This is a genomic window from Gordonia sp. UBA5067 (assembly GCF_002414845.1).
GTDB lineage: Bacteria > Actinomycetota > Actinomycetes > Mycobacteriales > Mycobacteriaceae > Gordonia > Gordonia defluvii.
Genome location: NZ_DIAX01000073.1, coordinates 1 through 57,671, shown reverse-complemented (window position 1 = coordinate 57,671; position 57,671 = coordinate 1). Strand labels below are relative to the sequence as shown.

Annotated in this window: 44 protein-coding genes and 1 riboswitch (1 of these 45 running past the window's edge); of the genes, 15 read left to right on the top strand and 29 right to left on the bottom strand. The window is 67.6% G+C overall.

Going from position 1 to position 57,671, the window contains the following annotated elements:
- Positions 1–1,062, top strand: partial view of an arabinosyltransferase domain-containing protein gene (locus B4M62_RS12340; RefSeq protein WP_290713312.1) — the 3' end only. 2,373 nt of this gene lie to the left of the window's left edge; the window shows 1,062 of its 3,435 coding nt (coding positions 2,374–3,435); its start codon lies beyond the left edge, outside the window; its stop codon occupies positions 1,060–1,062.
- Entirely contained in the window at positions 1,059–4,340 is a 3,282-nt protein-coding gene (locus B4M62_RS12335) for an arabinosyltransferase domain-containing protein (protein WP_290713310.1), read from the top strand. The genes B4M62_RS12340 and B4M62_RS12335 overlap by 4 nt, the downstream gene beginning before the upstream one ends.
- Positions 4,341–4,407: 67 nt before the next feature.
- Here B4M62_RS12335 and B4M62_RS12330 read toward each other — a convergent pair whose 3' ends face one another.
- The 8 genes from B4M62_RS12330 to B4M62_RS12295 all read right to left on the bottom strand — a co-directional run bounded on the left by B4M62_RS12330 (position 4,408) and on the right by B4M62_RS12295 (position 17,964).
- Positions 4,408–5,694: an MFS transporter gene (locus B4M62_RS12330; RefSeq protein ID WP_290713364.1), complete on the bottom strand. Its 1,287-nt coding sequence runs from the start codon at positions 5,692–5,694 to the stop codon at positions 4,408–4,410.
- A gap of 135 nt (positions 5,695–5,829) precedes the next feature.
- A complete protein-coding gene (locus B4M62_RS12325; protein WP_290713308.1) occupies positions 5,830–6,378 on the bottom strand; it encodes a hypothetical protein in 549 nt (182 codons plus the stop codon).
- 16 nt (positions 6,379–6,394) lie between these two features.
- Positions 6,395–7,945, bottom strand: a complete 1,551-nt coding sequence (locus B4M62_RS12320; protein WP_290713307.1) for an acyl-CoA carboxylase subunit beta — start codon at positions 7,943–7,945, stop codon at positions 6,395–6,397.
- 13 nt (positions 7,946–7,958) lie between these two features.
- Positions 7,959–13,268, bottom strand: coding sequence for a polyketide synthase Pks13 (gene pks13 / locus B4M62_RS12315; protein ID WP_290713305.1), 5,310 nt, complete (start codon positions 13,266–13,268; stop codon positions 7,959–7,961).
- Between the two features lie 11 nt (positions 13,269–13,279).
- On the bottom strand, positions 13,280–15,187 hold the full coding sequence (gene fadD32 / locus B4M62_RS12310; RefSeq protein ID WP_290713301.1) for a long-chain-fatty-acid--AMP ligase FadD32: 1,908 nt from the start codon (positions 15,185–15,187) through the stop codon (positions 13,280–13,282).
- Positions 15,188–15,389: 202 nt separating this feature from the next.
- Positions 15,390–16,361 (bottom strand): LLM class F420-dependent oxidoreductase, encoded by a 972-nt coding sequence (locus tag B4M62_RS12305; protein WP_290713298.1) that lies wholly within the window; start codon positions 16,359–16,361, stop codon positions 15,390–15,392.
- Between the two features lie 97 nt (positions 16,362–16,458).
- Positions 16,459–17,436, bottom strand: coding sequence for a cutinase family protein (locus tag B4M62_RS12300; RefSeq protein ID WP_290713295.1), 978 nt, complete (start codon positions 17,434–17,436; stop codon positions 16,459–16,461).
- Between the two features lie 3 nt (positions 17,437–17,439).
- Positions 17,440–17,964, bottom strand: a complete 525-nt coding sequence (locus B4M62_RS12295; RefSeq protein WP_344716583.1) for a DUF732 domain-containing protein — start codon at positions 17,962–17,964, stop codon at positions 17,440–17,442.
- A gap of 312 nt (positions 17,965–18,276) precedes the next feature.
- Here B4M62_RS12295 and B4M62_RS12290 point away from each other — a divergent pair, with 312 nt between their 5' ends.
- The 3 genes from B4M62_RS12290 to B4M62_RS12280 all read left to right on the top strand — a co-directional run bounded on the left by B4M62_RS12290 (position 18,277) and on the right by B4M62_RS12280 (position 23,135).
- The gene (locus tag B4M62_RS12290; RefSeq protein ID WP_290713292.1) at positions 18,277–19,509 is read left to right on the top strand and encodes an ABC transporter substrate-binding protein; all 1,233 of its coding nucleotides are present in this window, start codon (positions 18,277–18,279) and stop codon (positions 19,507–19,509) included.
- Positions 19,510–19,614: 105 nt separating this feature from the next.
- The gene (locus tag B4M62_RS12285; protein WP_290713289.1) at positions 19,615–22,425 is read left to right on the top strand and encodes a branched-chain amino acid ABC transporter permease/ATP-binding protein; all 2,811 of its coding nucleotides are present in this window, start codon (positions 19,615–19,617) and stop codon (positions 22,423–22,425) included.
- Positions 22,422–23,135, top strand: a complete 714-nt coding sequence (locus B4M62_RS12280; RefSeq protein ID WP_290713286.1) for an ABC transporter ATP-binding protein — start codon at positions 22,422–22,424, stop codon at positions 23,133–23,135. Before B4M62_RS12285 ends, B4M62_RS12280 begins: the two co-directional genes overlap by 4 nt.
- A 10-nt stretch (positions 23,136–23,145) precedes the next feature.
- On the opposite strand, the gene fadD1 is transcribed toward B4M62_RS12280, so the two are convergent.
- From fadD1 to glf, 8 genes are all read right to left on the bottom strand, one after another.
- A complete protein-coding gene (fadD1, locus tag B4M62_RS12275) occupies positions 23,146–24,726 on the bottom strand; it encodes a fatty-acid--CoA ligase FadD1 (RefSeq protein WP_290713282.1) in 1,581 nt (526 codons plus the stop codon).
- Between the two features lie 103 nt (positions 24,727–24,829).
- Complete coding sequence (locus tag B4M62_RS12270; RefSeq protein ID WP_290713358.1) at positions 24,830–26,323, bottom strand: alpha/beta hydrolase-fold protein; 1,494 nt, start codon at positions 26,321–26,323, stop codon at positions 24,830–24,832.
- Between the two features lie 195 nt (positions 26,324–26,518).
- Positions 26,519–27,487 (bottom strand): alpha/beta hydrolase, encoded by a 969-nt coding sequence (locus B4M62_RS12265; protein WP_290713280.1) that lies wholly within the window; start codon positions 27,485–27,487, stop codon positions 26,519–26,521.
- A gap of 344 nt (positions 27,488–27,831) precedes the next feature.
- A complete protein-coding gene (zomB, locus tag B4M62_RS12260) occupies positions 27,832–29,895 on the bottom strand; it encodes a flagellar motor control protein ZomB (RefSeq protein WP_290713278.1) in 2,064 nt (687 codons plus the stop codon).
- Positions 29,896–29,920: 25 nt separating this feature from the next.
- On the bottom strand, positions 29,921–30,868 hold the full coding sequence (locus B4M62_RS12255; protein ID WP_290713275.1) for a decaprenyl-phosphate phosphoribosyltransferase: 948 nt from the start codon (positions 30,866–30,868) through the stop codon (positions 29,921–29,923).
- On the bottom strand, positions 30,865–31,575 hold the full coding sequence (locus B4M62_RS12250; protein WP_290713272.1) for a phosphatase PAP2 family protein: 711 nt from the start codon (positions 31,573–31,575) through the stop codon (positions 30,865–30,867). The genes B4M62_RS12255 and B4M62_RS12250 overlap by 4 nt, the downstream gene beginning before the upstream one ends.
- Positions 31,556–33,493, bottom strand: a complete 1,938-nt coding sequence (locus B4M62_RS12245) for a glycosyltransferase (RefSeq protein ID WP_290713269.1) — start codon at positions 33,491–33,493, stop codon at positions 31,556–31,558. The genes B4M62_RS12250 and B4M62_RS12245 overlap by 20 nt, the downstream gene beginning before the upstream one ends.
- A 9-nt stretch (positions 33,494–33,502) precedes the next feature.
- Complete coding sequence (glf, locus tag B4M62_RS12240) at positions 33,503–34,705, bottom strand: UDP-galactopyranose mutase (protein WP_414651837.1); 1,203 nt, start codon at positions 34,703–34,705, stop codon at positions 33,503–33,505.
- A gap of 206 nt (positions 34,706–34,911) precedes the next feature.
- Between glf and B4M62_RS12235 the strand changes: the two genes are divergently transcribed.
- Positions 34,912–35,637, top strand: a complete 726-nt coding sequence (locus B4M62_RS12235) for an immunity protein Imm33 domain-containing protein (protein ID WP_290713265.1) — start codon at positions 34,912–34,914, stop codon at positions 35,635–35,637.
- Positions 35,638–35,653: 16 nt separating this feature from the next.
- Here the strand turns inward: B4M62_RS12235 and B4M62_RS12230 are convergent, their stop codons facing one another.
- The 4 genes from B4M62_RS12230 to B4M62_RS12215 all read right to left on the bottom strand — a co-directional run bounded on the left by B4M62_RS12230 (position 35,654) and on the right by B4M62_RS12215 (position 41,419).
- Positions 35,654–37,195, bottom strand: a complete 1,542-nt coding sequence (locus tag B4M62_RS12230) for a SpoIID/LytB domain-containing protein (RefSeq protein ID WP_290713262.1) — start codon at positions 37,193–37,195, stop codon at positions 35,654–35,656.
- 262 nt (positions 37,196–37,457) lie between these two features.
- Entirely contained in the window at positions 37,458–38,330 is an 873-nt protein-coding gene (locus B4M62_RS12225; RefSeq protein WP_290713259.1) for an HAD family hydrolase, read from the bottom strand.
- Positions 38,327–39,109 carry a lysophospholipid acyltransferase family protein gene (locus B4M62_RS12220; RefSeq protein WP_290713256.1) on the bottom strand — a complete coding sequence of 261 codons (783 nt, stop codon included), beginning with the start codon at positions 39,107–39,109 and terminating at the stop codon, positions 38,327–38,329. Before B4M62_RS12220 ends, B4M62_RS12225 begins: the two co-directional genes overlap by 4 nt.
- 48 nt (positions 39,110–39,157) lie before the next feature.
- Positions 39,158–41,419: a M20/M25/M40 family metallo-hydrolase gene (locus B4M62_RS12215; RefSeq protein WP_290713253.1), complete on the bottom strand. Its 2,262-nt coding sequence runs from the start codon at positions 41,417–41,419 to the stop codon at positions 39,158–39,160.
- 155 nt (positions 41,420–41,574) lie between these two features.
- Between B4M62_RS12215 and B4M62_RS12210 the strand changes: the two genes are divergently transcribed.
- Positions 41,575–42,792: an alpha/beta fold hydrolase gene (locus tag B4M62_RS12210; protein WP_290713249.1), complete on the top strand. Its 1,218-nt coding sequence runs from the start codon at positions 41,575–41,577 to the stop codon at positions 42,790–42,792.
- Between the two features lie 62 nt (positions 42,793–42,854).
- On the opposite strand, the gene B4M62_RS12205 is transcribed toward B4M62_RS12210, so the two are convergent.
- Positions 42,855–43,634 (bottom strand): lysophospholipid acyltransferase family protein, encoded by a 780-nt coding sequence (locus B4M62_RS12205; RefSeq protein WP_290713245.1) that lies wholly within the window; start codon positions 43,632–43,634, stop codon positions 42,855–42,857.
- Positions 43,635–43,755: 121 nt separating this feature from the next.
- Here B4M62_RS12205 and B4M62_RS12200 point away from each other — a divergent pair, with 121 nt between their 5' ends.
- From B4M62_RS12200 to B4M62_RS12190, 3 genes are all read left to right on the top strand, one after another.
- Positions 43,756–44,331 carry a hypothetical protein gene (locus tag B4M62_RS12200; protein ID WP_290713242.1) on the top strand — a complete coding sequence of 192 codons (576 nt, stop codon included), beginning with the start codon at positions 43,756–43,758 and terminating at the stop codon, positions 44,329–44,331.
- A gap of 271 nt (positions 44,332–44,602) precedes the next feature.
- Positions 44,603–46,216 carry an MBL fold metallo-hydrolase gene (locus B4M62_RS12195; protein WP_290713239.1) on the top strand — a complete coding sequence of 538 codons (1,614 nt, stop codon included), beginning with the start codon at positions 44,603–44,605 and terminating at the stop codon, positions 46,214–46,216.
- Positions 46,217–46,219: 3 nt separating this feature from the next.
- Complete coding sequence (locus tag B4M62_RS12190) at positions 46,220–47,212, top strand: isopenicillin N synthase family dioxygenase (protein WP_290713236.1); 993 nt, start codon at positions 46,220–46,222, stop codon at positions 47,210–47,212.
- 82 nt (positions 47,213–47,294) lie between these two features.
- Here B4M62_RS12190 and B4M62_RS12185 read toward each other — a convergent pair whose 3' ends face one another.
- Genes B4M62_RS12185 through serS form a run of 3 tightly spaced genes read right to left on the bottom strand, consistent with a single transcriptional unit; the run spans position 47,295 to position 49,971 of the window.
- Complete coding sequence (locus tag B4M62_RS12185; RefSeq protein ID WP_290713233.1) at positions 47,295–48,158, bottom strand: hypothetical protein; 864 nt, start codon at positions 48,156–48,158, stop codon at positions 47,295–47,297.
- A complete protein-coding gene (locus B4M62_RS12180) occupies positions 48,155–48,718 on the bottom strand; it encodes a hypothetical protein (protein WP_290713230.1) in 564 nt (187 codons plus the stop codon). The genes B4M62_RS12185 and B4M62_RS12180 overlap by 4 nt, the downstream gene beginning before the upstream one ends.
- A complete protein-coding gene (gene serS / locus B4M62_RS12175; RefSeq protein ID WP_290713227.1) occupies positions 48,715–49,971 on the bottom strand; it encodes a serine--tRNA ligase in 1,257 nt (418 codons plus the stop codon). Before serS ends, B4M62_RS12180 begins: the two co-directional genes overlap by 4 nt.
- 46 nt (positions 49,972–50,017) lie before the next feature.
- On the opposite strand from serS, the gene B4M62_RS12170 reads away from it, so the two are divergent.
- Both B4M62_RS12170 and B4M62_RS12165 read left to right on the top strand, forming a co-directional pair.
- A complete protein-coding gene (locus tag B4M62_RS12170) occupies positions 50,018–51,226 on the top strand; it encodes a septum formation family protein (RefSeq protein WP_290713224.1) in 1,209 nt (402 codons plus the stop codon).
- Positions 51,223–51,573, top strand: a complete 351-nt coding sequence (locus B4M62_RS12165) for a metallopeptidase family protein (protein ID WP_290713352.1) — start codon at positions 51,223–51,225, stop codon at positions 51,571–51,573. The genes B4M62_RS12170 and B4M62_RS12165 overlap by 4 nt, the downstream gene beginning before the upstream one ends.
- A 54-nt stretch (positions 51,574–51,627) precedes the next feature.
- On the opposite strand, the gene B4M62_RS12160 is transcribed toward B4M62_RS12165, so the two are convergent.
- The gene (locus B4M62_RS12160) at positions 51,628–52,299 is read right to left on the bottom strand and encodes a histidine phosphatase family protein (protein WP_290713221.1); all 672 of its coding nucleotides are present in this window, start codon (positions 52,297–52,299) and stop codon (positions 51,628–51,630) included.
- Positions 52,299–53,264, bottom strand: a complete 966-nt coding sequence (gene pheA / locus B4M62_RS12155; protein WP_290713218.1) for a prephenate dehydratase — start codon at positions 53,262–53,264, stop codon at positions 52,299–52,301. Before pheA ends, B4M62_RS12160 begins: the two co-directional genes overlap by 1 nt.
- A gap of 41 nt (positions 53,265–53,305) precedes the next feature.
- A riboswitch (Fluoride riboswitch) is annotated at positions 53,306–53,381 on the top strand.
- 50 nt (positions 53,382–53,431) lie between these two features.
- On the opposite strand from pheA, the gene B4M62_RS12150 reads away from it, so the two are divergent.
- Genes B4M62_RS12150 through B4M62_RS12140 form a run of 3 tightly spaced genes read left to right on the top strand, consistent with a single transcriptional unit; the run spans position 53,432 to position 54,782 of the window.
- Entirely contained in the window at positions 53,432–53,908 is a 477-nt protein-coding gene (locus tag B4M62_RS12150) for a fluoride efflux transporter FluC (RefSeq protein ID WP_290713215.1), read from the top strand.
- Positions 53,905–54,288 carry a fluoride efflux transporter FluC gene (locus tag B4M62_RS12145; RefSeq protein ID WP_290713211.1) on the top strand — a complete coding sequence of 128 codons (384 nt, stop codon included), beginning with the start codon at positions 53,905–53,907 and terminating at the stop codon, positions 54,286–54,288. The genes B4M62_RS12150 and B4M62_RS12145 overlap by 4 nt, the downstream gene beginning before the upstream one ends.
- Positions 54,289–54,311: 23 nt before the next feature.
- Positions 54,312–54,782: a universal stress protein gene (locus tag B4M62_RS12140; protein WP_290713208.1), complete on the top strand. Its 471-nt coding sequence runs from the start codon at positions 54,312–54,314 to the stop codon at positions 54,780–54,782.
- 3 nt (positions 54,783–54,785) lie between these two features.
- Here B4M62_RS12140 and B4M62_RS12135 read toward each other — a convergent pair whose 3' ends face one another.
- The 3 genes from B4M62_RS12135 to B4M62_RS12125 are packed head-to-tail and all read right to left on the bottom strand — an operon-like array spanning position 54,786 to position 57,231.
- Positions 54,786–55,562, bottom strand: coding sequence for a CPBP family intramembrane glutamic endopeptidase (locus B4M62_RS12135; protein WP_290713205.1), 777 nt, complete (start codon positions 55,560–55,562; stop codon positions 54,786–54,788).
- Between the two features lie 44 nt (positions 55,563–55,606).
- Positions 55,607–56,266, bottom strand: coding sequence for a DUF4873 domain-containing protein (locus B4M62_RS12130; RefSeq protein WP_290713349.1), 660 nt, complete (start codon positions 56,264–56,266; stop codon positions 55,607–55,609).
- A 2-nt stretch (positions 56,267–56,268) separates the two neighbouring features.
- Positions 56,269–57,231: an AurF N-oxygenase family protein gene (locus B4M62_RS12125; RefSeq protein ID WP_290713202.1), complete on the bottom strand. Its 963-nt coding sequence runs from the start codon at positions 57,229–57,231 to the stop codon at positions 56,269–56,271.
- Between the last annotated feature and the right edge of the window lie 440 nt (positions 57,232–57,671).

The window sequence follows — 57,671 nt, the reverse complement described above, 5'->3', positions numbered from 1 at the left end:
AACTCCAACGACGGCATGCTCACCCCGGCCACCGGTCGCGACATCTCGCAGACCCTCGCCGGCGCCGACCCGGTCGGCTTCACCGCCAACGGAATCACGACCAACCTGTCCGCCGAGATGGGCAGCTCACGTCCCGGTCAGGCCAACGTCGCGGGCTCGTCGTCGAAGCCGTTCGCCGTGATGGGCACGTTCGAAGCCGGCACCACCGGCGGGCGCGGGCCGCGGACCGTCAACGGTTCAGTCGCCGCGCTGCCCTACGGGCTGAATCCGGCGACGACGCCGGTCCTGGGCAGCTACGGCTACCCCAGCGAGGCGCGACTGACCTCCGACTGGTACCGCCTGCCCGACCGGGCCGCGTCCCCGCTGCTCGTCGTCACCGCCGCCGGCGCGATCTCCACCATCGACGCCTTCGGTGCGACCGTGTTCGGACAGATGCTGCGGTTCCAGTTCGGCCGGCGCGGACCGGGCGGGGAGTTCGAGGCGATGGGCCCGGGCGCCATCCCGATCGACCCCGGCCCGGTCATCCCGAACCGTCCGTGGCGGAACCTGCGGCTCCCGATGTCGGCGGTCCCGCCCGGGGCCGACGTCGTGCGGCTGGTGGCGCTGGACAACAATCTCGGCCCGGCGCAGTTCATCATGCTGACACCGCCGCGCGCACCCAAGGTGGTCACGCTGCAGCACCTCGTCGGGTCGACCGACCCGACGCTGATCGATTTCATGGTCGCCGCGCACTTCCCGTGCCAGCGCCCGATGGCGTTGCGGCACGGCGTCGCAGAAGTCCCCCAGTGGCGAATCCTGCCCGACTACGCGACCGCGCTGAGCCAGTCGCGCACGTGGCAGAGCACCGCCGGCGGCGGCCTGTTGGCGGTGAGCGAGGCGATGACCGTTGGTACGGCCGTGCCCAGCTACCTCGACGGTGACTGGCATCGCGGCTGGGGTGCGCTCGAACGCTTGACCCCGCGGGACGCCAACGCGCACCCCGCGCGCGTGACAACAGATCTTCGTAGGCAATGGGGCTGGTCGCGGACCGGATCCATCAGGTTGGAGCCGGGCAAAGAATGAGTGACACAGACACCAAGCGCAACTTCCTCACCGCGCACGACTATCGCGGTGCCAAGTGGGTTGCCGCCGCGGCCGGTCTCCTGGGCACGCTACTGGCCCTCGTCATGGCATTTCTGCCCGTCGAGCGCACCACCGCGAAGATCGTTTGGCCGGAGAACAACACCGTCTCGTCGGTGGTCGCACCGCTGGTCTCCTACGTGGCGACCGATATGCACGTCGCCGTGCCGTGCTCGGCCGCGACTGCACTCGGCGAGAAGGGCGGCGTGCTGCTCTCCACGCTGCCCACCGATGGTGCCGCCGCCACGGCGCGCGGCTTGTTCATCAACGCCACCGACAACGCCCTGGTCGCCATCGACCGCAATGTGGTGATCCTGAGCGCGCCCCGGGCCGCCGCCCAGAACAATCCGGCGTGCCGAGTCGTTTTCCGCGGCAATGCCGATGGGGTGCACGCCGCCATCGAGGGCCTGGACACCGGGCAGCTGAAAGGCTCGTTGCTCTCCTACCGGACCGCCGACCACGAGATGCGCCCACAGATCGTCGGCGTGTACTCCGATCTGCGGGGCACCGCGCCCGCCGGCATGTCCTTCACCGCGGACATCGACACCCGGTATGTGACCAGCCCGACGACGCTGAAGTTCTGGCTCATGATCGTCGGCATCATCATGACCCTGCTGTCGCTCGTCGCGCTGGGCGTCTTGGATACGCGTGACGGGCTGCGGCACCGGCGGATTCTACCGGCTGGCTGGTGGAAGCCGACATGGCTCGACGGCCTGGTGACCGCAATCCTGCTGCTGTGGTGGTTCGGCGGCGCCAACACCTCCGACGACGGCTACAACATGACCGTCGGGCGGATCACGAGTGGCGCCGGCTACGCCGACAACTACTTCCGGTACTTCGGCGTGCCACAGGACCCGTTCGGGTGGCACTTCCACGTCATCTCCTGGATGACGCAAATCAGCGTCGCGGCGTGGTGGATGCGGTTGCCCGCCCTGCTACTGGGTCTGCTGGGGTGGTGGCTCATCAGCCGCGAGGTCATCCCACGCCTGGGCCGCGCGGTCCGCAACAGCACGCCGGCCATGTGGGCCGGTGCGTTTGTCTTCCTCGCCATCTGGCTGCCGTACAACAACGGCATCCGGCCCGAGCCCGCCGAGGCGGTCGGCGCCCTGCTGACGTGGTGCTGCGTGGAGCGGGCCATTGCGACCCGACGCCTGCTCCCCTATGCGATCGCGGCCGTGACGGCCGCGTTCACCCTCGCACTCGCCCCCGGTGGGTTGATGGCGGCAGCGGCCCTGCTGGCCGGCCTGCGCCCCGTCGTGAAGACACTCGTCAGCCGCCACCGGCGGGACGGCTGGCTGCCGATGCTGGCGCCGATCATGGCGGCCGGCACGGCGGTGTTGTACATGATCTTCGCCGACCAGTCGGTGCTGCCGCTCGTCGACGCATCACAGGTCGCCTCCCAGGTCGGGCCGACGCTGGAGTGGTGGCAAGAGCCGATCCGCTACTACTACCTGATCCTGCAGACCGGTGACGGCACACTGTCGCGGCGCATCGGCATCCTGCTGATGCTGCTCGCACTGTTCTACGTGATGTTCCGGCTGCTGCGCGGGCGGCATCCCAACGGTGTCGCGCGCGCGCCGATCTGGCGGCTGATCGCCGTCATGCTCGGCACGATGTTCTTCATCGCCTTCACCCCGACCAAATGGACCCACCACTTCGGCGTGTACGCCGGTATCGCGGGCGGATTGGCGGCGGCCGCCGCAGCCTTGATGGCGCCGGCCCTGCTGGCGTCGCGGCGCAACCGCGCCTTTGCCGCCTCGGCCGTCTTCTTCGTCACCGCGATGTCCTTCGCCGGCATCAACATGTGGTGGTTCGTCGGCAACTACGGCGTGCCGTGGCGCGACCGCCCGGTCGCCATCGCGGGCATCAACGTCAGCTGGTTCGTGCTGGCCATCGCCGTCTTCACCGCCTTACTCGGGCTCTTTTACCATTTCCGCGACGACTACGTCGACGAGAAGACCCGCACCGGCCCGGTCCTGCCCGGCCCGTTCAAGTTCGCCCCGCTGCCGACGATCGCCATGCTGCTCGTCCTGTTCATGGTGGCGAGCCTGGCCAAGGGTGCCTGGGTACAGCGCGACAGCTGGTCGTGGACCAAGTCTAACTACCGCGCGATGACCGGTAACGAGTGCGCGCTGGCCAACGATGTCATGGTCGCCGACAATCCGACGCAGGGCATTCTGCTGCCCGCCGCGGTAGACGGGCGACCCGCGCCGTCGATCGCCGCCGGGCTCGCGCCCAACCCCGGATTCACCCCGCAGGGCGTGCCCGAAAATGTGATGACACCGTCCACCACCGACGGCGGCGGTGAACTGCCGTCCCAGGAGAACCCGGGCGCCTCGATCAACGAGTCGGCCGCCGGCAACACGTGGGGCGGTCGCGGACCGGTGGGCGTCAACGGGTCGACGAGTCTGTTGCCGTTCAACCTCGATCCGGCCCGGACGCCGGTGCTCGGCTCATATGGGGCACCGGGCGGAACGGCCAAGCTTGAGACCTCCTGGTACCAGTTGCCGTTCAACACCTCCAATCCGCAGCAGGATCGGCCGCTGCTGACCGTCGCGGTCGCCGGCTCGGTCGAGGGCATCGATCACGACAACATGGAGCAGAAGGGCCAGAAGCTCGTCGTCGAGTTCGGGCGCCGCGGCCCCACCGGGGCAGTCACGCAACTCGGCGCCATGTCACCGCTCGACGCTGGCGGTGCCCCTGCCTGGCGCGACCTGCGGTTCCCGCTCGACAAGGCGCCGCGCGATGCCGATGTCGTCCGGATCGTCGTCGACGATGCCTCGGCCTCCACAAACGAGTGGGTGGGCGTCACGCCGCCCCGCGTCGACCGTCTCCGCACTCTCAATGACGTTGTCGGGCAAACCGATCCAGTGCTCATCGACTGGCTGCCCGGCTTCGTCTTCCCGTGCCAGCGGCCGATCGCGGTCCGCAACGGGGTGCTCGAAGTACCGCAGTGGCGCATCATGCCGGAGGCCGATGCGACCCGCCGGAACAGCCAGACGTGGATGGCCGGCAAGGCCGGCGGCCCGCTGGGCATCACCGAGGCACTGTTGCGGCCGACACTGCTGCCGACCTACCTGCGCAACAACTGGGGCCGGGACTGGGGTGGCCTGCAGCGGTTCACCGTGATCGATCCGGCGCCGCCGGCGACACTGGTGCTCGGGACGCAACGCGAGTCCGGGTTGTGGGATCTGGCGCCGATGCGCGCCACCGGCTACTGATCGCGCTGGAAACGTCGCCGAGGGCGCAGATCGTGGACGATATGTCCATTGCAGCCCGCTTGGGCGATCAATTCTGATCGGGCTCGTCGTTGAGCGGGTGCTCGACCTCGTCCCGCCACAGTCGGGCGGCGAGGTAGAACACGACGGCCATCGGCACGGGGAGCAGGCCGGCGAGCACGAACGTCGTCGTGAGGCCGAGCGCCTGCCCGACCGGTGCCGCGATTGCCATCGAAACCGGCATCAGCGCAACGGATACAAAGAAGTCGAGGCTTGCCACCCGGCCGAGCAGGGTGGGCGGGACCCGGCGCTGTAACAGCGTGCCCCACAGGACCATTGGGCCGTCGAACAAGACCCCCATGACAAATCCCGCGACCACCACAACCCAAACCGAGTGGGCGACCCCGATGAGAATCAACGGAACGCTCGACACCCCCCAGATCGCAAACATGAGCGTGAGATAGCGGCGCGGCATGGGGATCGACGCGAAGAGGAGAGACGTTATCGCCGCGCCGATACCGTACGCGGCCAGCACCAGGGCATGGTCGGCCGCATCACCACCTGCCCGTTCCCGCAGAAAGAAGGGAATCAGCACCTCGATGGGGCCGAGGGTGGCCAACACCAGGACTGTCGAGTAGAGCAGCGTCGACCACAGCCACGGCGTCCGGCGCAGGTACCCGAACCCCTCGGCCAGGTCGGTCAGAATCCCCCGAACCGGATTGCCCCGCAACTCATTCGACTCGCGCCGCACCGGTACCGGGGGCATGACGAGGTAGCAGAGGCCCGACGCGATCGACGCCGCCGCCGCGACCATCACCGCGTATCCCGGCGCGGTGGCGGCGATGATCCAGCCGGCGATCACCGGGCCGACCGCCTGATACGCGACCGGCCGGAGGAATCCCTCGACGCCGTTGGCCGCCTGCAACTCCGACGACGGCAGGATCGAGGGCAGCATCGCGGAATACGCCGGGTAATACATTCCGGTGGTGACGCCGGCCAGCAGGGCAGCGAGGACGACGTGTCCCAGCTGGAGGTTTCCGGTTACCGACGCCGCCGCGACCAGGGCGAAGACGACCGTCTTGGCCATCTCCAGGCCGATCACGATCCGCCGCTGCGAGACCCGGTCGGCGAGGACACCGCCGGCGAGCGTGGACACCACCATCCCGATGGCCGAAGCGGCCGTGGCGATCGAGACCTGCACCGGCTGCCCGCCCAATCCGATGACCTGCCAGACCAGGGTGATCGCCCAGACGCCGTCGGCGAACATCGAGAGGATCAAACCGACCGCGAGCCAGCGGTACTGCCGATGCGCGAATGGCGCCAGCGCTCGCGGCAACTGCAGCGGCTGCTGTGGCATCGGTGCGGTGGCGGTCACTGATCGAGCATGCCCGAGGATGACCCGGACGGCCAGCGGATTACGGCTTCCCCGCCTCGGCTCGCACGGCCGAACGGCCGGCGTCGAACCGGCCGGTTGCCACCCTCGTCGCCCGGCCTAACGCTGCTGGGGCGCGCCGTAGCTACCCGCCGGGCACCCTGGGTTCTGGTTGGCGGCACAGTACTGCCGGGTCAGGTTGTTGCCCGTCGACCCGTCTGCGCCGCGCGGCCCGCCGGCGACCGGATTCCCGTTGGCGTCCCACCCGCCGGTAGCGGTATTGTCGCCGCCGTTGGTCCGCGGATCGGTGCCGGCGCCATGATTCGGGTTGGTGCAGATCGTCCCCTCACACGGCACGTATCCCGGACCTCCCTTGGGATCGCGCTGCGCGTTCGGGCCCACGTAGCTGCCCTTCGGGCAGCCCGGATCCTCGTTGCGCGCGCAGTACTCCCGGGTCAGGTTGTTGCCCGTCGACCCATCGGCTCCCGCCGGGCCGCCGTTGACGGGCTTGCCCTGCGTATCCCAGTAGCCGTGCTTGTCGTGGGCGGAGGTACTGGCCTTCACCCCGGCGGAACCGGGTGACTTGTGCTCGGCCCCGCCGGCGCTGCATCCACCGATGATCAGCACGAGCGCGGTCAGGGCGGCAAGACAGCCGAAGAACCGTTTCATCGCCATCCCCCCCGATCTAGATCGGCATCAAATAGTTCTTGCGCGGCGTGCGCGGAACTCGTTTGTCACGCAGTTGCGCGAGCGCCTTGCGCAACTCCAGCCGGGTCTGCGACGGCTCGATGACCGCGTCGATGTAGCCCTTTTCCGCCGCAAGATACGGGTTGGCCATCATCACGTTGTAGAAATCGATGAAGTCGCGGCGTACTTTGTCCGCGTCGTGGGCCGAGAGTCCCTCGGTCTGCCGGCGGGTCAGCAGCACGGCCGCGGACTCGGCGCCCATCACCGCGATCTTGGCCGTCGGCCACGCAAAGTTCAGATCGGCACCGAGTTGCTTGCAGCCCATGACCGCATAGGCGCCCCCGTAGGCCTTGCGGAGGACGACGGTGATCTTCGGGACGTCGGCCTCGACATACGCATAGAGGAACTTTCCCGAGCGCCGGATCGTGCCCTTGGACTCTTCGACGACGCCCGGCAGGATTCCCGGGGTGTCGACGAGGAAGACCAGTGGGATCCCGTAGGCGTTGCAAATGCGGACGAACCGGGTCGCCTTCTCCGAGGCATCGGTGTCAAGCGTCCCGGCCATCACGCTCGGCTGGTTGGCGACAACGCCGACGCTGTGTCCGTCGATCCGAACGAAGCCGGTGATCAGGTTGGGTGCGAAGAGCGCGGCAACCTCGTGGAACGCGCCGTCGTCGAACAGCCGGATAATGAGGTCCTTCATGTCATACCCGGCGTTGTCGCTGTCGGGCATGAAGTCGTTGAGCGCCAGATCCGATTCGGTGACCTCCGGTTCGAGCCCGGGATTGATCACCGGTGGCTGCTCATGGGCCGACGACGGCATGTAGTCGAGGTAGTCGCGCACCCAGTCGAAGGCAGCCTTCTCGTCGGCCGCGACATGGTGGATGTTGCCCCAACGCGCCTGGTTGTGCGCACTGCCGAGATCCTCGGCCGAGGTCTCCTCGCCGTTGACGGCCTTGAGGATTTCCGGGCCGGTGACGAACATGTAGCTCTTGTTCTCGACGCCGACGAGGATATCGGTATTCGCCGGCGTGTAGACGGCGCCGCCCGCGCATTTGCCGAGAATGATCGACACCTGCGGCGCCAGCCCGGAGACCAGTTCGTTGCGGCGGCCCATCTCGGCGTACCAGGCCAGCGAGGTTACCGCGTCCTGGATGCGGGCCCCGGCCGAGTCGTTGATACCGACGACGGGGCAGCCGACCTTGCCGGCCAGTTCCATCAGTGCCGCAACCTTGCGGCCGAACATCTCGCCGACCGACCCGCCCATGACCGACTGATCGTGGGAGAAGGCGGCGACCGGCCGCCCGTTGACTAGGCCGTGGCCGGTGACCACACCGTCCCCATAGCCGGTCTCGCTCGCCCCCGGTGCTTTGATCAGCGCACCGATCTCGAGGAAGGTGCCCGGGTCGAACAGCATGTTCAGCCGCTCGCGCGGCGAACAGATCCCCTTGGCCGCTCGCTTGGCGACGGCCACCTCACCGCCGGGTTCCTGCGACGCCGCTAGCTTCACGCGTAGGTCGGCCAGCTTCTCCGCCGTCGTCTGAGTCATCCCGCAGGTCCCTTCAGTCGCCCAAGTTCGTCATGCGTTTGGTGAGATCCGCCCCAACCTTGCTGATGAAGGGCTCGTCGACGATCGACAGGTGATCGCCGCCGATGTGGACGATCTCCAGCTCGCCGACGAGCGGGCCCCAACCGCCGTCCTCATCGACCTCGGCCCACTGCGGCTCGAGTTCGATGGCGCCGTCGTGCATGCGGTCAGCACGGTAGAGCACCACCTTGCCGCCGTACGGCGTCGGATCAATGCTGGTCAGCGCCCGGTTGTCGATGAACGACGTCCGCTGATGCTCGATGATTCCACCGGGGATCTTGGTGTTGCTCATCGCCATCATCTCCATGATGATCTGGAACTGGCCTTCGTCATCGGCCTCCACCAACCGATCCATCGGAATCGGGATGTCCTCGTCGAGATCGTAGTTGCGGATGGCGAAGTCCTTCCACCGTTCGAGGCGGTCACGCTTGGACTCCGGCGTCTCCTCGACCCGCTCCGACGGCATGACAGCGTCAATCAGCCCGACAAAGGCGACCTCCTCGCCCTCCTCGCGCAGCACCTGGGCACAGCCATAGGCCAGGCCGCCGCCAAGCGACCAGCCGGCGAGCACGTACGGGCCGTGTGGCTGAACCTCGCGCAACCGCGGCATGTACTGCCGGACGCGCTCCTCGATGGTGCCTTCGACGCGGTCGAAGCCGATGACCGGCTGATCGTCGGGCAACCGTTTGAGTAGCGCCTCGTAGGCCGAGGTGTTACCGCCAGCCGGGTGGAACAACAGCAGCGGCACCCGATCACCCCGACCCGGTTCGTAGCACTTCTTATCCTCTGGAACAAGCCGCAGGTAGCGCAGGAATCCGTCGGTGGCCGCGCCGGCGTCGAGGTAGTTGCGGACGTAGTCCGCCATTTCTTCGATGGTCTCCGCGTCCAGGATGTCCTCGGCGTCGATGTCGCCACCGGTGCGTTCGTTGAGCTTGTCGGTCAACTGCTGCGCAACGTCTTGCCCCAGCACCGGCAGCTTGTTGAAGATGCCGCCAGCCGATTTTCCGGTGATCGTCGCGTAGACGCCAAAGGTCAACCGCTCGGCGGCATCGCGCGGCGGGACGTCAGACCCGGCCGCCTCGGCGACCGCGGCCTGATCGGTCAGGTCGGCGGCCTGGGCGACGACGACCGTCTTGGGCGTCACCGCCTTGGCCTCGGGTTCCTTGGCCTCGGGTTCCTTGGGCTCGGCCTGCTTGGGCTCGGCTTCCTTGGGCTCGGCCTGCTTGGGGCCGGTGCCCGGCGCCTTCTCCAGCGCGATCTGCTCGTCGATGTAGGCGTTGATGGCCGCGGTGTCGAGTTCGCCGTCACCGCCCGCGTTCTCGGCCAGGTTGTCGAGCTGGTCACGATGGGTGACCGCGAATGCGACGAACTTCTCCACGTCGGCCAGGCTCGCCTGGCGCATCGCCTGCATCTGCAGTTGCGGAATGTCGAATTCGTACTCGACGCGGTTCTTGATCCGGACCGCCATCAGCGAATCGAGTCCGAGTTCGATGAGTGCGACCTCGCGCGGCAAGTCCTCGGGGTCATACCCCATCGACTCGCCGACGATCAGCGCGAGCCGGTCGCCGACCTTCTCACCCGACTCCGGGCTCCACTTGTCGCCGATATTGTCCACGACCTCGTCTTCGACGACGACAGTGTCGTCGTCGAAGGCTGCCGCGCCCGTGCGCGGCTGCGCACCGTCCGACGCCGCCGGCCCGGTCTCCATGCGGGTCGCCGCATCGGCACCCGGCTTTGCCGAAGTGCCGGTAACGACGGCCACGAAGACCAGCCGGAACTGATTGCCGTCGGGGGCGTGCACGGTGACCGAGCCGCCACCGGGGTGGGGGGTCAGCGTCGTGGTCACGGTGCCCGTCGACGGGAAGTCGCCGTAGGCCTCGCCGGCCCCGACCGTCACGTCAGTGAAAACCTGGCCCGCCGCGGCAGCGACCAACGCCCGCGGATCGTCGACGGCGCTGGCGTTGACCTCCCAGGCGTGGCGGCCGTCGGGCAGTGCCACATGGCTGCCCGGGACACGCCCGGCACCCGAACCACTCGACAGATCGGCGGTCAACCAGTAGTCGCGCCGGTCGAAATGCGTGCGTGGGATGTCCGCGAAGTCACCACTCCCGAACAGGGCGGCAACGTCGCACGGATGCCCGTGGACATAGAGCTTCATCAGCGCATTGATGAGCCCGTAGCTCTCGTCTTCCTTGCGCCGAAGGGTCTCGACCAGCTCGGCATCGTGCAGTCCGGCACTGAATGTCACGGCCGCAACGGAGATCAGCACCGCCGGATTGGGCGACAGCTCGACAAAGGTGCGGTGCCCGTTCTCCACCGACTTCGCAATCGCCTGGCTGAACCAGACACTGTGGCGCAGGCCTTTGAGGAAATACTCAATGCTGTGCACCGGCTCGTGGCCAGCACGGTAGAACGTCTCCCGATCGACCGAGCTGTAGAAGCCCACCGTGGGCCGCTGCGGTTTGATTCCGGTCAACTCGTAGGCGAGTTCACCGAGTATCGGGTCCATCTGCGATGTGTGGCTGGCGCCCTTCGTCTGCAGCTTTCGACCCAGTTTGCCCTCGCCCTCGGCACGCGCGACGATGGCGTCGACCTGGGGTTCCGGGCCACCGATAACAGTGTGCGTCGGTGCGGCATAGACACAGATCTCAAGGTCGGGGAAGTCGACGAGGACCGCCTCGATGTCCTCGGCGCTGTATTCGACGAGCGCCATCAGGCGAATGTCGTCGCCGGTCAGCATCGATTCGCCCTCGCCCATCAGGCGGGAGCGCTGACAGATGACCCGGGTCGCATCGGCCAGCGACAATCCGCCGCTGATGTATGCGGCCGATGCCTCTCCCATCGAGTGCGGCACCAGTACACCCGGTTCGGCGCCGAAGTGGCGCATCGTGTCCGCGAGCGCAACCTGAATCGTGTAGATCCCCACCTGGCTGGTCTCGATGCCGTAGGTCTGCTCGTCGTCGAGGAACACCTCGACGATCGAGTAGCCCAACTCGCGCTGCACGTACTCGTCGACCCGATTGACATTCTTGGCGAAGACCGGGTTCTCCAGGTAGAGCTGCTTGGCCATCTTGCGGTGCTGTGAACCGAACCCGGACAGCAGCCACACCGCCGAGGCCGGATCGGGCGCCTCTGCGGTATACACGATCGGATTGCTCTTGCCCTCCGCGACCGCCGTCATCCCCTTAATCGCATCCTCATGGCTGCGGGCCATTACGACGCTGCGGGTACGACCGTGGTTTCGGTGGGCGAGCGCGCGCCCGATGTCGACGAGCGGAGTGGCCCTCCCCTCGGCGGACGTCAGCCACTCGACCAGTCGGGCGGCGGCCTTGCGGCGCCGCGACGAGACGAACCCGGAGACGACGAGCGGGACGACCGCGCCGTCCTGCGCGCAGGGGCCGAACCCGTCGGCCGGATCGACCTCGACTTCGACGGCGGGGATCGCGTCCACACTCGCGCGGGCGGCCAGGATGGCGCGCTCGGCGTCGGTCAGGTACTCATCATCGTCGGTTTCGATATCGCCGGACACGGTGGCCGACGCGTCGGCGGACTCCCCTGGGGAGTCCGTTCCAACGGTCGCGGGGACCGGGTGCAGATCGGTGTCGAGCACCTCGCGGACGACCAGGTGGGCGTTGGTTCCGCCGAAACCGAAGCCCGACACACCGGCGACCGCATGCCCGCTGTAGCGCGGCCACGGCGAAATCTCGTCGTTGACCTTGAGGTTGGTCGCCTCGAACTGGATGTAGGGGTTCGGGCCGGCGTAGTTGAGCGACGCGGGCAACGCATCGTTGGTCAAGGACAGCACAACCTTCGCCAGGGCGCCGGCGCCCGCCGCGGACTCCATGTGCCCGAAGTTCGTCTTGGCCGAGCCGAGTAGCGCAGGCTTGCCCGGCTCGCGGCCCTTGCCCACGACACGGCCCAGGGCGTCGGCCTCGATCGGGTCGCCCAGAATCGTTCCGGTGCCGTGCGCCTCGACATAGTCGACCTCGCGCGGATCGACTGCCGCATCGGTGTAGGCCGAGCGGAGCACCGCGACCTGCGCCTCCGGGTTGGGCGCGAAGATGCCGTTGGACCGCCCATCGGAATTGACCGCCGAACCCGCGATGACGGCAAGGATTGTGTCGCCGTCACGGCGTGCGTCGGCGATTCGCTTCAGGACGAACATCCCGCCCCCCTCCGACCGGACCATGCCGTCGGCGTCGGCGGAGAAGGCCTTGATGTGCCCATCCTTGGCAACGGCGCCGATCGTGTCGAAGCCGACGGTGGCGGCGGGCGTCAGGATCATGTTTACGCCACCGGCCAGCGCGACGTCGGACTCACCTGTGCGAAGGCTCTGCACCGCCTGGTGCACGGATACGAGCGACGATGAGCAGGCGGTGTCGACCGCTACCGACGGTCCGTGGAAGTCGAAGAAGTAGGACGTGCGGTTGGCGATGATCGACGTTGCGGTACCGGTGAGGGCGTACGCCGCAGTCTCGTCCGATCCCTCGCCGAGACCCAGTGCGGCGAGCAGCTGGTAATCGTTGGTGGAGGTGCCGACGAACACGCCGACCTGTCCGCCCTTGAGGTCGCTGGCCGGGATGTGAGCGTGCTCGAGCGCTTCCCACGTCAGTTCCAGCACCAGCCGCTGCTGCGGGTCGACCATCTCGACCTCGCGCGGACTCATCTGGAAGAAGTCTCCGTCGAAGGCCTTCACGGTGTCGAGGTATCCGCCGCGCAAGTTGCGCTTCTCGAGGACTTCGAGCATCCGCGGATCGGCCTTGAACTCGCTCCACCGGTCCTCTGGAAGTTCGGAGATACCGTCGCGCCCGGTGATGAGCGCCTCCCACGTCGACTCTGGCGTCTCCCCGGCCTTGGGGAAGCGGGTGGCGAAGCCGACGATCGCGATGTCGTCATCGGGATTGCGCTCCCGCTCCCAGAACGCATCCAGCTCGTCGCGCCCCTCGTCGGGGTCGCCCTCGATGATCCGTTTCGCCAGTGAGGCGATCGTCGGGTGCTGATAGACGACAGTGGCCGTCAATACGACGCCCGTCTTGTCCTCGATGTCTCCACCGAGGGCGACGGCATCGCGCGACGACAGGCCGAACTCCTCCATCGGCCGATCTTCGGAGATCTGGTCGACGGGGACTCCGGTCGCTTGCGACACCCAGTCGCGCAGCCAATCCCGGAGTTCGGGGACGGTCAGGTCGCCGATCGTCTCCCCGGCGGTGCCGGCGGATGTTGGCGTCGAGGTGGCTTCGTCGTCGCCGGCGGCGGGCGCGGCGTCGTTATTTAGTTCAGACATCGGGTTCCAGCCTACTGGTCGGGCGCGTCCGGGAAAGCCGTCTGCTGGTAGCCCCCGCGGAGCGTGCCGTCGACGTAGGCCCCCTTCGCAGCTCGCCGCGCGATTTTGCCGCTGGACGTGCGCGGGATCGAGCCGGCCGGGACCAGCAGCACGTCGCGCACCATCACGCCGTGGCGCTGGGCGATCGCGGCCCGTACCGTGTCGGCCACCTCCTGCGGGGCGACCCGCTTGCCCACACCTCGCTCGGCCACGACGACCAGCTGCTCGGCGGCATCGTCGGCGTCGTAGGCCAGCCCGCTGTTGGCGTTGTCGAACACCACCGACGGCAGCTCGTTAGCGGGCACCGAGAAGGCGGCGATGAAGCCGGGACGCAGGGCCGTGCTCGACTCCTGTGCGCTGAACTCGAGGTCCTGCGGGTAGTGGTTACGGCCGTCGACGATGACCAGGTCCTTCACGCGGCCGGTGATGTACAGCTCGTTGTCGAGCCACACGCCGTAGTCGCCGGTGGCCATCCAGTCGGCATCGACGTCGGTGCCCTCGGCGTGGCTGCCAGATTCGAGCGGCGTCACCAGCTTGTTGTGGAAGGTGGCCTCGGTCTCGTCGTCCTTGTTCCAATAACCCTTGCCGATGTTGAGTCCGTGGAGCCAGATCTCGCCGACGTCGCCGTCGGCGCGTTCGGCCCCGGTCTCCGGATCGACGATGGTGGCCCACTGGCTCATCGCCACCTGTCCACAGGACACCTGCGGCACCGCGTTGGGTGCGTCGTCGTCGACCACGGTCAGGTGGCCGGCGTTCAGGTCCTCCCGATCGACGTAGATGACCTTTGCCTCGTTCTCGCGCGCGGTGGCGGAGACGAACAGGGTGGCCTCGGCCATCCCGTAACAGGGCTTGATCGCGGTCTTGGGCAGTCCGTAGGGCCCGAACGCGTCGTTGAACTTCTTCATCGAGCTGACGGTGACCGGCTCCGAGCCGTTGATCAGACCAATCACGTTGGACAAGTCGAGCTCCTCGCCCTCCTTCGGCAGCCCCCGCGCGGCGGCGTGCTCGAACGCGAAGTTCGGTGCTGCGGCGAAGGTGCCCGCGCCATCACTTGCGGCGGCGAGTTCCTTGATCCACCGTCCCGGGCGGCGCACGAATGCCTGCGGGCTCATGATCGTGATGTACCGGCCACCGAGGGCCGGCAGGATCACCGTGAGCAGACCCATGTCGTGGAACATCGGCAGCCAGGTCACGCCGCGCGAATTGAGGTCAATCTCGATCGTGTCGTAAATCTGCAGAACGTTGGCGGCGACCGCCAGATAGGTGATCTCAACGCCGGCGGGCACCCGGGTCGAACCAGAGGTGTACTGCAGGTAGGCGACGGTGTCCTTGTTGTGGTCCTTACCGGCGACCGGGGCGACCCAGGTCGATCCGACGGAGTCGGGCACGGCGTCGACGGCGATGACGCGCGGACGCTCCTTGGCCGGCTTGTCGGCGAAGAAGTCGCGGACCGCCTCGGCGGATTTGGTCGACGTCAGGATCGCGGTGGGCTTGCAGTCGTCGAGGACGGCGTGCAGGCGGTCGGTGTGGCCGGGCTCGTCCGGGGAGAACAACGGGACGGCGATGTTGCTGGCGTACAGCGCGGCGAAGAAGCCGATCACGTACTCCAGGGACTGCGGTGCGAGGATGGCGACTCGGTCGCCGTGCTCGGTCACCTGTTGCAACCGGGCGGCCACCGCCCGGAGGCGCTTGCCGAACTGAGCCCAAGTCAGATCCTGCGCCTCGCCGTCGCGCTCACGTGAATAGTCGATATAGCGGTAGGCCAGCGTGTCCGCCTGATCGCGAACGTTGCGCTCAACGTAGTCGACGAGGGTGGCATCCTCGTTGAAGGACAGATTGCCGTTCTCGTCGAGGAACTGTTCAAATTCGGTGTTCAGCATTGGTACTCCTGTGCCGGGCACCCGCGCGCCGGGGCCTCGGCTTCTCTCCGCCCTCAACCGCAACCGCCCGGGGTGGGACGGTCGGCTGGCAAGGGACATTTGTCAGGTCAGGTCGTGATCGCTTCCGGTCCATCGTGCGCATCGATCACCAAACCGCCGCACCTCTTCGGTACGGCCGGTCGAGCGCAGATCCTCGGCTATCTTACTCTCCCTTAAGAATCGGGATAATAGGTGCGAACGCATCCATCTGCGTCGGGAAGACGCCGACGAAGGACATCGACGTCCGCTCGCGCACGCGCCGGATCTGATCGGCGATCTCCTCGAAGGAGCCGATCGCGATGTACGGCGACGACAGCACGTCGTCGACGGTGAACGTCGTGTCGCGTTCAATGTTGGGGGGGTAGCCCTGGTCGAGCGCCTTGAGCGCCATCTCGGCCGTCGCGACGCGGTCATCGGTGATGACGATGACGGCAATGGTCCAGTTCAACTCGATATCGTCGAACCGATCACCCGCCGCCTCCCGGACCCGGTCGACCCGGGCCGCGGTCTTCTCCAGCGTCATGTCCGACAGTTTCATCTTGCCGTCGGCCGTCGTGCCGGGGGCGATCGAGACGATGTCGGCATGCTTGGCCGCGAGTGCGAGCATCTTCGGGCCGCCAGCGCCGACGGCGATCGGCGGGCGCGGGCCCTGGCGCGGACGCGGACTCCCTTCCAGGCCCTTGATCTGGTAGAACTCGCCGTCGAAGTCCACGGTCTCGCCACGCATCAAGCCGTCGAGGATGGTGAGCGCCTCATCGAGCCGACGGATTCGGGTGCCCGGGGACTCGAACTCGATTCCGGCCTTATCGAATTCCTCCTTCATCCATCCGGCGCCGATACCCAGCTCCAACCGCCCCTTCGACAGGACGTCGATGGTCGTAGCCTCTTTCGCCAGAATGGCCGGGTGCCGGAAGCCGTTGGCCAGCACAGAGGTGCCCAGGCGGATCGTGGTCGTGGCCTGCGACAGGGCGCCGAGTGCCGCGAGCGGGCCGACCTGGTTCCCCAGGTGATCGGGAATCGCGAAGGCGTCGAAGCCATATTCCTCGGCGGTCTGGGCGAGTTGGACGAACTTGCGTGCGCCGCCCTCCTCTTTGTTGCCCTCACCACCGGCTCCGAATCGGAACTTCCGGGTCATGCACCACTCCTGCGATCGGCGATCAAAACTCAACCGACGATACGGTACGCGGTGCGCGCGGAACCGACCAAATGCTGGATCGAGGACCAGGGGTCGATCAGAAGTGCTTCGGGTGCGGCGCTCCGTCGATCACGCCCACCGCCCACGCGTACATCCACTGCGTGGCGGTCGCCCCGTTGTACTCCCAATACTTCGGAGTCGCATAGAGCGCGTGGACCGGGTTGCTGGCGGCGCTGACCAGTTGTCCCACCGCCCGCAACGGGTTGCGGACGGTCGGCGAATCGCAGATCAGGTCCCCGGGTGCACAAATGCCCGAGACCCGGTCGCGCAGGGTGCCGAATCCGCCCTCGCGCGGGCCGTTCATGGTGATTCCCGGCACCAGGTTCCGGAATCCGCCGAGCGCCACCTCAGCGCCGACGCCGGGCGGGTTGGGCCCGATATCGTTCTGCTGGTCGGCGACCCGGCGTCCATCGGCGATGAGCCCCACCCCGATGACCAGACCCTCGTCTTCGGGATTCAGGATCCCGCGGCCGTTGCCGATATTGCTGGCGGCGTCCCCGCCGATGACCGCCCCCTGGGAGAAGCCGAGGATGACGAACGTCGTGATGGGGCACCGCTTGTTCACCTCCGTGATGTGCCCGGCGGTGCGCAGATAGCCCTGCCGTCGCGACACGTCGTAGTCGGCCTGCCGATCACCGAGATTGGTGGGGTTACGGAACTGCGCGGTGTACGGAATGGTGTAGACCCGGGCCCGATTGGCCGGAAACTTCTGCGCGAGCGCCGACGACACCCGCAACATCAACGACTTCGGGTTGGCGTGCGGGTGGAACGGGTCATCCCGCGCCGATGACTCCCAGGTCCCGGGGATCACCACGACCTCGACGTCGGGGCAGTCGGCGGATTGGGCCTTCGTGGGCGGCGGGGTCGGCGGCGGGGTCGGCGGCGGCGGCTTGGGCGCGCACGCACGCAGGATCCACAGCAGCAGGCCGATCACCGCGATGAGGACGAGGGCGACGACGAGCCAACGGCGGGTCCGGCTCCGCCGGGTGCCGGGAGCCGTCTTGGTGCGGCTCATCGGCTAGCAGTAGTTTTCTTGGGCAGCGCGAATAACCTTGTCCGCCTTGGTGTTCGCCGCCTCGACGGTCTTTTCGCCGGGACCGACCGCCGCGACGACGAACGCCTTCATCGACGTCGGGTCGCCGTTCTTCCCGCGCTGATCGCAGACGAATTGGGCCATCGTCAAAGCGATGGTGTTGTCGGTGTCACCCATGATCGTGACCTTCTGGCGTTTGAGCGCGGCAAGGTAGCGCTGGGCCTTCGCGTTGACCGGCGCGCTGGGTGCGCCCGCCTTCGTCGTCGATCCGGGAAAGTCCTTCGGCTGCGTGGTCGAGGGGTTGGGCGCGGTCGCCGGCATACCCGGCCGAGAGGTGTCGGTGCCCGACGGCGCCGCTATCGAGGTGGGCGACTCGAACTGAGTGGTAGTCACCGGTGTCGCGGTGATCGGAGCGCTCGCCGTCGAGTCGTCACCGCCACATCCCGTGCACAGGGCCACGATCAACCCGGCCGCTCCCGCGGCGAGAGTGATTCGCTGCAACACCTTCACCGTTTCCCACTTTCCTCGGCCGGCCCGGCTTCCCCCGCGCGCTCAACCGCCCAGGCTACCCGTGCGACGACGGCAAACCGCGCAGCCTGAGCCCCTAAGCGGCGTTGTGGGTGAAATTCTTGGCGATATCTCAGACGGTCACCAGACATCCACCAGACAGGCACTTCCCACCGAGCCCCGGACCGGAGAAGATCAGCAACAAGAGTGCCGACGGACCCGCGCGATTCGTCCGTTTTGGCATTCTTCTCCTTCTGTGATCTAGAACACGTTATAGTTCGCCGCAAGTGCTCCACGACTGAAGGGAACTGACCGTTGAAAACTCCGAGAAACACCCGGCGGATCGTCCGCACGGCGGCGATTGCCGGGGCCGCCGGCGCACTCGTGCTGAGCACGCTCACCGCGTGCTCGAACGACAAGGACAAGGCCGGCGGGCCGACCACCGACCTGCCCACCTCGGCCGCGGCCGGCGAAGCAATCAAGATCGGTCTCATCGGATCCGGCGGCGGCGTGGTCTCGATCCCACAGCTCACCAAGGGCGGCGAGGCCGCGGCCAAGTATCTCAACGACAATGCCGGCGGCATCAACGGTCACCGGGTCGACCTGATCGTCTGCAACCAACACGAGGATCCCGCATCGGCGACCAAGTGCGCCAATGAAATGGTCGAGAAAAAGGTTGCCGTCGTCGCCGTGCCGATGACCTCGCAAGGCGCGGTCATGCTGCCCATCGTCGCGCGCGCGGGCATCCCGTACGTCTCCCAGGCACCGGTATCGGCCGTCGAGATGGGCGCCCCCGGTGGTTACATGCTCTCCGGCGGTACGGTGGCCGTTCTCAACGGCCAGGCCCAGACCGCCGCCAAGGAGGGCGTGAAGAAGTTCACCATCCTGATCGGCGACTCGGGCGATGCCGCGGCGTCGGTGGGCCAGATGGCACAGGCCTTCTTCAAGCCGGCCGGCATCGACGTCAAAGTCGTGACCATCCCGTCCAATGTCGCCGACCCAACACCGCAGATCAGCGCGGGCCTGGCCGATAAGCCGGACGCCGTCACCGTCCTCGGCGACTCGCGTCAGTGCGTCTCGAGCCTGAAGGCACTCAAAACCGCGGCGCCTCAGGTGAAGAAGTATCTGATCGCGAGCTGCCTGGACAAGACGGTTACCGACAACGTCGGCACCGACGCCGTCGAGGGTGCCAAGTCGTTCACGACTGTCATCACGACCGGCGATGACCCGACCGTCGTCCGGTACCGCTCGGTGCTCGCGAAGTATTCCCCTGATGTCGACCCGAACGGTCTGGCTTACCTCGGCTACCAAGTGATCAGCTCGATCGGCGAGGTGGGCAAGAGCCTGCCGGCCGGCCCGATCACCGCCAAGCAGTACACCGACGCCCTGCGCGCCGCGCAGAACGTGCCGGTCCCGGCTGCTCCCGGCCTGACCTTCACCTGCAACGGCAAGGCGTTCCCCAAGGCGCCCAACCTGTGCAGCAAGTCGATTCTGGTCAGCGAGGTCGGCGCCGACGGAAAGCTGAGCAACAGCACCGTCGTCAACTAGAAGTAGCGATAACGGTGTTCGGGGGTCGCCGCTGGCGGCCCCCGAACACCGTTCCCCACCAGTTCGATCCCACCCGCAGCGCATTCTCCCCCGACAGGCAGGACCATGGACCACTTCGCCTACCTCGCCATGGGCATCGGCAACGGCGCCGTCTACGCGGCACTGGGCCTTGCGCTGGTGATGACCTTCAAAAGTTCCGGCGTGGTCAACTTCGCCACCGGCGCGATCGCGCTATACACCGCCTACACCTACGCCTACCTGCGCCAGGGAAAGCTGCTCAATCCGATCCCCGGTTTCGACGCGAAGATCGACCTGGGCGCCAACCTGAGCATCGTGCCGGCGATGGCGATTTCTGTGGTAATCGCCACCCTGCTGGGCGTCGGACTCTATCTGGTTGTCTTTCGGCCGATGCGGACCGCACCCGCGCTGGCCAAAGCCGTCGCCGCGATCGGGGTCATGCTCGTGCTGCAGGCGCTCATCAGCCTGCGGGTCAAAGACGACTCCCCCGCAGTCAGGTACATCTTCCCGCAGGGCAGCCTGACGATCGGCGGCCAGCGGGTGACGACCGACCACTTCTGGCTGGCGGCCGTCGTGATCGGCCTGGCGGTCTGCGCGGCCCTCGTACTGCGCTACACCCGATTCGGTATCGCGACCGAAGCAGCGGCCGAATCTGAGAAGGGCGCGCTGGTCACCGGGTTGTCCCCCAACCGGATCGCCGTAGCGAACTGGGCACTGTCATCGGCAACGGCCGGCCTGGCCGGCATCCTCATCGCCCCGATCACCACGCTGAGCCCATTTGCCTACAGCCTGTTCCTGGTGCCCGCACTCGCCGCCGCGCTCGTCGGCAACTTCACCGGCATCGGCGTCACCGTCGGCGCCGGGCTGGCGATCGGCATGCTGATGAGCGAGGTGACCAAGCTCCAGGACGTCTTCGCCTGGCTGCCGCGCTACGGTCTCGGTGAAGCGGTGCCGTTGGTGCTGATCCTCGGCTTCCTCCTGATCCGGGGTCAGGCCCTGCCGGGCCGGGGAGCCCTGATCCGCCAGGACCTCGGCCGCACCCCGCGGCCAGCGGGCCTGATCATTCCGACGGTCATCGGCGTTGTCGTCGTGATCGCCGCGCTCTACCTCACCTCGGGCAGCATGCGCTTGGCCGTCATCATGAGCCTGATCTTTGCCATCATCGCCCTCTCGCAGGTCGTGATCACCGGGTATGCGGGACAGGTTTCGCTGGCCCAGCTGACGCTGGCCGGCGCGGGCGCCTTCACCCTGGCCCGGATCACCGCCGACTGGGGCCTGCCCTTCCCGATCTCCCCGCTACTCGCCGCGGGGTTCGCGATGGTCATCGGCATCGTCGTCGGCCTCCCGTCGTTGCGGGTCCGCGGCCTGCCGCTCATGGTGGCCACCCTGGCCCTCGCAGTGTTTCTAGAACAGGCGTGGTTCCAGAACCCCGACCTGAACGGCCAGAGCGAACAGCTGAAGAACCTCGACGATCCGACCGGCGCCGCACTGCGTATCCCCGACCCGACACTCTTCGGCATCAACATGGCCGTCGGCTCCGGGGACGGCTACCGCATCTCCTTCGGCGTGTTGTGCCTGGTCGTCCTGACCAGCTGCGCGCTGGGGGTCGCCGTCCTGCGACGCAGCCGTCTCGGCGCCGCCATGCTCGCCGTCCGCGCGAACGAGCGGTCGGCCGCCGCCGCGGGCGTCAACGTCGGCGCCACCAAGCTGATCGCGTTTGCCATCGCATCATTCATCGCCGGCCTCGGCGGTGTGCTGCTCGCCTACCAGCAGACGCTGGCCGCGGCCTCGAGCTACGCAGTACTGGCCGGCATCGGCCTCTTCGCGGCCTTCTACATCGCCGGCGTGACGTCGATCTCGGGGGCCATGCTCGGCGGTCTCCTCGCCCCGGGGGCGCTGCTGGCCTTCGTCCTTGACAAGTACCTTCACTTCGGCGACTTCTACATGCTCGCCACCGGTGTGCTGCTGGTGCTGACCGTGGTTACCAGTCCCGACGGTATCAGCGGGTACTTGCACCGGATCCCCCTGCCGTCGGGGCTGAAGGGAAAGTCCGGCCGCACCGCCGCCGACAGCATCGGCGCCGCCACGGCCCTGCTCGGCGACGTCGAACGCGCCGGCTCCGATCCCACCAGCGACCCCCACCGTGCCCCCGTCCTCGCCATCAACGACGTGACCGTCACCTACGGCACGGTCACCGCGGTGAACAGTGTCGACCTGGACCTGCGGCCGGGCGAGATCGTCGGCCTGATCGGACCCAACGGGGCGGGGAAGACCACTCTGGTCGACGCGATCAGTGGCTTCGTCCCCGCCACCGGCGCCATCGTCCTCGGCGGCCGCAGCCTCACCGGCATGTCGCCCCATCGCCGCGCGCGCGCCGGCCTGGGGCGCAGTTTCCAGGACGTGGAACTCTACGACGAACTAACCGTCGCGGAAAACGTGAGCGTCGGCGTCGCGCGCGCCGAGCACGACGTGACCGGGACCGTGGCCCAGGCCCTGGGTCTGCTGGAAATCGCCGAGCTCGCCGACTCGATCGTCGCCGACCTGTCGCAGGGACAGCGGCAGTTGGTGTCGGTGGCCCGCGTACTCGCCGGTCGGCCCACGGTGGCACTGCTCGACGAGCCGGCCGCCGGCCTCGACTCCACCGAGAGCCGGTGGCTCGGCGAACGTCTGCGCTCGGCCGCGTCGCGCGGCGTCACGATGCTGCTCATCGACCACGACATGGACCTTGTCCTGCGCGTCTGCGACAAGGTGGTCGTTCTCGACCTCGGCGAAGTCGTCGCGAGCGGCCCACCGGAACTCATCCGCACCGACCCCAGCGTAATCCGGGCGTACCTCGGCTCAGCGGGCGACGACGGTCCGGGCACCACCGGTACCGCGAACGAGGAGGTCCAGGCATGAGTGCGCTGCGCTGCGTAGGGGTCGATGCCGGGTACGCGAAGAAGAGTCCCTGTGTCCGCGGCATCGACCTGACGGTCCAGCGCGGCGAGATCATCGCCCTGCTCGGCCCCAACGGGGCCGGCAAGACAACGCTGTTGATGACCCTCGCGGGCCTGCTTCCGCGCCTGGGCGGCGAGGTGTTCGTCGACGATTCGGCGACGAGTTCTGGGAACCCGCGCGCGGCCGTGCGTGCCGGAGTCGTCCTCGTGCCCGACGATCGGGCCCTCTTCCGGAACCTCACCACCGCCCAGCATCTGAAACTGGCCGCCCCCCGCCGCAAATCCGCCGCCGCCCCGGCGATCCAGCAGGCACTGGGCTACTTTCCGGCGCTGACCAGGCGCCTCGATGTCGCCGCCGGGGATCTCTCCGGCGGCGAACAGCAGATGCTCGCCATTGCGCGCGCACTCCTGCAGCGACCGCGAGTGCTATTGATCGACGAACTCAGCATGGGGCTCGCGCCGATCATCGTCGAGTCGATCCTCCCGGTGCTGCGCACCGTGGCCGAACAGGACGGCACCGCCGTCATACTCGTTGAGCAGCACGTCCGACTTGCTCTGGCGGTCGCCGATCAGGCGGTCGTCCTGGCCCACGGTGAGGTGGCCCTGACCGAGGCGGCCGGCGTGTTGGCCGCCGACCTGCCACGGCTGGAGTCCGCCTATCTGGGTTCCTGACCGACCCGCGTCAGATTGAAACGCGGTAATTCTTCCCGCGCGGCTCGCGCATCCACAGCTGCTCGTCGGTGCGGGCGGTCGCACCCTCCTGCTTCAGTTCCCGCTTGATGATCTTGTTGGTCGCCGTCGTCGGCAGCGCCGAGCTGACCCGCACGTATCGCGGCCATCCCTTCGACGACAGGTCGGCCTGGTCGGCAAGGAAGGCCGCGAGCGCCGCCGGGGTGAGATCACCGATGCCGCTGGGCACGATCGCCACCATCACCGCATCGCCCACCGAATCGTCGGGGACCCCGTACACCGCAGCCTGCCCGATCTCCGGCATGCGCTGCAGGATCCGCTCAATCGGGCCGGCGGTCATGTTCTCACCGTCGACGCGGAGCCAGTCGCCGGTGCGCCCAGCGAGGTAGATCCATCCGTCTGCATCGCGGTAGCCCAGGTCGCCGGACCAATACATGCCCTCGCGCATGCGCTCGGCAGTCGTCGACGCATCGTTGTAGTAACCGGTGAACATACCGGCGCCAGAGGTGTTGACGAGCTCGCCGATTGCCTCGGCGGCGTTACCCAGCGCGCCGGTCTCATCGAACTCGGCGACCGCACACTCGGCGAGGGTGGCCGGGTTGTGGATTGCCACGCCGGGAAAGCCCTTGCCGATGGATCCGGGCGGCGTGCCGGGCTCGCGGGTGATGATGATGGCGAGCTCGCTGGACCCGTACCCGTCCCACACCATGGTGCCGAACCGCCGGGCGAAGTCGTCGATGTCGCGGTCGCTGGCCTCGTTGCCGAATGCGGCGCGCAACGGATTGTCGGAGTCGTCGGGCTGCTCGGGGGTGGCCAGGATGTAGGCCAGCGGCTTGCCGACGTAGTTCATGTAGGTCGCACCGAATCGGCGGATGTCGGCGAGGAAGGTCGACGCCGAGAATTTCGCCGGCACCATCGTCGCGCCGCTGGTCGCCGCCACACAGTACCCCCCGAGGAGCGCGGCAGAGTGGAACAGCGGCATCGAGAGGTAGCAAACGTCGACGGCGGACAGCCCGAACTTCTCAATCAGCGGCGGCCCGGCGAACGGGATGAGCATGTGGGCCAGCTGCACCGGTTTGGGATCGCCACTCGTGCCCGAGGTGAAGATCAGCATGAAGGGATCACCCGGACCGGGCGTCGAGTAGGGCACCAGTTCGGGGGCGGCGGCGACGCGCGCGGCCCACTCGTCAGTCGAGGTGTCGAAGACCTGGCAGTCACCGAGGTCGAGGCCGTCGAGGAGGCTGTGGTGTTCGGCGTCGGTCAGCAGGATCTGGCAATCGGCGCGACGGATGTCGGTGGCGAGTCCCTCACCCCGTCTGGTGTTGTTGATACCGGCGGTGACGTAGCCGCCGAGCGCACCCGCCGCGATGGCGATGAGCATCGTCGGGCTGTTCCCCAGCAGCACGCCGATGTGCATGGGCCGCGACGAATCGGCAGCGGCCAGGACCGCGGCCGCCATGGCGCGCGCGTCGGCGAGATATTCCGACCAGCTCCACCTGCCGGTGTCGTGAACGATGGCCAGGCCCTCATCGTCAGTTCGCTCGGAAAGGAGTTGCGTCACAGTGTCAGCCATGACCCCAATCTAGAACGCGTTGCAGAACTGCGCTACCGATTGCCGATACCCTCGTGGACGCCAGAAGCCCGGGCCCCAGCGTCCGCTGAACGCCGCGAACGCCCTACTTCCCGACGATGGCACCGCGACGCGCCGTCCAGGTGATCTTGCCGCGCTGGAAGTCGCTGACCTTGCCCTTTCGGTCCTTCGTCACGCGCTCGCTGCTGGTGGGGAGACCGAGTTTACCGCCGGGTCCGCCCACTGAGACGTAGGCTCCGCCGATGGCACCGCCGACGATCTTGGGCCCCTTCGGCCCAGTGATGATCCGACCGCCGCGGAAGTCCTGGGCGCGCCCGCCGGCGACCGAGTACTCCGGGGTGAGGCACTCACCCAACAGGCGCTTATTCGGCTCGTACACCTTCTTAATCGCCCCGGCGGTACGGCAGGCCGGCCGATCCTCGGCGAGCCCGAGCGCGCTCGCCGCCTGCGGCCAGGCCTGGGTCATCTCGAACTGCCAGTACGGCCAGGTGTGCGTGCCCGACGGGCGGTAGACGGCCTGCCCGGGAATCCCCTTACGATTCAACTCCGAGGCGAACTGCTGTGACGTCACCCGGGACAGCAACTCGAGGCCGACGCCGGAGTAGTTGGTGGCCAGTAGGGGGATGTCGCTCGGCTTGTCGTGGGGCCCGACCACACCGTTACCCGACGACAGGTAGATGCTGGTGCCGCGGAGCTGCTCGGCGAGCAGATACGGGTCGTGCTCGCGCCACGCCGCATTGGTGGGCAGGCCGAACATCTTCTGCGAGTCATAGCCACCGGCGTCGTGCATCGCGAATTGGATGGCTGGCTGCATGCCGAGCGACGTCAGCTGCAAGATCCCCGAGAAGGACGCGGCGAACTTGTAGAAGCCCGGATTGCGGGCGGCGAGCATCATCGCGGCCGTGCCGCCCATCGACAACCCCTCGACGCCGCGCACCTCGGTCGAGCGCCAATCGCGCTCGATGATGGTTGGGAGTTCCTTGATGAGGAACGTCTCCCACTGATAGTTCTTCCCGTGATCGGGCTGCAACCAGTCGGTGTAGAAGCTCGACTCACCGCCCACCGGCAGGATGACGTTGAGGTTCTTGTCCTTGTAGAAGTCGACGACGTTGGTATTGATGACCCAGCCGTTCTGGTCGTCCTGGGCGCGCAGGCCGTCGAGCATCGTCAGCTGCGGGAACGTGGCGGTCGGCCGCGACCACCAGTCGCGCGCCAGGAGCAGTTGGACTTGGATGTCGGTGTTCATCGCCGGCGAATGCACCCAGAGCGAGACCTGACGATCGGTGTACCAGAAGGTTTTGGTGACGCGCACGCTCTGTGGTGCGGCGACCGGCGGGGCCGGCGGGGGCGTCGACGCACCGGCCCCCGGCACCTTCGGCGCAGGACTTGGCGGCGGCACCGGTGCAGCCGGTGCAGCCGGGGGTGCCGGTGCGGCCGGTGCGGCCGGTGCGGCCGGAGGTGGTGGCGGTTCTGCCGCGGCCGACCCGACGATGGGCACGAGCAGCACGCCGACGAGCGCACACCCGACGGCGGCAGCCCAGCTCCTGGTGAGCGGCACCCGACGATCCCCCGCCGACATTCCTCGCACCGCTCGACCGGTCCTCACAGCACTGACTCCTTCACGTCCTCACCGACGACGCGGCTCCGATCCCTCATCGGGCACCAAAAAGCATCGCCCTCCGTGTTGTTCTTACACGGAGGGCGATGCTTTTTGGCTATGCCACGCTGTGACAGGTGAGAATTTTGTTACTGAAGGGGTGGTCGGCCTCGGTAGTCAGCGGAAGAATCCGCGCGACTTCGCGTTCCAGACCATGTCCTGCCAGTAGCCCCACGAATGGGTGCCGACGGCGTCATAGGACATGACCGGCAGGCCCGACAGCGCGGCAGCGGCCTGGAAGGCCTTCGCCTGGGTGAAAGCCAGGAACTCCAGCGTCGAACCCTGGAAGAGGTCGTCGAACACATTCGGCAGGGCGTTGTAGCGGCCGAACAGGCCATTGCCCGAGCCGACGAAGATCTTCATCCCGTGCATGTTGCCGATGTTCCACATCGGGTCGTTCTGGAACCACTGCAGGCCCCAGATCGGCCACATCGAATCAACATTCCACGGCTTGGGATCAACGTCGAGCATCGCGAGACGAATCATCGTCCGCATGCCGGGCGCCGAGAGGAAGTTGTACCCCGACAGCGATCCGGCGGCGTCGAAGTTATGACGGTTCTGCGCACCGATCGTCAGTGAGGCGTTACCGCCCATCGACAAGCCCATGATCGCGTACTTGCGGCTCCTCCCGACCCGGTAGCCGCGCCGGTCGAGTGCGTGGACCAGGGACCGAGTGATGGCGCAGTTCCAGGTGTACCGGTATTGCTGACCGTTGAAGTTGCTCGGCGCGTCCCAGTCGGTGTAGAAACTCGCCGGACCTCCGATGGGTTCGACGACGTTGACGCCGGAACGGACCATCTCCTGGATGTTGGTGTTGATCTCCCAGCCGCTGTAGTCGTACTGGGCGCGCATGCCGTCGAGCATGATGACGGTCTTGTAGTTGCCCGGCCGCTTCCACGCACGGACCTTGACTTTGGGCATTCCGCAGCCGTTGATCCAGAACTGCTCCAGGCCGACCTGGGTGCCGCCGATCCGGGCCGCCGCCTGTGCCCCGCCGACCACGGTCACCAGGCCCAGCGAGGTTGCGATCGCAACCAGCGCAACCAGCATGCGGCTACGCATCGTTTTCGACGCAGTCTTCAGCATAGCGACTGATCTCCATCTCCCCCCGGAGCAGAGCAGGCCCGGCTCCGGGTGTCGGCATCCCGAACCAGTCGGATCGGATCTGCTGTTCGATTACACAACGGCTAGAGGAATCCTGCACTCGGAGTCCCCCAGACCGCAACGCCTAGGAATCTTATTGCAATGGCTTTGTGACTCACAAACCGCCAAACGCTGTGATTGCGCCGACACGGCCACCTTTGCGACCCTCAGTGGAACCGTCTTCCCTGGTAGTCGCGGTAATGCCCGCTGCTCCCAATTGACAGGAAACCCGCAGGTTGATCTTCACTTTCGCCACGCCCACCACAGAATGTTCCCGCGCAGCCGAGCTACTTCGGCCGAATTCGGGGCGGCATCGTCAGTCCGCAGCGCTGAATCTCGTACTCCGGAATGCGCGATATGCGGTAATCGGTGAAACCGAAAGACTGACGCAAGCTGCTGCGAAAGCGCTTGAGCGACCACGGCTTGTCCTTGTAGGACGCAATCCGGTCCATCGTCGCCGGGCAGGTCAGCGCAACCTGGGCTTGTTGCACAACTTCCTGGTCGAGGAACAGCGGCAGCACCGGATATCGGGGGAAGGCGCCCGACTCGGCGATCACCCACTCCGTCGGCAGGATCTTGTCGTGCCCGATGCGACCATCCTGCAGCCGTTCGCTGTGCGCCGCGATCGGGTAGGCCAACCCCATCTGGTCGATGACCCGCACGTCCAGCGGCGCATTCATTCCGGTCATCCCGAGGTTGAGGAAGAAGACCGTCACCTGACGAGGCGTATTCGGCGCCATCTTGTCCGGCAGTTGCGCGTAGTACCAGTTGTCGTAGTCGCCGGACGCGATGAGTACCGCACCGGTGTCGCGGAACTTGTCGATCGACTCCATCATCGCCCGCATCCGCGGGAATTCCAGGTAGTCCTCGGCGGTGAGCGGATTCGGGTTCCCCATGTTGACCGCATAGAACCGTCGCTCATCGACGATTCCGGCGCGGCCGATGTCGATTCCTTCGCCCGGCAGCGTGTTCTCGTGCACGGCGACCGCCCAGCTCACCGTGGCTACCCAGACCAGGCCGAGCAGCACCGCGCCGCCCAGCGCCGTCCGCGTCTTGCGTCGCACCACCACATCGGCCGGGCTCTGCGGGGTGCGCCAGGCCAGCCTGATGTGCTCGGGGATCACCACCGGGATGACCATGATCGGCAGCAGTAGGACGAACAGCGGCGTGAGCAGCACGCGCGCATGCATAAAGTCGCCGCCCTGCCGAATCCAATACAGCGCCAGCACGAGACCAGCCACGGCCACCACCACGACGACCGTCGCGGGCCGCCGCAGACCATCGCGAAAACGATTCCACCGGGCGACAATCCGCGACCCGGTCTGCGGTGCGGTCGCCGCCGCCTCGCCGTGCTGGGCGTGCCGCCCGCCCGCCGAGGCAACGCTCACTGCCGGCGCGGCGCGGCGCGCCTGACGCGAATACAGCAACCAGCCGACGACAACGAGCGCGAGAAGCACCGGGAACAACAACACGTAGGGCCCGAACATGTTGGCCAGGTAGACAAATCCCTGGCCCCACTTAGACCCGGACGCATCCTTGGCGATAGCAGGATTCGGGACCAGCACGGCGTAGTAGCCCATCCGGAAGACCTGGTACGCCACGGGGAGCGCACCAGCGGCGCCGACAATGCCCAGACGCATCCACCAGGTGGTCGGCGCACAAACGATGACGAGCAGCGCGAGTCCGCCGAGCAACGTGAGTTCCGGCCGGATCAGCGGAGCCAAACCGGCCACGAACGCCAGGAACAGCGTCGCCGTCGTCTCCCGCCGGCCACTGATCCGCGACGGATCGCGCCGGGCCCAGGCCAGAAACAGGCACCACAACCCGGCAACCCAGAAGATCGAAAGCCCGCTTTCCAGACCGCTCGTCGCGAAATCGCGGGCGGGTGGCAAGGCGATGTAGATGATCGCCCCCAGCGGAAGCAGCAAGGCGAACCCGCGGCTCGCCACGGACCCGTCTCGATCGGGCCCGTGCGCCCGGCCCACGGCCCCCGGCCAATACAGCCGGGCCGTGCCGTACATCGCCAGGGGCACCGCGATCACCGACATCAGCAACGCCGTCCACAAGGCCACGTACTCCAGTTGACCGCCGGTGAGCCAGGAGAAGAACCACAGGACGTAGGTCCACGCCGTCGAGGTGTTCGCCTCCACCCGTTCCCCCGCATTGAACACCGGTCCGTTACCGGCCATCAGGTTGCGAATCGTGCGCAGGACGATCAGGCCGTCGTCGGCGATCCAGCGGCGCTGCCATGCACCGATCGCGAAGAAGGTGGTGATCCCGATCGCGCCGACCAGGAAGCTGCCACCCGCCACTCGGGTGCGCACGGCGCGTCGATCGGACGATGCGGTCATGGCGCCGGCGCCAACCGCTCCGGGGTCAGCTCCAGCTCGGGTAAACATAGACGGCGACACCCACGCATACTATCCAGGCCAGTGCGAGAACCTGTAGGACCCGGTCGCCAAGCGCGATCTCCTCGGGCTCACCGGCCGCACCGCCGTCGACATCGACCGCGTAGCGCAGGATCGCGACGGTGAACGGCACCATCGACACGGCATAGAAGACATTGTCGACATCGTTGCCGGCCCGGTCGACGTGCGGGTCGAACGCCCACAGTCCGTAGCAGAGAACCACCGCGGTCGCCGACAGCGTCCACACAAACCGCAGGTAACCGGTGGTGTAGTACTCCAGCGACTTACGGATCTTTGCCCCGGTCTGCTCGGCCAGTTGCAATTCGGCGTACCGCTTGCCGGCCGCCATGAACAGCGAGCCGAAGGCCATCACCAGCAGGAACCACTTCGACAGATCGATTCCGGTGGCCGCGCCACCGGCGATCGCGCGGAGCAAAAAGCCCGACGAAACAATGCAGATGTCGACCACGGCCTGGTGCTTGAGCCCCAAGCAATACGCAAGCTGGATGGCGAGGTAGATCGCAATGACAACGGCCGTCTGCCAGTTCGCCAGCAGAGCGACGCCAACCGAGGCCGCGGCGAGAACGACGGCCAGCACATACGCCAGGCCGATCGGTACAACACCCGCGGCGATCGGGCGGTAACGCTTGGTCGGGTGATTGCGATCGGCCTCCACGTCGAGCGCATCGTTGATCAGGTAGATCGCCGACGCAGCCAGACAGAAGGCCACGAACGCGACACCCGCGTTGCGCCACACCTCGGCGTTGTCGAAGCGCAACTGCCCCGCGGCGAGCGGTGCGGCCAGCACCAGAACGTTCTTCACCCATTGCCGGGGGCGGATGGCCTTGACGAGACCGGCCGCCAGGTTCTTCGGTGGCCCGAGAACCTTGCTGTTCTCGATCGGCTCCTCGCTCATGAGACTCCCGGCTTTCGGTTCGCGAACAATCTGTCGCCCATCAGTTTGTCACCCGCGATGACCGCACCGGCACTCGCGGCGCCGATCGCGGCCCCTGCCAGCACATCAGTCGGGTAGTGCACACCCAGGACCAGCCGCGACAGCAGCATCGGCGGCACAATGACCGCGGTCAGCGTCGCCGGGTTCCGCCATCGACGGCTAGCCCCGCTCACTCCGCTCCCGGCGGCCAGCCCATCGGCCCCGCTCGCTCCGCTCCCGGCGGCCAGCCCATCGGCCCCGCTCGCTCCGCTCCCGGCGGCCAGTGCCCAGCCCAGCAGGATCGCCGCCGTCGTCGTCGACGTCGCGTGCGACGACGGGAAGCTCAGCTTGCTCGGCGTCCCGACGCCGACGCTGATATCGGGGTGATTCGGACGCGGCCGGCGCACGATGCGCTTGATGATCACCGAGGCGGCGTGCGCGCCGAACGCACCGGCCCCGGCCTCAAGGTAGCGGCGCCTGGCCGTCTCGTCGCCGCGTCGCGCCGCCACCAGGGCACCGGCGCCCGCGAGCGCCAGCCAGCCCAACGAGTGCTCGCCAAAGTGCGACAGGGCACGAGCCGCCGATACCGTCGCGGGACGGGTGACGGCCGACTGGATCGCGACCAGGACGGCGGCCTCACCGGCGGGACCGACCCGATCGGCCTCGCGGTCAGTCGATTCCAAAGACATTCGCCCAGCTTTCCCTACTGGTGAGGTCCGCGTGTGCGTCCCGGTACTTCTGCTTCATCTCGGGGAATCGCTCCCGGAGTTCGCGCACGAGCGCCGCAGATTCCTTGCCGAGTGCCAGCGCCTTGTCGCGGTCGCGCTGGCGATACACCACACCCCGGCCATCGGCCGTGGTCACGGTGACGCCGTCGACCCGGCCGAGCGAGAACCAGCGCGCCTCGATCGGCGGGTAGTTGGCCTGCGGCACCTCGTGGTGGCGCGGATCTACGGGGCGCAGATTGTTGCGCACCACCTTGGCCAGCGTCAGCGCCTGCGAAACGGGATTCGTGGGCACCTTGACCCCCATCGCCGTCGCCTCACCGCTCGTCTTGGGCAACTCAGTGGCCGACGGGAGCACCACCGCATCCGGGTACTGCTTGCGCATCTCGGCAATCTTGCCCAGCGCAGTGGGAAGCAGACTCCGGATGTGATCCGGCCCGGCGAGGAAATCGCGGATCGCCTCGTTCTGAATGGCGACGGTCGAGTACTCCAGACACAGCAGGTGCTTGACGGTCGCTTTGGCCATCGACTTGAGGATGCCGTCGATGGGTCCGTCGTGATGAATGCTGGCGACAACCAGGCGGTTGCGCAGGTGGAAGTAGGCCTGCCAATCGATGGCGTCGTCCTTGTCACTCCAGGCCATGTGCCAGATCGCGATTCCCGGCACCGTCGCCGTCGGATAACCGGCCTTGGCGGCGCGCAGGGCGAACTCCCAGTCATCCCACTTGATGAACAGCGGCATCGGCAGGCCAATGGTCTCCGCGCACTCTCGCGGAATCAGGCACATCCACCAGCCGTTGCCCTCGACGTCGATGCGGCGGTGCAGGTTCTTCGAGTTCTTCCGGTCACTCATCGGGTACTTCGCGAAATTGTGGTCATACTCGACGAACGGAGCCGCGGTCCACATGAAGTTGCTGCGGTTGATGACCTCGCCCATGCAGTGCAGATGGCTGCGATCCTGCAGGTTGAGCATCTGACCGCCGACGAGCATCGGGGTCTTGGCAAACCGGGACATGGCCAGGGCCCGCAGGATCGAGTCGGGTTCGATCGCGATGTCGTCGTCCATGTAGAGGATGTAGGGGCTGTCGGTCAGGCGCAGCGCCTCGTACATGATGCGCGAGTAGCCGCCGGATCCGCCGAGATTGCCCTGCTCGAACATGTGCAACCGATCACCCAGGCGGGCCGAGGCCTCGTCGAAGCCGGGTTCGGCGATAACCTTGCGGGTGCCCTGATCGGGCATGATGACCGCGTCGATGACCGCGTCGACCTGCGGATCGCTGGTCAGGGCGGCCAGTGCCGCGACGGCATCGGTGGGCCGGTTGAAGGTGGGGATTCCGACGGTGACCGTCGCGTCGGGGTTCGGGCTCGCCACCGGTGAGAACCAGCCAGCCGAGATGATCTCGGTGTCGGTATCGGTGGTGAGGTCGAACCAGATCCAGCCGCCATCCTCGAAGGGACCGAGGTCGAGCTCGAACTCGATTGCGCCGCGCCCGTCGGCATCGACGGGGACGAGGTCGCCGCCGATGCCGATACGTGAGCCGTCGATCTTCGAGCGGTACAGGTCAACGCGGGCGGTCCCGGTCAGCTCGACGCGCAGCACCACCGACTTCAGCGTCGACCAGCGACGCCAGTAGGAGGCGGCGAAGGCATTGAAGTAGGTCTCGAAACTGACCTCCGACTCACCGCCGAGGACCACCGAGGTGCGCGACGGGGAGTGGGCCCGGCGCAAGTTGCCGTCGGCTTCCACCAGGTAGAGGGAACGCACATCGAGCGGCTCGCCGGGACGCGGAAAAATCACCCGTTGTAGCAGCTCGGCCGCCTTCGATTCCGGCGCAGCGCCGGCCTTCGCCGCGGGCGTGTCATTCGTCGTCGCTGTAGTCATGTGACTCTCTCAGTCATTCTGTTCGACGAGGGGCGCGCCCGTGCTCAAGTGCGGGGCGAGCATGTTGTCGAACACGGTAAGCGCACTGGCGATGGCCATGTGCATGTCAAGGTACTGGTAGGTGCCCAGGCGACCGCCGAAGAGCACCTTGTTGTCACGGAGTTCGGCGGCGGCACGCTCGCGGTACTTCGCGACCATCGCCCGATCCTCGGGGGTGTTGATCGGGTAGTACGGCTCATCTTCGTCGGCGGCGAAACGACTGAACTCGCGCATGATGACGGTCTTGTCGTCGGGGTAATCGTCGCGCTCGGGGTGGAAGTGACGGAACTCGTGGATGCGAGTGTAAGGGACGTCAGCGTCGTTGTAGTTCATCACCGGGGTGCCCTGGAAGTCACCGGTCTCGAGCACCTCGGTCTCGAAATCGAGGGTGCGCCATCCCAATTGACCCTCGGTGTAGTCGAAGTAGCGGTCCAGCGGTCCGGTATACACAATCGGGGCGTCGGGGCTCGCGGCGCGCAGGTCGTCGCGCACATCGAACCAATCGGTGTTCAACCGCACCTCGATACGATCGTCGGCCGCCATGTTCGTCAGCCATGCGGTGTAGCCGTCAACGGGCAGGCCCTCAAAGTCATCGTTGAAATAGCGGTTGTTGAAGGTGTAGCGCACCGGCAGTCGGGTGATGTTGGCGGCCGGCAGGTTCTTCGGGTCGGTCTGCCACTGCTTAGCCGTGTAGTCCTTGACGAATGCCTCGTACAAGGGCCGGCCGATCAGGCTGATCGCCTTCTCCTCGAAGTTCGCCGCCGTCTTGGTGTCGAACTCGCCGGCCTGCTCGGCGATGAGGGCCTTGGCCTCGTCCGGGCTGTAGTAGCGGTTGAAGAACTGACAGACCAGGCCCAACCCCATCGGGAACTGGTAAGCCTGGCCGTCGTGCATCGCGAACACGCGGTGCTGGTAGTCGGTGAAGCCGGTGAACTGGTTGACGTAGTCCCACACCCGCTGATTGGAGGTGTGGAACAGGTGCGCACCGTACCGGTGGACCTCGATGCCCGTCGTCGGCTCAGCCTCGGAATAGGCGTTGCCGCCCAGGTGGTCGCGGCGCTCGACAATCAGCACCCGTTTGCCCAGCTGCGTCGCGGCACGCTCGGCGACGGTCAGGCCGTACAGGCCCGATCCGACGACGATGAGGTCATACGAATCGTTATTGCTCACCACGGGTGTTCAGGGTATCCGACCGAACCTCAGAATGACGCATCGCGGAGACGCCCTCGGGTGTCCCAACGTCAGATTGCGCCGATCCGAGCCACTGCCCACCAGCGTCGCCACCCGCTGCGATCCCCGCCAGAGTCGCGGTGGCCGTTGTTCCCATCGGTTGCGGTTGTGCACGTCACGACCATCGCGACCGATCTAGGATTGGGTTCATGGCGCCGATCGAGTTCATCCCCAACGCGGGGGCTTGCCTGGTAACGACACACGTCCTGTCCGGGGATGGCCGGATACAGCGGATGGTGCGTGAAGCCGCACAGAATCCCCTGGACAACGGGTGGCGAATCATGAGTGACATCGACGCCGACGAACACCTCACCAACACTGAATACTGGCGGGTCGCCGACTACAACGACGTCTGCAGCCTCGAACCGGCGCTGATCGACGTGTGGGCGCTGCCGGTCGGGTCAGATCTGCACCTGTTTCGCGACGGGGGGGACCCGCGCATCGTCGACTCCGCGACCGGGCGGCAGGTGATTCCACCGGCCGCGGAGATGGCGGCCGCCCCCAGCGCCGACGCGCATGACGTCGCCAAGCGCGAAGACGCGATCGCCAGCGAGACGTGCACGGCGCTGTCGTCCATCCCGGATTGGACTCTGGCGCTCAACTCGGTCACCTTCACCGACGGCTCGCCACCCGCGAATCGCTGTCTGCTATTCGCCGCCGGCGAGGGCGACACCGACCTCGACCGATGGTTCTCCGGCGGAGTCCTGCCCCCCCTGCCGTTCGTCGCCGAGGCAACCCTGCCACCGGGGACCATCGCGCACCTCGCCCATCATCGCGAGGCCATGCCCGACGCCAGCCATCGTTTGTGGAGCACCATGGACTATGCCGTTCAACGCGACGGTCAGTTCTATTTCTTCGCCTGCCGCTACCGGTAGGTGAAGCCGTCCCGACTCAGATCGCGTCGACCCGCGGGAACCCCAGCGCAACGAGGCCGCCGCGCTTGTTGAACGCCCGGAGACCGCGGGGAGACAGGGCGACCGCCCCGGTCTGGGGCGTATAGAGCATCACCCCTCGCTGGAAGCGTTGTTGCACGCCCCGACCATCCTCGGTCAGCGCCGGCACACCCAGCGGCTGGCCCAGTGGCGACCGCCGGCCGCCGAGCGCCGTCTGCTTGGCGGCGAACGCAGTGCCGGCCGCGCCGAGCAGTCGGTCGATGGTGCCCTGGTCGAAGCGGACGTTGTCGGCGACGCCGCGCAGCAGGGACCCGAGGTCGAAGTTCTCCAGCGGTCCCGGTGCCCCGACGCCGGCCCCCGGCCCGGTGGGTGGTGCGACGATCTGCGGCTTGGTGGTCTGCCCGGCGATCGAGAACCAGGCCGACTTCAGCTTCAGCAGGGTCCGCGCTTCCTCGCCGGTGATCTCCTTGGTTCCGCCCGAACCAATCGCCCTGACCTTGAGGGCCCGACCGAAGTCGGGGCCCAGCCCATTGGCCTGCGTAACCTCGAGCGATTTGAGCCCGCCGACGCCGAATGCCCGTCCGACGCTGTCCGCACTCACCGTCGCCGTCCAGGTATGTGCCGGGGAAACGGTGTCGCCCTCGTCCTGCACGGCCGGAAAGTTGCCGCCGGCGGTGTAACCGCCGGTCGATGCGGAGAATTCGGTGAACGCGGGCACACCGCCGGCCAGCAGGATCTGTCCGGCGGTCGCATCGGCGGCAATGTTGGTGCGCGGGTCCTCCCCCGATACGCCGCCGTAGACCTGCGAGTTCATCGTGTCGTCGATCTTCTTGCCCTTGGCCAGTGCGGCGAGCGCATAGGTGCGCGCGGCCACCGCCTGGGCCTTCAACGCTTCGGCACCGCCTTCGTCGGCCCAGCGCGGCAGACTCTCGCGGGGGATCACGCCCTTGACGTAGTCGTCGACGTGGAGACGGTTGACCACTTTGCCGTCGACGAGGCCGAGGCCTCCGCGATAGACGGCACCGTTGCTGCAGAGCTTCAGCAGTTCGGTTGCCGGGCGGCTCGGTGCGGGGTTGATCGGGTCGACAAAGGGGCTGGCGCCGAGCGGCACCGACGCTACGACGGCACCGTTACAGCCGGACGTGATGGTGGCCGTGGTCCCGGCCAGGCGCACGGCCTGCCCGGGAGCCACTGTCTGGCCACCGACTCGCAGCCCGGCGTCCGCGCGCACATTCACCGAGGACTGCTTGGTGAGAATCACCGAGACCTCGGGTTTGTCCGCCTTCCCCGCGGTGGTGCCGCCGTAGTAGTGGCGCAAGATCTTCTCGGCCGGCCAACCCCTCTTGGCGTAGCCGAGCGCGCCCCACTGTCCCATTCCGCGACCGTGGCCGTGACCCCTGCCGCTGAGATTCACATCTGCTCCGGCGGTCAGCGTCACCGAGGTGACGGTGGCGGCGGTGGCGACGACGGCGGCGATGCCGCCGACGACGAGAACCGGCGCCAGGGCTGCGGACACGACCTTCTTCCGAACCTGTCGCATGACTGCCCTTCCGCGCCGTACCCAGCAAATCGGGCGCGCTCGCTATCGCTCCCGGCGCCGTCAGCGTGAGTCAAATGTGACTAATGAGACTCATGTGACTGTAGTGAATGGGACTAAGGGCCCACAAGCTCCCCCGGTCACAACCCGGTCACGAGTTAACAGCCCTGGCGCCCGCGTTTAGGTGCCCACTCGACAGAAGCGGGGTGCCCACTCGACAGAAGCGGGGTGCCCACTCGACGCAAGTGAGGTGCCCACTCGACGATCAGAAGTAGCGATTCAGCACCTTCGCGACGCCGTCGTCGTTGTTGGTCGGCGCAACCTCGTCGGCCGCCGCGATCGCCGCCGGATGCCCGTGCGCCATGGCCGCGCCGTGCGACGCCCAGCGCAGCATCTCAATGTCGTTGGGCATGTCGCCAAATGCGATGACCGCTTCGGTGGGCAACCCCGACAGTTCAGCGAGCCGCGCCAGGCCCGACGCCTTGTGCGTCTGGGGGACGGACAACTCAATCAAGCCGTTGCTGGTCGAGAAGGTGACCTCCGCCAAGTCGCCGACGGCGGGGATGAGCAATTCGGCCATCTGCTCGCTGCGCATCTGCGGTTCGCGGGCCAGCAGTTTCACCGCTGGTTCGTCGGAGATATCGACATCCTCGACGAGTTCGTGATCGGGGTTGAGCCACGCGTGCTGGTACCCGGTGGTGGCGACGAACGGCCGCGTCGCCGCATCGTGCGCCGAAGCGCCGGCGCGCTCGGCGGCCAGGCCGGCCTCGGGGAGCACTGCCTCAAGGATCTCTACCAGCTTGCGCAGCCTTGGGACCTCGAGCTGTGCGGCGTGCAGGATCCGGTCGTTCGCCACGTCGTAAACTATCGCCCCGTTCGCGCACACCGCGTAGCGCACCAACGATCCGCCGGGGCGCACCCCCACCAGGTCGTCCGGGACAACCAACTGGTCGGTCACCTCGGCGATCCAGCGCGGCGGACGCCCCGTCGCCAGCACCAGGTCGACGCCCGAGCGGACGGCGTTGGTGATCGCGGCAACCGTCGCCGCCGTCACCGTGTTCTGATCATCGAGCAAGGTGCCGTCGACGTCACTGGCGATGAGCGACGGGGCGACCGGGCCCGGGAAGGAACCGTTCACCCGCGCCCTGACTCGCGCTTGGCGGCGCGCAGGGCCGCCTTGCGGGCCGCCTCGTCGTCCTCGATCACCTTGGCCTCATCGGCCGTCGGCGCGGAACCACCGAGCCGGGCCGGCACCCACGGCTCGCCGGCCGGGTGCGGGTACTCGTCTTGGATCGCGTGCAGCATCGTGCTCATCGTTTCACGAACCTGCGACACCTTCTCGTCGACGGACGCAGTCGAGTCGAGCGCGACGCCGGAAACGTCGATGGGCGACCCGTACTCGAGGACGACGGGAAACCTGGTGTAACCGATCTTCCGGATCCCGCCCTTCGTCCACACGCGGTGGGCGCCCCAACAGATCACCGGGATGACCGGCACTCCCGCGGCCGCGGCCATCCGGACCGCACCGGACTTCAACTCCTTGATCTCAAAGCTGCGACTGATCGTCGCCTCCGGATAGACCCCGAGCAACTCGCCAGAACGCAGGGAATCGACCGCCGTCGCGTACGCCTCATGTCCAGCGGAACGGTCGACCGGAACGGTCTTGGTGTGGTTGATGAGGAACCGCATGATCGCGATATCCATCATCTCCGACTTGATCATGAACCGGATGCGTCGCCCGCGCGCCTCCACCCCGAGTGCGACGGCCAGAAAGTCGAGGTAGCCGGTGTGGTTGATCGCGAGAACCGCCCCGCCCGAGGCCGGTATGTTGTCGCTGCCGCGACGGTCGATGCGCAGCCCCTGGACGCCGCGCAGCCCAAAGGCAATCAGCTCAAGCGTGCGGTAGACCGGCTCCATCGGGGCTCCTCTCCACCATCAGGCTACCGGGGCGAGCACCCTTCGCTGTCAAAACAGGTGCGAAGCGACTACCGTCCTCCTGCTGTAGCCGAGGTAGAGATCGTCCGGCGGCGGGGTGTAGCCGGGCAGGCCGGCGAGGGCTGCGGGAAGCCGGTCGAAGTCGGCCAGCCGAACACGCAACGGGCCGCCGGCGGCGAAGTGCAACTCCACCTCCACCGGACCGCGTCCGCCTTGCACGTTGATGCCGACCATTCCATTCTGTGCCTTGGGGGTGACCGCACGACCCTCGACGGCGATCCTCGACACCCGCCCATCGGGGTCGTCGGCGACCAGCACGATACCCTCCGCCCCACGCGGCGAGGTCAGGACCAGTTTCAGCGTGCGAATGGCACCGGCGGTGACGTCGCCGACCACTCTCAACTGTGGTGGAACCAGCGCGGCGGGACTGGCCGGACCGACTCGGGCGCGCGGCGCGGCGGGTTCGGGGGCCGGATTATCGGTGATCGCCGGGCCCACGTAGCCCGACGCCCAGGAGCTCAGTGCCGGCGACTTCTCCGATGTCATCGGCACCACCCAGGCCGCGCGGCCAGAATCGGCATCGAGAATGTAGGCCAACTCGACCCGGCCGGGCCGGGCCGCAGACGGCGTGTTCGCCGCGACACCCAAGCCGGAGACCACGACCACTACGACTGCGGCGCCCGCCGGGAACACCGCCGCTCGGCGCCACCGGATTTGCGGCCGCGCCACCAGTGGAAGCATCAACAGGAGGGCCAGCACGATCAGCGGGAGCGACAGATACATGCCGTACCCCATCCCCAAATCGGATGCCATCCACCCGGTGGCGAGTATCAGGACCGCGGCCGGGACCAGGCCGAGCGTCAGCGCCACCGCCCGCCAGACCGGCTTGGGCGCGGCCAACGCGACCCAGCCACCCAATGCCGCAAAGGGTGCCGGCACCAGGACTGGGGCGAGCTGCGGGGAAAGGGCGACGCCGAGAACGCCCAACAGCGTCACCAGAACCAGCGCGGCCAGCCACAGGGCCCACACCCCTAGTCGCCGCACCACGATGTACCAGACCCCCAGCACCAGGCCGCCCACCACCACCGCCCCGATCTGCAGCCAACGCGGCTCCCACGGGCTGTCGACGAGGAGGCGGCGGAACCCGGGCTCGATCCACTTCAGCGCCGCCCAATAGGCGGATCCGGCGAACACAACCGCGGCCACCAGGAACAGGACCGCTACGCATCCGCCGACCACCTGCCGGAGCATCACCACCCGCCGGATCCTGGCGAATGCGACCAGCCCGATCACCAGCAGAACCGCGAGCACCACCAGCACCCACGCCCACCCGGCACTGAAATGGACCATCAGCCGGGGTGGCACGTTGAAATAGACAGCATCACCGGTCGGCACGGTGTACTCGGTCAAGTCCGCACCGACCAGCGCGCGCACCAGCGCCAGCGTGTTGTCGCCCATCTGCTGCATGGACCGGCGCCCGACATTCGACGGCGAATCCAGGGACGAGTGGTAGTACGCCCCCCGGCCGACATACGCGAAGTCCATCCCGGTGAAACCGGCAGCGTGGAACACGCTGAAGTCGGTGTTATTGGGGATGAGCTTGAAGAGCGATGCAGTGGTTGAATTCCCCGACGGATACGGCGCGACATCGGCGTACAGCCGGGTCAGCGCCTTGGCTCCGGGCGCGGCCCGGAACATGATGACCGGCCCGCCTGCGCCGCGGGCTTCGTGATTGAGGACAACGGCGTGGTCGACACCGGCGCGATGATCGTGAACGAATGCCTCGGCGCCGAGCAATCCGCTCTCCTCACCATCGGTGATCAGCAGCACGATGTCATTGCGCGGCGCGAAAGACCCCTGCGTCAATGCCCGGGCAACCTCGAGAATGGTGGCGACCCCCACGCCATCATCGTTTGCCCCGGGCCCGGTGGGGACCGAATCGTAATGCGCGGTCAGCAGGATCTGCCCACGCGGTGCCGTCCCCTTGATCACGGCGACGATGTTCTGGACGCGTGCCGCCCGGATGAGCCCGGCCGTCCCGCTCCCCCCCGGATCGACGATGCCCGTCGATTCGTGCAGGTGCGGGTCGAGGCCGAGGCTGCGCAACTGGTCGACGAGGTAGTCGCGCACCCGAGCATGCTCGGCGGTCCCGATCGGGTGAGGTTTGGCGGCGAACTTCTCGATCTTCCGCTGCGCTCGCTCGGCGGAGAACTGCCCAGGCGGGGCGTCGGCCGGCACCGGCGAGGGCGGTACCTGGTCCCAGACGGTGAGCACCGCGATCACAAGCAGCACGAGGAACCCGATCCACCCCGCGAGTCCCGCCGCCAACCGCGGGTCGGCGTCGGCGGCCTGCGCTTTGTCGGCGATGATCGCGCCCCCGTCACTTTCTGATTCCCGGCTCAGACGGCGGTGCCGTCCAGCATGTCAATTTGATTATCCTGGAAGCGATGGCCGCCAACCACGCCCTGCTTCGCCGACTTGCCCAACGGGAGCTGGCCAGCGGTGGTGGACTCGTCCGCCGGCCCGCCGGCGCAACTACCGTTGACGTCGCCTACCTGCGGACCAATCCCGGCGACGGTCTCCCGATCGTCGTCATCCCGGGCGGTCCCGGCCTGGCGTCGGCGCTGCCGTACCGGGGTCTGCGGCGGGACGCGACCGCACAGGGTCTCGACCTGGTGATGATGGAGCACCGCGGGGTGGGCCTGTCGCGGTTCGATGTCGACGGTGCCCCCCTCTCGGTGGCCGACGTGACGATCTCGGCGGCAGTGGACGACCTCGCCGCCGTACTCGACGATTCCGGGATCGACCGCGCAATAGTCTTCGGCAGTTCGTACGGCACCTACGTCGCCCAACTTTTCGGCATCCGCCACCCCGAGCGCGTCGCGGCGATGGTGCTGGACTCGCCGATTCTTTCCGTCGTCACCGACTTGGCGCTGACTCGCGACTACCGGCGCCAGCTACTCGTCGACGGGCCCGGCGCCACGCCGACGGCTGTACGCGCGCTAATCGAATCCGGTGCCGTGTCATCGATCGAGCTGAACCATGTCGTGACCTCGGTGTATGAGATGGCCGGCCCAGAGGTGTTGCGGCGCTTGGTGACTGCTCGGACCAAGGGGCGCGCGAAACTTGTCTGGCGACAGATCGTCCGGCTCGGCGAAACCGAAGTCGACGACGCCAACCCGTACGTCATGGAGCCCGATCTGGTCGCCGGGATCAGCTACTCAGAACTCGGGTACGCCCACGACCCCGACGGGTTGCCGCTCGATCCAGTCGAACCGTTCGCGGCCCACTCCGCCGAGGAGTTCATCGGCGAGCCAGTCTCCCTGCCCGCTGAGCTGCCCCGCTTCACCTGGCCCACTGCGGTGATCGCAGGCGAACGCGATGTCCGCACGCCGCCACCGATCGCCGCACAGATCGCCGGTCTGATTCCCGACGCATCACTGATCGAGTTGACCGGAATCGGGCACAGCGCCCTGGACTCCCACCGTCGCGCCGCACTTGCGATCATGCACGCCCTGCGCGAAAACCGGCACGCGACGCTGCCACAACAGGCCGCTGACCTGTCGGCGTTGCCGCGGCGGGGTTCGCTGCAGACCGCGTCGCTACTCATCCGCGCCGGCATCAACGTCGAAACCCGCCTGCCGGTGCCCACTCGGCGTGGTTGAGGTGCCCACTCGGCGTGGTTGAGGTGCCCACTCGGCGTGGTTGAGGTGCCCACTCGGCGAAATCAGGCGTCGGGGTCGGCCTTGCGCTCGGCCTTGCGCGCCAGCCGCTCGGCCTGCTCTGCGTCGTCGAGCGCGGTCGCCTCCGGCAGCGTCGGCGCACCACCGCCGAGTCGAGCCGGCACCCAGTACGCACCGGGCGGATACGGGCCGTTGTCCCGCGCATACTGCTGCTGCAATTCATCGAGCTTGGCGACCATCACCTCGTGCAACTTGGCGGTCAGCGCCTCCGGCGATCCGGTCGCCTCCAACGGTTCGGCGACCCCGATCGACACCGGGGTGTTGGTGCGGCCCAGATGCTTCGGGTGGCCCTTGGTCCAGATTCGCTGCGCGCCCCAGATGACCGTCGGGATGATCGGCGCACCGGACTCCAGCGCCATCCGCGCGGCGCCGGATTTGAATGCCTTGATCTCGAAACTCCGGCTGATCGTCGCCTCTGGATAGACGCCGACGAGTTCACCGGCCCGCAAGTACTCGACGGCGGCCTGGTAGCTCTCCGCGCCAGCGGTTCGATCCACCGGGATGTGCCGGAGGGCGCGCATCAGCGGACCGGTGATCTTGTTGTCGAAGACCTCTTTCTTCGCCATGAACCGCACCTTGCGCCGGCCCTGCAGATGGGCCGGCACGCCCGCCAGGGTGAAGTCGAGGTAGCCGGTGTGGTTGATGGCCACCACCCCCGACCCGGTCTTCGGCACGTTCTCGACGCCGGAAATCGTGAACTTGATGCCCTGCAGGGCCCACAGCGTGCGCGCTGCCCCGATGACGGTGTCGTAGACCGGTTCCATACGCGGAAGCTTATAAGCTTCAGCGCACCTACGGATACCGCTATTATCTAGAGGTATGCGCATCGACTCAGTTACTTCACGGCTAACTCTCAGCCTCATCGGCGCCGTCACCGCGGTAGCCGTGGTTGCCCCCGCAACTTCTGAAGCCTCAACACCCGGCCCACTCGTCGCCGGACCCGGGCAGGCTTCGCGCAACACCGCGGCGGTGCCCGCCCGGGTCACGCTTCCGTCAGTGCCCGGCAAGCAACTGTTCGTCGTCGCGACCGCGCCGGTGGGCATGGCCGGGCCCGCGGCCCCGGCGCCGGTCGTAGTCGCTGTCGACAAGACTCCCGCAAACCTGGCCAGCCTGGCCGACCTCGGCAGGCACGAAGTCAAGCAGGGCTATGTCAACGAGCAACAGGCTGCCTGGCAGGCTGCCGGACAAGGCGCACTCCAAGGCGCGGGGATCGGCGCCATCGTCGGCGCCATCGCCGGTGGAATCATCGGGATCCTCTTCCCAGTGCCCATCGTGAGCATCATTCCCGGGGCCAACGGTGGCCAGCCCGTCGCGGCCCGGGTCGCGCCGCCGGCTGCGGCACCGGTCAACCGCGAACTTCGGGAAATCCCCGATGTGAAGCTGCCCGCGGAGTCGCTGCGCGCCATCGAGGACGCCAAGCATGCATTCGCACGGGCCTTGAACATCCCCATCCCCCGATAATCTCCATCCCCCTGGTGAGGGTCCGATCACCAGGGTGCTGACCCGCACGGGCGCACGGCTGCGCAACCGCTCGCGCCGGCGGTGTCGGCGCTGGTCGACTGGAACGTCCGTCAGCAGCTCGGCCGGGCATTGGGTCTACTCCCCCGCTAGTCCATGTCAGACAAAGGTCCCCCCGGGCGAATCGAGTTTCGCCCGGGGGGACGTTTAGTCTGAAAGTGGACCGGCCCATCCCGATGGGCCGAACAGCCCATTCGTTGCGGAAGGCAAGAAGTTGCAGATCACCAGCGTCGGCCACGCCGGGTTCCATATCCAGACCACAGCGGGCTCCATCCTGTGCGATCCGTGGGTGAACCCCGCGTACTTTGCATCCTGGATTCCCTTCCCGGACAACACCGAACTCGACTGGGCCGAGCTCGGCCAGTGCGACTACCTGTACGTCAGCCATCTGCACCGCGACCACTTCGACGAGAAGAACCTGCGCGAGAACATCTCGAAGGACGCGACGGTCCTGCTGCCGGACTACCCCGTGCCCGACCTCAAGCGCGAGTTGGAGGCCCTCGGGTTCACCAAGTTCGTCGAGACCGTCGACTCCACCAAGCACCGCGTCAGCGGACCCAAGGGCGACCTCGATGTCATGATCATCGCGCTGCGCGCACCCGCCGACGGCCCCATCGGCGATTCCGGGCTGGTCGTCTCCGACGGAGAGACCACCTGTTTCAACATGAACGACGCCCGGCCGATCGACCTCGACGTCGTCCACGACGAATTCGGCCACGTCGACATCCACCTGCTGCAGTATTCGGGCGCCATCTGGTACCCGATGGTCTACGACATCCCCCGCAAGTCGAAGGCCAACTTCGCCAAGCAGAAGCGGCAGCGCGGCATGGACCGGGCACGCTCCTACATCGAGCAGGTCGACGCTACCTGGGTGGTGCCGTCGGCCGGGCCGCCGATGTTCCTCGACGACGACCTCTACGCCCTCAACGACTTCAACACCGGGAGCGAGTCAGACCAGGCGAGCATCTTCCCCGACCAGGCTGAGTTCCTGGAGCAGATGACGACCCACGGGACCGACGACGGTAAGACGCACCGCGGCCTGATGATGGTGTCGGGATCGACGGTCACGCTCAGCGGCTCGGAATTGCTCGAACTCAGCCATCCGTACCCCCCCGAGGAAGTGTTTGGCGAGAACAAGGCCGGATACCTGGCGCGAATGAAGGCGAAGTTCGCCCCGATCATCGCCGCCGAGAAGGCGACGTGGGCGCCGGCCGGCGGGGAGCCGCTGCTCCCCCAGCTGCAGGCGCTGTTCGAACCGGCCATGAAGGATTCGGACCTGATCTCCGACGGCATCGGCTACCCCGTCGGTCTCGTGGTTGGACCGGGCGTCGGGAGCGAAGGGAGCGGGCCTGAAAACACGGCGACCTTCGTGCTCGATTTCCCCAATCGCACGGTCCGGATGCGCGACGAGGGCGACGGCAAATACCGCTACGGCTTCCGCATCGCACCGGAGTTGGTGCGCACCGTCCTGCGCGACAACGAGCCCGACTGGGTGAACACCATCTTCCTGTCGACACGCTTCACGACCTGGCGCGTCGGCGGCTACAACGAATTCCTCTACACATTTTTCAAATGTCTCACCGAGGAGCGCATCCACTATGCCGATGGCTGGTTCGCCGAAGCGCACGACGACTCCGCGTCGATCTGCCAGGACGGCTGGGAGATGCAGCGCCGCTGCCCGCACCTCAAGGCCGACCTGGAGAAGTTCGGCGTCATCGAAGGCGACAAGCTCACCTGCAACCTGCACGGCTGGCAGTGGGACCTCGCTTCGGGCCGCTGCCTGACGTCGAAGGGACACGAAATCCGGGCCGAACGCATCGACGGCTAGCCCATGGCCCTCACCGCGCTGCCCGTCGTCGACCTGGGGCTGCTCGACGGCGATGAAGCCGACCGGTCCGCGTTCGGCGACGCCCTGCGCACCGCGACCCACGAGGTGGGCTTCTTCTATCTGGTGGGACACGGTATCGACCGGGCGACCCGTGATCGGCTCTTCGACACCGCCCGGGCATTCTTCGCCCTGCCCGACGAGGACAAGTTCGCCGTCGAGATGCTTGGGAGCCCGCAGTTCCGCGGCTACACGCGATTCGGCGGCGAGTACACGCAGGGCGCGATCGACTGGCGCGAACAGATCGACCTCGCCGCCGAGTACGAGCCCCTCGGAACTGAGCCCGGGTATCTCCGGCTCGACGGCCCCAACCTCTGGCCGACCGCTCTGCCCGAGTTTCGCGATGTCCTCACCGATTGGCAACACCGGTGCGGCGCACTGGGATTGCGCCTCATGCGGGAGTGGGCGCGCAGCCTCGGTGCCGACGAGAGCATCTTCGACGAGGCCTTCGCCGACCGGCCTTCGGCGCTGCTCAAGCTGGTGCGCTACCCAGGTCGCGAATCCAGCGACCGGCAGGGGGTCGGGGCCCACAAGGATCCCGGCGTACTGACGCTGCTGCTCATCGAGCCCGGCAAGGCCGGACTGCAGGTTGAGCATCGGGGCGAGTGGATCGACGCGCCGCCGGTCGAGGACGCCTTCGTCGTCAACATCGGCGAGGCCATGGAGTATGCGACCGACGGCTATCTGACCGCGACGATGCACCGCGTGATTTCTCCGCCAGTGGGTACCGAGCGCCTATCGGTGCCGTTCTTCTTCAACCCGGCCCTGTCTTCGACGATGCCGCGCATCGCGTTACCGCCGGAGTTGGCCGACCAGGCTCCCGGCGTGAGCAACGATCCGTCGAATCCGATCTCGGGCACATTCGGCGACAACATCCTCAAGGCACGCCTGCGGGCGCATCCCGACGTCGCCGCCCGCCACCACCCAGACCTGCTGTAGGTCGCGCCCACATCGTGGAAACCAGTCCTGCTCGGCCGCCATCGTCTCTCGACGCCCACAATCCCAGCGGCCCTTCCGTCACCTACTCCAACTGAGCCGAGCCGGCCAGCGCGATCGTGACCGCGCCGCCAACCGCGGCCAAAAATGCCACGGCGGCGACCGGCCACCAGCCCACCCGCACCTGATCGCCCAGTATGGCCAGCCCGACGGCAGCCGGGATGACCGTCTCGCCGACGACGAGCGCGGCCGCCGCTGCATTCACCGATCCGGTCTGCAGGGCGACGGTGAACAGGTAGAAGCCACCAACGCCGGCCAGGACCACGGCGTAGACGGCCGGATCACCGAGGAGTTTCGACACGGCGAACGGCTCGATGCCGTCCGCGATCCGAATCGATACCGCCATCACGCCGAACAGCGCGCCGGCCATTAGTCCGGCCGCCGCGGAAACCGCGGTCCCGGCGGCGACGCGCAGCAGGACCAGTCCGGTGAGCAGCAGCACCCCGGCAACGACGAGCACCCCGGCGTGCATCAACCCATGGTGCGCGCCGGCCCACCCCGATGCCGGACCGCCCTGCGGCCCGGCCGCCGCACCGAGCGCGACGAGCGCTGCAATGACCGCCACGATCGCGGCCCGTTCCCGCATCGACAACACCACTCCGAGGAACAGTCCGGCGGCGATCGCGGTGACTATCAGATTCGCCGAGACGATGGGCTGCGCCAAAAACAGCGGCAACTCGCGGTCGGCGACAAGATTGGCCGCGAAGGCGACCCCGTCAAGGCTCACCCCCAACAGGAAGACCGCGCTGAGCATCGTCGTGATCGTCGACCGCAGTGACGGCGGTGCGTCCCCGGCTGGCCGTTGGACCTGTGCCGCACGCGCCTGCAGGACCGAGCCGATGCCGTAGCCGAGCGCGGCGACGACTGCCGCGACTAGTCCAAGGCTCATGGTTCCCCTCCGTCACCGGGCGCGCAGGGGTTCATGTGCGAAGCGGCGCGTCCGGCTTCGGGCCCACTGGCGCGGACGAATCCGAGCCCGGCGATCACGGCCGTCACCACAAGCCAGCACAGGACTCCGATCAGGGTCGGCAAGACTAATACGTCCCGGCCGCCGTCGACGGCTCCGGCACCGGCGAACTCTCCGAGATCCTCGAGGGCGTTGCCGTACAACAGGCCCGGTACCGCGACTACGACGACGACCAGCACGGCCACGGCCACGGCCAGCCCCGCCAGTCCCAGGAACAGCCACCGCCGCAGGACCCCGGCCGGACCGGGGGCGAAAAGCTCAAACCCCAGAACGAGCAGCGCCTCCAGCGTCACGACCACCACGGCCCACCCGAGGGGCTGGATCGACGGCACCACACCGACGTCATCCCCGTAATAGAGGCCGAGACCGGCCCAGCGCATCGGGAGCCCACGGGCTTCCAGCGACACCCAGGGCAACAAGGTCAGCGCGCCGGCGAGCAACGCTGACAACGTGGCCGCGAGCGCGAGCGCGCGCGACGTCACCTCGTGGGCTCCAGCACCTCGACGCCGACCGAGGCCGCCAGCGCTGGTGGCAAAACCACCGAGCCGTCAGGCTGCTGATGGTTTTCCAGGATCGCAACGATCCACCGCGTCGTGGCCAGAGTCCCGTTGAGCGTCGCAGCCGTCTGCGGCTTCCCGTTCTCGTCGCGGTAGCGGATCGAGAGTCGGCGGGCCTGGAACGTCGTGCAATTCGACGTCGAGGTCAACTCCCGATAGGTCTGCTGGGTGGGAACCCACGCCTCACAGTCGAACTTGCGGGCCGCCGAACTGCCGAGATCGCCGCCGGCAATGTCGATGACCCGGTACGGCACGTCGATGGCGTCGAGCATCTCGCGCTCCCAGCTGAGCAGCTTGCGATGCTCGCCCTCCGCCTCCTCCGGGCGGCAGTAGACAAACCCTTCGACCTTGTCGAATTGGTGCACACGGATGATCCCGCGGGTGTCCTTGCCATAGCTGCCGGCCTCGCGGCGGAAGCAACTCGACCACCCGGCATAGCGCTTCGGGCCGCCGGACAGGTCGATGATCTCGTTGCTGTGATAGCCGGCGAGCGGCACTTCCGACGTGCCGACGAGATAGAGGTCGTCGTCGGGCAGGTGGTAGACCTCATCGGCGTGCGCCCCGAGGAAACCGGTGCCCCGCATGATCTCCGGACGCACGAGCACCGGAGGAATCATCAGGTCGAAGCCGTGACTGATGGCGGTGCGTGCCGCCAGATTCAGCAGACCCAGCTGGAGCAGTGCCCCGTTTCCGGTGAGGAAGTAGAACCGCGACCCGGACACCTTGGCGCCGCGCTCCATGTCGATGAGACCCAGTGATTCGCCGAGTTCGAGGTGGTCCTTCGCGTCGGTGATGGCGCGCGGCTCCCCCACCGTCTCCATCAGCACGAAGTCGTCCTCACCACCGGCCGGCGCACCCGCCACGATATTGGAGATCGCGCGTTGCACGGTGTCGCTCTGCACCTCGGCCTGGTTCTGCTCGGCGACCGCGGCCTTGACCTTCTCGGCCAGTTCCTTGCCGCGCGCCAACAACTGGGCCTTCTCGTCGCCGGCCGCCCGGCCCACGAGTTTGCCCAGCGACTTCTGCTCGGCGCGGAGGTTGTCCGCCTCGGCAACGGCGGCCCGCCGACGACTGTCTGCCTCCAGGGCCCGGTCGACGAGCGATGGATCCTCGCCTCGGATGCGCTGCGATTCGCGTACCAGTTCGGGGTCGTCGCGAAGAGTCTTGAGGTCGATCACCTCCCAGAGCCTACTCATGCGTCGGTCACCGGGCATTATGGAGGGGATGACTTCCGACGACGACACCGCGCTGACCGACGAGCAGCCCGACAATCAGCCCGACAATCAGCCCGACGGCGATCGCACCGACCCGGGTGATGCCGGGTCGGCGCCCGATCCGGATTCCCCTGGCCCGGCCGACACCCGCCGGGCGCGCTGGCGAACGGCGCTGGTCACCCATCCGCTGCGCGTCGTCCTCGTCGCGGGCGTCGCCGGCTCGGTGGCACTTGCCGCCACCGCCTTCGCCACCGGGTTGATCGACAACTCCGGCCAGGTCGGCGGCACGAAGATCGGTGTCGGCGACCGGATCGCCGAAGATGCGTTCACGCAGTCCGCGGCCGGCGATTGCCTGCAGTGGGAAGACGGCAAGCCCGGTGCGCCCAGCAAGGTCGAGTGCAGCGAGCCGCATCGATTCGAAGTGGCCAGCGCCGTCGACGGCAGATTCGTCTCCGGCGGCGAATTCGCCCCCACCGCCCCGTGGCCCGGGCCGGACCGGTTTGGCGTGATTCGCTCCGAACAGTGCCCCATCCTCGTGACCAACTACCTCGACGGCCGTTTCGACCCGCAGGGCCGATTCGTGCCGAGTCTCGTCTACCCGTCGGAGGCACAGTGGCAGCGCGGACAGCGCGACCTGCGCTGCGGCCTCATCCAGCAGGGCCTCGGCGGTAGCGAGATGGAGATCACCGGCCGCGTCGCCGACCTCGACCAGTCCCAGGAGTGGGCGCCCGGCACCTGCATCGGCATCAACCCCCAAACCCGTCAACCGACCTACCCGGTCAGCTGCGCCGAGCCGCACGCCTTTCAGACCACCGGGATCATCGACATGTCGGCCCGCTTCGGTGCCCGCACGTCGGGCCGGCCGTGGCCCGGCGCTGGCGCGCAAAACGCGTTCCTCACGCCGATCTGTCCAGTGCAGGCCCACCGGTTTCTGGGCGGCAAGCGCGAGTTCGAGAAGACGACGCTGAACATCCAGTGGTCGACGGTCTCGGAGATCGGGTGGCTGGCCGGGAGCCGCAAAGCGGTCTGCTACATGGGCCTGCCGTTCAAGGGTGGCTTCGCCACGCTGGTCGGCGACGCGCGGTCCCAGTTGCTGATCAACGGCAAGATCCCTACGCCGGCGCCGGCCGGACCGCCCGGGCGCGCGTTGCCGATCCCGGTCCCGATGCCGCCGGGCATCGCACCCAACCCGGCCGAAGAGCCGGCACCGGTCGGCTGAGCGTGCGGATGGACGACCGCGAGTTCGAAGAGTTGGTGGCCGACGCCCTCGACGAGATCCCCCCCGAACTCGCGCGGGAGATGTCCAACGTCGTCATCCTCGTCGAACCGGCACACCCGCAGAGCCCGCATATCCTCGGCCTCTACGAGGGGATCGCGCTAACCGAGCGCACCAGCGAGTACGGGGGCTTTCTGCCGGACACGATCACGATCTACCGCGACTCGATCCTGGCGATCTGCGCGACGCCCGGCGACGTCCGCGAACAGGTCCGCATCACTGTCATCCACGAGGTCGCGCACCACTTCGGTATCGATGACCGGTGGCTGCACGAGCACGGCTGGGCCTAACCGTCGAGACCCTCAGGGCCGATGCCCGCCCCGCACCGTCCATCGCGGGGCCGCTCACCCCATCGGGTTGTCCTCGCCCGCGGCGTCGCCGGCGAACGGTGCGAGGCGGTCGCCCCAGCGGTGCGCCGACCACGCGGAGTCGCTGCCCGGCGCGTAGCTCAGTTCGACGACACCGGTGTTGGGCAGGTGGTTGCTGACCGCGAAGCCCGGATCGATTCCGGCGAGGCGGGCGGCGATGAGCCGGATCGCCGCGCCGTGGCTGACCACGTAGACGTCGCGTCCCTGCGGTCCGGCCAGGTATCGCTGGGCAAGGTCTTCGACGACGGGAAGGTAGCGGTCGAAGACGTCGTCCAGCGACTCCCCACCGGGTAGCGCGACGGAGGTTTCGCCATGATGCCAGCGTTCGACGATCGAACTGAACGTCAGGTACGCCTCTTTGTCGTTGCGGTCCTCAAGGTCGCCGACCTGGACCTCGTGCAGCCCGTCGACCACCTCGGCGTCGACCCCCCACACCCCGCCGACCACCTCGGCGGTCTGCTGCGCGCGCCGCGCGACCGAGCTGATCAAGGTGACCGGGCGGCCGGATGCGGCGATATTCTCCAATCCGAATCGTGCCGCCTGCCGTCCGCCGAAGTCGGTGAGGGCAGCTCCGGGCATGGCGGTGTCGAGACGCTTCATCACATTCGACGTGGTCTCGCCGTGCCGGACCAGGTATAGCCGCGGCATCAGCGGTCCTCTCGGCTGTCGGTTCCACGCAGGCGGGAGAACCAGGTCTCACTCTCCCGGTGGTCGGGCGGGGGCATCCCGCCCGGGCCGTCGACGGGCCACGATCCGAGGAAGACGACTCGCTCGGCGTTGCGGTGCAGGGCCCGCAGCGCCTCCCCGATGGCCGCATCGTCGAGATGACCGACGGCGTCGATGAAGAAGCGGTATTCCACCCCGGGACGTTCGGGGTTCGCGTTGTGCCGCGGCCGGGATTCGATCCGGGTCAGGTCGATGCCGCGCGCGGCGAACTCGTCGAGCACTGCGAGCAGACTGCCCGGGCGGTTGAGCAGGTCCACGATGATCGAGGTGCGGTCCCGTCCGGTCCGCGCGGGAACCGGACCAGGGCGCCCCAGCAAGACGAACCGGGTGGCCGCTCCGACACTGTCGACGACGCGCTCGGCCAGCACGAACAAGCCGGTGGCCGCGGCGGCGACCGGGGTGGTGATCGCCGCATCGGCCCGGCCCGACACGACATCGCCGGCAGCGGCGGAGTTCGACGACGCCAGCACGAACCGGGCATTGGGAAACAGGTGCGCGACGCTCTCGCGAACCTGCGCTTCCGCGACCGGATAGGCGGCGATGGTGCGGACATCGCCGGGGTCCAGGTCGCCCGCCGCGGCGACGGTGAAGGCGATGTCAAGCAGGGTTTCGGCGAAGATCTGGACCCGATCGGCATCGGTTTCGGGGACCAGCGCGTCCATTGTCGCCGGCACCGATCCCTCGATGGAGCTTTCGGCGGGAACACATCCGAAGTCGGCTTCGCCCGAGCGGATGGCATCGACGACACTGTCCGGTCGCGGCAGCGCCAGCCATTCCACGCCGGCCGGGTCAACTCCGGCCAGCGGCCCGGCGCCGGATTCGGCGAGACGGTTGGCGGCCATTTCGGTAAAGGTTCCGGCGGGGCCGAAATAGGCGATCACGGGCACGCTGCCAGGTTAGCCGTATACTGGCCGCGGCGGTGCCCGAGCACCGTCGAGGCGATGGATCTCGCCGGGGCGCCCGAGGCCCGAACCGCCGCACCGGCTGATAGTTCCTGGTTGACGCTCGACCGCGCGCAGCGCGGCCGCCTGTGACCATGAAAGGAACCGGCCTCGTGTCCCCTTTTCCCCCTCTTTTACGGGACCCGCCGGGTCTTGCCCTCGTGTTTGCCGGCGGGGCAGCGGGAACCGCCGCGCGGCTTGGGGTGGAGCAGTTCGCGCCCGCCGAACCCGGGCAGTGGCCGCTGACAACCCTCCTGGTGAATATCACCGGTGCGCTAGTCCTCGCGGCGCTGCTGGAGTACCTCGCGTCCTCCCGGGTCGACGCCGAACTCGGCCGCGGTATCCGGTTGTTCGGCGGCACCGGCATCTGCGGCGGGTTCACCACGTACAGCACCTTCGCCGACGAGCAGGTCATGCTGATCCGCGACGGCCACCTTCTGCTCGCGCTGGCCTATGGCGGCGCCACGCTGGTCGTCGGGGCGCTCGGCACGGTGGCCGGGCTCGTCCTGGGGGCCCGGATTGCCCGACTTGGGCCGGATCCGGTCCGGTCGGTCGAGCCAGACCTGGTCGACCCGGATGTGCCGCGATGAGCGCCTGGGCGGTAGCGGCGTGTGCCGCCGGCGGGGCCGGCGCACTGGCCCGCTACGTGTGCGACGGGCTCGCGCGGGCGCGGGTGACCACCAGGCTGCCGGTCGCGACCATCGTCATCAACGTCGCCGGATCCGGGCTGCTCGGACTACTGACCGGCCTCGTCCTGTTCGGTGGCGCGCCGAGTGCGCTCACCCTGGTTGCCGGGACCGGGTTCTGCGGCGGATTCACCACGTTCAGCACCGCCAGTTTCGAGACGGTCGCACTCGCCCGCCGCGGTGACGGCGGTCGCGCACTGATTAACGCGATCGGCACCTGGGTCGCCGCCGTCGCGGCGTGCGGCGCGGGGATGTGGATCGCCTGGTTGATCCGCGGACAATAGGACGCGGGACAAGAGGAGTCGTCATGGCAATCAGTTCGTTCTCCGGCCGAAATCCCGGCCGCACCGATGTCAACCTGGTCGTCGGATGGGATCGGAGCCCGACGAGTAGCGCGGCGCTGCGCGAGGCGGTGGACCTCGCGCGCAGACTGCACGCCCGGTTGCACATCGCGCACATCGCCGACGACTCCGACCTCGGCATTGACCCCGACTCGCCCCTGTGGGAGGAGCAGACACGGGCCCTGCGCGACAGTAGCGCACTGTGGGTCCGGGCGCTGCTGGCCGACTTCGGGGACAACTGGACCTACCACAGTGGCCGCGGCAGCGCGGTTGGCGTCCTGCGCGCCGTCGCCACGAAAGCAGGCGCGACCATCATCGTGATCGGCGCGCACCGGCGCGGCCTGCCGGGCGTGCTGTCGCGGCTCACCCGCCGTCCACTGCTCCCGGCGCTCCTCGCGGAGGGGTTCACCGTCGTCATCGTACCACCGGCGCGGTGATCGCTAACGCTGAACCGCCGCCAGTCCCAGCCGATCCCCGATGAGCAGGAATCCGACAAACGCGACGACGTCGATGAGCGCGTGGGCGACGACCAACGGCCAGAGGCGGTTGGTCCGCTGGTAGAACCGACCGAAGACCAGGCCCATCACAATGTTCCCGAGCCCGCCGCCGATGCCCTGGTAGAGGTGGTAGGTCCCGCGCAGCAGCGCGCTGCACGCCAGCGCTCTCCCGTCCGGCAGCCCCAATTGCCGTAGGCGCACCAGAAGATATGCGACCACGACCACTTCCTCGGCGACCGCGTTGCCGATTGCAACGGCGATCAGCACGGGAGCCTGCCACCACGGCCCGCTCGGGTCGCTGGGCACGAGTGCCGCGTTGGCGCCGAGGAGGTGCGCGACCACGACCAGGCCCAGGCCGGGCACCCCGATCAGCACGGCCAGGCCGATACCGACGGGAAGGTCGCCGGCCGTGGGCCGCCGGGTGATGCCCACCGCAGACAGTCGAATCCCGCTGCGCCACAACAGGTAACACGCCAGTGCGGCAATCCCGCCCAACCGCACCACCGACAGCGACTGGCGGGCGAAGTCGATCCACCCGATCGGTGATCGCGACGGGTTGAGTGCAACGGTGCTCTGTCCGATTCCCCCCGTCAGTTGGGCCTCGACGAGCGAGAGGACCGCGAAGATCGCCGACATCCCGAACGTCAGCACCCCGACGACGGCGAGTTCGACCCACAGCCCACGCCGCTGCGCCGGGTCGGTGATCGGCTCGATGTTCACCGTGCCACCCTAATCAGTGGCCCGGTCCCACGCTGCCGAGCGCGCTAGTCGGCCAGCCAGGGCGGGGTGCCGACGCCGGTCATGCGGACGGTGCCCCACTGCGTGATCTCGGCGAGCTTCGCCGGCACGGCTGCGCCACGACCGCACGACACCTCGACCCGCTTGGTACCGGAATCGAAGAGTTCGGGCGCCTGCGCACCGTGCAGGATCCCGGCCCAGTGGTAGCGCCCATCGTTGCCGTCGACCTGGCCGCGAGCGCGCAGCCGCGCGATAACCTCCGCTCCGTCGGCGCGTACGCACGCCTCACCGTCGAACACGCCAGCCCAGGCTGACTCCGCGGTCAGCCAGTCGTAGTCACCGGGGTCGAACCGGGTCAGCGGGTCTACCGGCCGGCGCCACCGGCGCCGCTTCTCGATCGGGGGGTTGTGCTGCACCGGCGGACGCACCCGCACTCCGGTCGCCCCGGCGAGTTGTGCCTGAGTCAGGGCCGCGACCACGTAGCCGACCGACTCATCGCGCAGGTAGAACCGATTGGGGATCTGCTCGGCGGCCACGGTCAGATAGTTCGACGACGGGGCAGCGGCGTCCGTCACGACGAGGTCGGCCCGAGCCGGGTCGTCGACGAGACGGAACGCCAGCGGGGAGCGCGCCAGACGCCGACGGGTCGAAATGATCGCCGGCGACGCACCGACGAGCGCGATCATGGTCACGGCAGGAACCCCGCGCGTCGCCACAGGTACCCACCCACCGGTCCCATCAGCCCAGCTTGGCGCAGAAATGCCGACAGGGGCGCGAAGGCGCGGACCCGTACCTCACGGAAACTGGGATTCTGTCGGGCGATCCGGGCCACCGCGCGCGGGTCGGCGAGGCCGGCCCGCTTGTACATCTGCGGGTTGGTGAACAGGCGACGGAAGATCGGCCCGCCAAGGCCATGAAGGTTGGCCGCGACCAGGGTCTCCCACCGCGACCGGATCGCCGTGCGGCGCATCACCCCGTCCCGCGCGAACCCGATATGGCGTGCTTCCTCGGTGACGTGGATCTGCATGAGCCGCGCGACGATGGGCTGCAGGTCCGGGTCGTCGCGCATCTCACGCTGCAGGGCGTCGAACAATTCCTCGCCGACGAGGGTGACGACCCACAGCAGTGTGCCGCGCATCGCCACCGGAAGGAGGTGCATGACGGCGCGCTCCCAGGGACGCATCATGTATGGCCGGGCCCCGGTGCGCTCGATCACTTTGCCGAACATCGTCATGTGCCGGCACTCATCGCCCATCTCGGTGAGTTCATAGTGCGAGGTGGTGGCCGCCGGGTCGGCACTCATCAGCCGGATCAGCAATGCCCGGTTGAGCAGGTTCTCGAACCAGATGCCCACCGACAGCACATTCGCCATCTCCTGACGGGAGAGTTCGATCCGTTGCGCAATGGGCATCGACCTCCACAGGTCGGTCCCGTAGAGCGAGAGCACCTTCGGGGGTAAGAAGTACTTTCCGTCTGCCAACGGGGCATCCCAGTCGAGCTCGACGACGGGGTCGTACGAGCGAGCCGACGAACCCTTCAGGAGCCGATTCGCGATTGCCTGGCGGCCGCCGGCGTCGTATTCCCGATGTCGTGCTCCGGTGGTGGCGGCCGAGTCGTTGGTCACCCCCGGCTCGTTGTTCAACACAGTCATGAATCGCCCTCCTCTGTGACTCACCACACTAGAACCGCCGCGCGACTTACGTCAACGATTACTGTGCCAGTTGCTAATGTCACCGTTACTCGCAGCGGCTGACCGACACGGGTTCAGCCCGGCCTCAGCAGTGGTGCGTAGATTTGACCGGGTGAACGACCCGCGCGAGCAGCCGAATCTGCGGGGCCGCCGCCGAGAACAAGACCAGCGGAACGGACCGACTCAACCGGGTCGACCCGCTTCCCGCGGCGGACCCCCGCCGCCCAGTGCTGCCCGCGGCCCGGCGTTCCCCCCACCGGGTGCGGCCTCGGCTCGCCAACCGCCGGTCAACAACCCTCCCCCCAATCGCCGACCACCCGTCCCGCCCCGGTACGAGCCGCCGCGGGCCTGGTTCCCGCCACCCGTCCCGCCACCCCCGGTCCTGTCTCTTATACACATCT

Coding starts and splice junctions, on each gene's coding strand:
- B4M62_RS12335 (WP_290713310.1), top strand. CDS start 1,059: ATGAGTGACACAGACACCAAGCGCAACTTCCTCACCGCGCACGACTAT.
- B4M62_RS12330 (WP_290713364.1), bottom strand. CDS start 5,694: ATGCCACAGCAGCCGCTGCAGTTGCCGCGAGCGCTGGCGCCATTCGCG.
- B4M62_RS12325 (WP_290713308.1), bottom strand. CDS start 6,378: ATGAAACGGTTCTTCGGCTGTCTTGCCGCCCTGACCGCGCTCGTGCTG.
- B4M62_RS12320 (WP_290713307.1), bottom strand. CDS start 7,945: ATGACTCAGACGACGGCGGAGAAGCTGGCCGACCTACGCGTGAAGCTA.
- pks13 (WP_290713305.1), bottom strand. CDS start 13,268: ATGTCTGAACTAAATAACGACGCCGCGCCCGCCGCCGGCGACGACGAA.
- fadD32 (WP_290713301.1), bottom strand. CDS start 15,187: ATGCTGAACACCGAATTTGAACAGTTCCTCGACGAGAACGGCAATCTG.
- B4M62_RS12305 (WP_290713298.1), bottom strand. CDS start 16,361: ATGACCCGGAAGTTCCGATTCGGAGCCGGTGGTGAGGGCAACAAAGAG.
- B4M62_RS12300 (WP_290713295.1), bottom strand. CDS start 17,436: ATGAGCCGCACCAAGACGGCTCCCGGCACCCGGCGGAGCCGGACCCGC.
- B4M62_RS12285 (WP_290713289.1), top strand. CDS start 19,615: ATGGACCACTTCGCCTACCTCGCCATGGGCATCGGCAACGGCGCCGTC.
- B4M62_RS12280 (WP_290713286.1), top strand. CDS start 22,422: ATGAGTGCGCTGCGCTGCGTAGGGGTCGATGCCGGGTACGCGAAGAAG.
- fadD1 (WP_290713282.1), bottom strand. CDS start 24,726: ATGGCTGACACTGTGACGCAACTCCTTTCCGAGCGAACTGACGATGAG.
- B4M62_RS12270 (WP_290713358.1), bottom strand. CDS start 26,323: ATGTCGGCGGGGGATCGTCGGGTGCCGCTCACCAGGAGCTGGGCTGCC.
- B4M62_RS12265 (WP_290713280.1), bottom strand. CDS start 27,487: ATGCTGAAGACTGCGTCGAAAACGATGCGTAGCCGCATGCTGGTTGCG.
- zomB (WP_290713278.1), bottom strand. CDS start 29,895: ATGACCGCATCGTCCGATCGACGCGCCGTGCGCACCCGAGTGGCGGGT.
- B4M62_RS12255 (WP_290713275.1), bottom strand. CDS start 30,868: ATGAGCGAGGAGCCGATCGAGAACAGCAAGGTTCTCGGGCCACCGAAG.
- B4M62_RS12250 (WP_290713272.1), bottom strand. CDS start 31,575: ATGTCTTTGGAATCGACTGACCGCGAGGCCGATCGGGTCGGTCCCGCC.
- B4M62_RS12245 (WP_290713269.1), bottom strand. CDS start 33,493: ATGACTACAGCGACGACGAATGACACGCCCGCGGCGAAGGCCGGCGCT.
- B4M62_RS12235 (WP_290713265.1), top strand. CDS start 34,912: ATGGCGCCGATCGAGTTCATCCCCAACGCGGGGGCTTGCCTGGTAACG.
- B4M62_RS12230 (WP_290713262.1), bottom strand. CDS start 37,195: ATGCGACAGGTTCGGAAGAAGGTCGTGTCCGCAGCCCTGGCGCCGGTT.
- B4M62_RS12220 (WP_290713256.1), bottom strand. CDS start 39,109: ATGGAGCCGGTCTACCGCACGCTTGAGCTGATTGCCTTTGGGCTGCGC.
- B4M62_RS12210 (WP_290713249.1), top strand. CDS start 41,575: ATGGCCGCCAACCACGCCCTGCTTCGCCGACTTGCCCAACGGGAGCTG.
- B4M62_RS12205 (WP_290713245.1), bottom strand. CDS start 43,634: ATGGAACCGGTCTACGACACCGTCATCGGGGCAGCGCGCACGCTGTGG.
- B4M62_RS12190 (WP_290713236.1), top strand. CDS start 46,220: ATGGCCCTCACCGCGCTGCCCGTCGTCGACCTGGGGCTGCTCGACGGC.
- B4M62_RS12185 (WP_290713233.1), bottom strand. CDS start 48,158: ATGAGCCTTGGACTAGTCGCGGCAGTCGTCGCCGCGCTCGGCTACGGC.
- B4M62_RS12170 (WP_290713224.1), top strand. CDS start 50,018: ATGACTTCCGACGACGACACCGCGCTGACCGACGAGCAGCCCGACAAT.
- B4M62_RS12160 (WP_290713221.1), bottom strand. CDS start 52,299: ATGCCGCGGCTATACCTGGTCCGGCACGGCGAGACCACGTCGAATGTG.
- B4M62_RS12145 (WP_290713211.1), top strand. CDS start 53,905: ATGAGCGCCTGGGCGGTAGCGGCGTGTGCCGCCGGCGGGGCCGGCGCA.
- B4M62_RS12140 (WP_290713208.1), top strand. CDS start 54,312: ATGGCAATCAGTTCGTTCTCCGGCCGAAATCCCGGCCGCACCGATGTC.
- B4M62_RS12130 (WP_290713349.1), bottom strand. CDS start 56,266: ATGATCGCGCTCGTCGGTGCGTCGCCGGCGATCATTTCGACCCGTCGG.
- B4M62_RS12125 (WP_290713202.1), bottom strand. CDS start 57,231: ATGACTGTGTTGAACAACGAGCCGGGGGTGACCAACGACTCGGCCGCC.